Raw genomic sequence first — 57,671 nt, forward strand, 5'->3', positions numbered from 1 at the left:
TCCATAAAAATATTTAAGACTGACGAAAATATCAGAAGTCCCAGTGGAATTTTTGATTCTCCTATGGAAGTAAACATCGTTGAAAGAATGTTGTACATAAACAAAAAAGGAAAACCCACGAAATAGACCCGCAAATACAGCACTGCATCGTCCAGTATATCGGCAGGGGTTTGTAACGTGCTCATCATCCAACGGGAGGAGCAAAAGCCAAAAATACCAAGGACTATGCTTAGAATTAAAAAGCTAAGCAAGGACGTTGACACAATGGTTTTCATTTTTCCATACTCCCTGGCACCGAAATAACGGCTCACGAGCACACCGGCACCCACACCGGCACCCAGTGCCACACAAATGAAAACATTGGTCAGCGCCGCACAGGCACCGACAGCTGCAAGTGCAGAGGAACCCACAAACTGACCGACGATAATAGAGTCAGCCATATTGTATATCTGCTGAAAAAAGCTGCCGAGAATCATCGGCATTGCGAAAACTGTCAGCGCTTTAAGCGGCGCATCTGTGATTAAATACTCATCTTTTGACATTATCATATGCCTCCACAGGTTTCATAATCTCATTTATTCTTCCCTTCATAAGAATTTATTTGTTTATTCGAAATGTAAGTTTTAAGTTACGTTCCGAAGCAATTATATGTGGTTGCAACTAATAAGTCAAGTCGCCGTTTACTCTGAGTTACTGGTCACTCCGTGACCAGTAACTCACTTCGCGATGCACAGAAATCATGCATTCGCATGATTTCGCGCTGAGATTCTCGGGTTTTCTGTGAACCTTGTTCACAAAAAACACCTCGCGGAACGTTACCAGTGAACAGTAACACCGATATTTCACCTTATATATTTTGCTATCACCGGTAAAAGTACATTCATATCAATTGGTTTTGCCACATGATCATTCATTCCCATGGATATCGCCTTCTGTCTGTCCTCTGCGAAGGCGTTTGCTGTCATTGCAATAATGGGGATGGAGGCTTTCTTCTCATCTTTCATTCTGCGTATCCTGGCTGCAGCATCATATCCATCCATCACCGGCATCTGAATGTCCATAAGAATCATATCATAATATCCGGCGACTGCTTTCTCCAGCTTATCCAGACACTCTGCTCCATCTTCCGCACGGTCTGTAATGATCTTTTGTTCCGCAAGCAGTTCTATCGCGATCTCTGCATTCAGATCATTATCCTCTGCAAGAAGAATACGTTTTCCTTCCAGCTTTTCTAATATATCTGGCTGTTCAGATATCTGATTCCTATATACATCCGCTTCTGATGCTGTATCAAAAGAAATATCTACAGTGAATTTTGTCCCGACACCTTGCGTGCTTTCTACCTGGATACTTCCGCCCATCAGCTCAATCATGGATTTTACAATAGGAAGGCCCAGTCCTGTACCAGCGACCTTGTTCTCTGTGGTTGTATGTTCTCTGGAAAATTCTTCAAAGATATGTGGAAGATATTCCTCACTCATGCCAATGCCTGTATCTTCACAAGTAAAAATAAACCGGGCTTTCCGGGGATTCTCTGAATCTTTCTCATATATCTTTACATGGACCGCATGCCCATCGGACGTGTACTTTATTGCATTGCTGATAATATTCAGCATTATCTCCTGAAGTTTCACTCTGTCACAAAAGATAAACGTATGGTATACATCCAAATCTGCCGAATACTGCAGGTTCTTCTTCCTTATATCTTCCTCAAATACTGTGTTTACCGTATGAAACACTGCGTTTATATCCTCAGCTTTCAACTGCAGCGCTATAGTACCGCTTTCAATACGGGCTATCTCCAGGATCTGGTTAATAATCGTCATCAGCAAATTTCCGGAAGAACAGATTTTTCCCAGATATTCCTTTGCTTTTTCCTCGTTCTGAAGATTCTTTTCCAGTAATCCGGAAAAACCTATAATCGCATTCATCGGCGTCCGTATATCATGGCTCATATTAAACAGAAATCGCGTTTTTGCTTCATTTGCACTTTTCGCCAGTTCCGCGGCTTTCTTAAGATCAGCAGCATATTGTTTTTCTCTGTGTTTTTTGCCGGATATCTGATAATAAATCGTAGCGACCAATAATGAAAATATATAAGAAGCGGCAATAGCGAGGAGCCAGTATGAAACCGGAATCCACCCATTCGAAGGCGCAATATCAAAATACCATGTGTTATTCGGGATTTCACATTCTATCGTCAGGCAGTCTTCCGGCATATCCTCTTGACTCTGGGCAAGAATATTCTTATCCTCACTGCTTCTGTCATAAGACCAGATCTTATAGCTGAAATCCGCCTCACTTAAAGATTTCAGATTTATGTCACTCATGAAACAATCCCAGTCGATTACCTGGAGTACAAATCCCCAGAAACTACTCTTTCCAGAATCATCGTTTTGATAAACCGGTTTAAAAAGTAAAGCTCCGGATCCTCCCTGCTTTAACTGATAGGGACCACCAAGTGTATACTCTCTGGTTTCCTTAGCCAGAACTGCATCTTTTTTCCGTTCATGTTCCCTCAGTAGATCCAGGCCAAGAGCCTCTGAATTTCCCTGCATAGGATAGATTTCGGTTATGATCCCTTCCGGTGCCAGCTCAAACGCCTTTACCACACCATCCTCATTGGGAATCTTTTCTGCCAGTTCTGAAAAAGTGTTTTCATCCATATCCGATCCATCAATGATATAATTTCCCAGAAGATCAGAAATCGTTATATAATTGTCCAGCTTTTCCTTGACTCTCCTTATCGTGCTTTGTGCCATATAAGTTCCCACTGCTTTTTTTTCTTTTTCCTGATATCGGATCATCTGGCTACACACAAAAAATGCAAGCAGGAAAGAGAGAAGGCCAACAATATAACAATATTTCTTAATATGTTTAGCAGCTGTACCATTTATTTTCATTGAATTTTCCTCATTATGTTTTCTTCCAACTGTTTTTCAGCGGGCTGTGCAATAAAATCGAATGGTATCTATCACTTTCTCATCCGATGCCTGATTAATGTCTGATATCAGAGACAGAATCTGATTCAGAAGTTCCAGCTTTTTGTTAAATTGTCTGTAGCTAATCTCATGTTCTTCATTCTTATTATCATTTGCCTTAAACTTTTCCATAAAATCTCCCAACACTTATATAGAAAATATTCCCCCATTAATGCCTGAAAACAAAAAGAGAACAGCCGATACATATATTCGAACTGTTCTCCTACATTACTGTTCACTGGTAATGTTCTTTGTACTCATACCGTTCCGTATCTATATAACTTCTTTCTAATCCATTAGAAGAAGTATATTTTTAAATAAAATTTGAAGATACTTTCGTTTCTGCAAAAGTCATTTTCGCTTATATCACTTTCATAATATCACAGACAGTTACGTTTGTCACATAAAAGTTTAAATAACTGTGATGCGCTTCTTTGCTGCTTCTTTGCATATCCTTTTCCGGCAGTTGCCGTTATATCTGTCGCTTTCAGCACATCATTATATTTTTTTAAAAACTCATAATCTGCTCTTCGTCAAGTCTTTTAAGAATTTCGCATGCCAACTTAACCGCATTATCAAAATCAGCATAAGCTGAAATTCCGTAATGTGTGTGCGCATAGCGAACCGGAACACCAATAACGATGACCGGAACTGCTTTTTCAGTCAGATGTATAACTGCACCATTGGTTGAACCAGCACTGCGAACTGCATCCTGAACCGGGATGCCAAGCTTTTCTGCCAGATCAAGCGCATATCTCTGGTAACGCGGATTGGTGATCATGCGTGAATCGATGTGACGAAGCATCGGACCACGCTTAATAGCAGTCTGAACCATATACTGCTCAACGCACGTATCATCTGCCGGGCAGCCTTCAAAAACAATTGCGATATCCGGCTTAATTACCTGTGCTGTCACAGTGGCACCACGTACACCAACTTCTTCCTGTGCTGCACACGCGCCAACAATATCCACATTCAAATCCTGACCAGCCAGGGTATGCATGGTCTTAAGAATTGCCGCACATCCCAGACGACAGTCAAAGCTCTTGCCCACCATCAGATCTGTGGTTTCTGAATATGTAAATGTCACATCCGGCACTACCGGTTCACCGATACGAATGCCGAACTTTTCAACCGCCTCTTCTTTAGAAACAGCGCCAACATCTACTGTGATATCTTTCATATCCAGAGGTGCTTTACGCTCCTGCTCTGTCAGGAAATGCGGTGGCTTGCTGGCAGTAATACCCGGAATATATTCTCCGAATCGGTTGCGGACCAGGACTTTATGAGCTGGAATATTGTGGTTCACCCAACCTCCGATCTGAATGATGCGGAGAGTTCCATTCGGGCAGATAGCCTGCACCATAAAGCCAACCTCATCACTATGTGCATCAAGCTGAACAACCGGACGTTTGCCGTTATTTTCTTTACGGCGGATATATAGGTTGCGCATGCGATCTTCTGTAATTTCTCCGAGTCCTTCTGCATAAGGACGAATTGCTGCAACCACTTCATCTTCGAAGCCTGATGTACCGTTTGCATTTGAAATTGCTGCAATCATTTCCAACGTTGTTTTTTTATCCATTCTGACACCTCTTTATGAAAGTTTTACCTTCTTGAGCTCAACATCTACTTATATGGTTTTATAAGTTATATTTAACTGTCAATAATCTCCTATTCCCCTTTAGGATTAACTTTTTTCTGACAATAAGAATTTTCGAGCCACGCTTAATAAATCAAGTATAGTCTAGGCCAATATGATTGTCAACAATTCCAACTTGATGTGGTACATTTCGTGAACTTCTTATAGAGCAAAGAATGCTATGCAAAAATCCCTTCAATGTATTCGTTACTTAGTCCTACAAATCCCTGAATCATTTTATCATCTTCATACACATAGACTTCCGCTTGTGACATCATTTCTTTCACTAATTCATAATTACTTGTCCAATATTGCTCCGGAATAAAATCATGTGCTTTTAAATTGCTCTTTAACCATATGTCGGCAACTCTATTAATATCTGTGTTCTGCATCTTTCTGATCATAACGCTTATTCTCCATCAGCTTTGATTTCTCCGTAACAACCAATCAGTTATATCGTGAATCTCGACTCCTTCATAGCTATATTTTGGATGTTTAGTTCGGGCAATAATCATTTTCGGATAACGCACGGAGCTTCTGATCAAATGAAGCCATGGCACATCATCTCCAGCTTTTCCTTAAAAACATTCTAACTTCTTTGTATCTTTTCTCAAATTTACCACTCTTCACATTTAATATCACTTATCTGTTCGATTGGAATGACCGTTTGATCCGTCATGATTATGGTGTGCTCATATTCGTCTACCTTTTTTACAATACCAGAGCACATAACATAAGATCCACCGGATTTTTTTGCATCGGGAATAAAATAAGTTATCGATACATTCTGTTCTATACCGATATTATTCCTGATTATATTGATTTTTTCGTTCAGCTGAGCAATCACTTCCTCACTCAGTTCCAATTTTTCATCGGTTAATCTTGCGGTTTCTTTTATCGCAGCATCATGCCCAGTCAAGGCTGCAAAAGGAGCAAATTGTGCTGCCCGGTCCCGAAGAGGCATTTGTGGATGCTTCTTAGAGACCGGATGCGGTAAATTGATGATATCGTCATAAGAATTATTTTTCATCCCTTCCAACTCCTTTATGCCCTATGTCCGCCAATTTGTTCATTTCTGTCCCTGGCGGTTGCACCTTCCTGAAGGTTCATCCCCTTCAGCACAGCATTTTTTCCAAACTTCTTTTTAATACTGAGCATCGCTTCCTGCATACGTTTTTCGCGATCCAGCACAGCCGCTTCCTCTTCCTGCTTTTTCCTTTGCGCCTCATAATCCGTAAAAAGATCCAACTGCTCATACACTTCTTCTTTCTTCACAGAACTTTCATCCACGAGCCTGTTCGCTGTGATATTGATTCTTCTGATAAGCAGGTTTCTGTCAACGATCCTGTCATATAACTCTATTACTGCATCTGTTATCATCTTGGTTGAGGAAGTCTGCCGTTTCAGATTGGTCGTTCCATGTGCGTGTTTCGGAATTCTTCTTCCATAACGGTCGATAGTAACCTCTCCATGATACTGCTTTTTCCTGTCGGAATTGTTCAAATTCTCAATATCATAACCAACCGTCAACACGATCTGGTCCGTTACAAGCTTCTTATCCACCAAATTCAAAACCATCTGGTCCGTCATCTCTTTTACAACCAGTTTTGCTTTTTCAAAATCATAGGGACAATGAAGTACCTGTCCGGCGCAAACACTGTTCATTTCCGGTTTGTAGGCCTTGACCATTTCCATGGTACAGGGCTCATACCCCCAGGCATGGTCGATCAGCAGCTCTGCATTAATACCAAACAGTTTATATAGCAGATCTTCGTTGTATAACTCATTCTCTTTTCCGATGGAACATCTTGCAATATCACCCATTGTATAAAGCCCGTATTCTTCCAGCTTCTTTGCATATCCCTTCCCTACTCTCCAGAAGTCAGTAAGTGGTCTGTGACTCCAGAGTTTTCTTCGGTATGACATTTCATCCAGTTCCGCAATTCGTACACCATCTTTATCTGCTTTAATATGCTTCGCCACGATATCCATCGCAATCTTACACAGATACATATTCGTTCCGATTCCTGCAGTTGCCGTTATACCTGTCGTTTTCAGCACATCCTGTATCATGGTCATTGCAAGTTCTCTTGGTGTCATATTATAAATATGCAGATAATCCGTTACATCCATAAATACTTCATCAATCGAATACGGAAAAATATCTTCCGGTGCAATATATTTCAGATAAATACTGTAAATTCTGGTGCTGTATTCCAGATAGAGAGCCATCCGGGGAGGTGCAACAATATAATCAATCTCCAGTGCCGGATTGCTATTTAATTCTGTGCTGTCATCAGAGGCTCCGATAAAAGTTCTGTTCGGCACTTTCCACCTGCGGGCGCTGTTGGCTTCTTTTACTTTTTGAACAACCTCAAATAAACGAGCTCTTCCTGGTATTCCATAACACTTTAATGCTGGAGATACCGCAAGACAGATGGTTTTTTCTGTTCTGCTTTTATCTGCAACCACAAGATTGGTTGTCAAAGGATCCCGATTTCGCTCTTTACATTCCACAGATGCATAGAATGACTTAAGATCGATTGCAATATAGGTTCTTTTCTTTTCCATCATTCTACACCTCCTGGTTCTCCTGTGTTTCGTTTCTAATTCTTTATTCTGACCGGAAATCTTTCTCATCATAATAATCCGCTCAAGTATTTCCTGCCTGAATTTTTCTACGTCATTCGTACGCTTGCGCACGCCTGCTGCCGCAGCATGTCCACCTCCGCAAAATGCCTGCAAAAGTTCATTTACATTAATCCATTTTCCATCAGATCGGAAGGAACACCGCCAGCGGTTTTCTTCTTCCTCATACATGGTAAAACCTAGCTGAAAATACAGGGATTGTGACTGTTTGTCCTTTTGGCAACTGTTTTTTTACTGTTCCTGGTGGCACCCTATATATTTTACCACCCCTTAAACACTGATACTTGGTAAGCTGCCACATTTTCCGGATTCTCCAACGCTTTTCTCCGCCATGCATTTGGTGAAATTCCCGTTATTTTCTTAAAATTACGTATAAATGTAGATATCACCGGGTATCCTACAGAATTAGACACTTTTTCTATGGAACATTTTTCTTTTGCGAGCATTTCACAGGCCTTCTTAATCCGAACCAGATTTAGATATTCTGATGGTGTAATATTAGCAGACTCTATAAAGATCCTCCGCATATGTGTCTCACTCAGATTACATGCCCTTGCAAAATCCTTTCCCCCGATGTCCTCCATATAATGTAATTCTATATAACTTATAATTTTACGTGTATAATCTGAAGTTTCCCGGGAATTATTCTGAAACTTTATGTTTTCATTATCTAAACGATCAAAAAACAGCACAAGATTAAACGCAAGCGTTGAAACAGTATATCTATAATTTGCTTGTCTCAGCTGTATTTCTTCTATTATCATCTGCATAAGTGCCGCAGCCTTCGTACTTCCAGCATTCTCCAAAACACTTATTTTCTTCGATAGATTCTGTTCAACATAAATATATTTTTCTGGAACATTTACAAAACCTCTTTTTAAAATTTCTTCCACATCCACAAATAAATATTCCCATTTTTGTTTTTTTCCACGCTCCTCCGGTGTAGGACATGTCCGATGTGGTGTGTTTTTTGGAATAAATGTTATCGTACCGGCATGATATGGCAATTCTTTTTCTGCGACACATATGGTTCCATTTCCATAATGGCAATATCCTATCTCCAAACAATTATGAAAGTGCATATTATCTGTCCCATAAATAATTTCCCATTTTTTACCACTTAATGCCATAACAGGAAGATCCTGAGAAATTTCATAATAACGGTATTCTGCCTTTTGCATTCTTCTTTCATTTCCTACCTTCCCAAAGCTTCAACAAATGAACTTGCCGCTCTTATTACTTTTTTGTTCAGAGAATAATAATGCCACTTGCCTTCCTTACGGTCATTTACAATCCCACAGTTAACCAATATTTTCATGTGATGTGATAAAGTAGGCTGCGTGATATTGAATTTATCCAGAATCTTACATCCGCATTTTTCTCCGTCTGACAGCATCTGAACAATCTCCAGTCTATTTGTATCTGATAATGCTTTACATATTAGTATCATATCCTTTGCTTCCATTTTCGCCGCCTCACATAGATAATCATCTATACATCAAATTACCATACGCATAGATGCTTGTCAATGTCCTGAAAAGCACAAAATCATAATAAAACTATCTCCATGACTTCCGATTTAATTTATCTATATCCAATGTCAAAACTCTAAACTATCTGCGTCCAAAAGGAAATACTTCATTCCCATGATGACAAATCCCTCATCATTTCTCCAAGGCTTTTTGCTGCCATTTACAATAACAACCTTCTTGAAAGAGTCCGGGATATTACGCAGAGAATTGAACTCCTGAGTCTGCTTTTCTTCTGAAGTCATGTCATAAGCAACCTGGATGTAGTATCTCTGATTGCCTTGGTTAACTACAAAATCAACTTCCAACTGCTTACGTACACGCTTGCCCTCTTTATCTTTATCAAAGATCTGCACAACACCCACATCAACATTGTAGCCACGAATCAGTAGCTCGTTATAAACAATGTTCTCCATGATATGAGTAGGCTCCTGTTGCCTGAAATTCAAACGGGCATTTCTCAGACCCAGATCGGTAAAGTAGTATTTCATATTTGCACCGATATACTTTCTGCCCTTAATATCGTATCGGCTTGCTTTAGAAATCAAAAACGCATCTGCCAAATAGTCGATATGATTGGAAATCGTTTTGTTTGTATAACTCATCTGACGCCCACTGGCAAAGGTATTAGCAATCTTTGAAGGGTTGGTCGGTGCACCGATTGCAGATGCAAGTACATCAACCAGAATGCCAATTTCATCCACATTTTGGATCTTGTTTCTTTCAATTACGTCCTTCAGATAAACATTTGCAAAGATATTTTTCAGGTAATCTGCCTTCTGTCGTTCGCTCTGTAAACCTACGACCTGCGGCAATCCGCCATAGGTCATGTAGTCATCCCATGCATCGTCGTAATCACCTTTATAGACAGAATAAAACTCTGCAAAAGAGAGGGGATAGATTCTGATCTCATCACCTCTGCCACGAAACTCGGTCACAATGTCGCTGGACAAGAACTTAGAATTGCTTCCGGTGACATACACATCAATGTTGCTCATGCGGAGCAGGCTATTCAGCACTTCCTCAAATCGTGGCATGAACTGTACTTCATCCAGAAGAAGATAATACTTATCATCATCCTTCATGGCATCTTTGATGTACTTAAAGCACACCTTGGGATCTCTTAATTCCTCATTCTCAATACCATCCAAGGCAATCTCAATAATATGATCGGCATCAACACCATTCTCCTGTAAATATCTCTTGAAAATATTAAACAGCAAAAAAGATTTGCCGCATCTACGAATACCGGTAATCACCTTTATCATTCCATTATCTTTTCGCATGGTCAACTGCTGTAGATAAGCATCTCTTTTAATTTCTATCATTATATTCCTCAATTCCGTGATTTTGCACACTTTTTAGTAATAATATTCTATCATAGAACAATCTGAGCTTCAATATCTATTCCCATCTTATGTGTATCCGCACATTTTTATGTAATATAAGATAAATATCTTTTCATTTTTTTGATTGCAGTGTCAAAATCGACTACTAAATCATTTGTTTTGTCATACCACCGTCAATACAAATGTTTTCACCTGTGATAAAGCCTGCTTTTTCAGAGCAAAGGAACAATACCATATTGGCAATATCCATAGGATTTCCGACACGATGAACCGGCTGCTGCAGTGTAACTTTCTGTTTGCGGCTGACTCATACGGTCACGGGAAGATGAAATATTAACAATGGCAGCTCCTTCAGAGAAATATGGCTGAAATAGTTTTGCCAGATAAAATGGTGCCGTAACCGATACAAATACTCTGCTGTTTCCAAATTTACATTTTCCCGTTTAAAATGCTGGACTACATCACCAATATGAAATCTACATTCTTCCATTAGCTGCCTATCCTCCGATTTCTTACTTCCACGCTTTCCAGATATCCGGCTGATATCCAAGAGTGGATTGTTTTCCATTACGAACCACCGGTGTTCTAATCACCTGCGGGTTTTCCAGTACCTTCTCAAGTTTATCTTCCTCTGCAATGTACTTAATGAGCGCAAGCAGATCCTTATCCTTGCCCTCCCAGTTGATCATATTTTCCAGTCCACCATTTGCCTGGGCAACCGAATTGAATTCGCCCTTGCTCATGCCCTTTTCTTTCATATCAATAAACTGAAACTTAATCCCACGTTCTTTAAAGAAACGTTCTGCTTTCTTTGTATCATTGCACTTCTTTGTTCCCAAAATCTGTATATTCAAATTAATTCTCCTTGTCCATCGCCATATGTATCATTTTGTAAAGCGGACATTCCAGGTCCGCATTCAGTTATATTATCTTTCCAGACAAATGATCAATTTCATGCTGGCAGATCTGAGCCGTCCATCCGGACAGCTTCTGCCGCTGTTTTTTCCAGTTGAAATCATAATACTCTACTTCTATTTCCTGGTATCGGGTCGTCTTACGAACACCATCTAAGGATAAACAGCCTTCTTCTGTCTCATACATGTCACGTTTTGAAACAATCACCGGATTGAACATCACAACATCTATGAAGCCCATATTTACAATGATGATATTCTTCTTTACACCAATCATGTTTGCCGCCATACCCACACAACGCTCCCGGTTCGCCTGCAGCGTATCCTGCAGGTCTTTTCCAACTTGGATATCTGCTTTCGTGGCCGGTTCGGATGGTTGGCCTAAAAAGAAAACGTCTCTTACAATTTGCTTTACCATTTACTTTCTCCCTGTAGCTTTCATTCTGCTTTTTCCAATTTATTATTTACATCGAGACAAACTTTGTCTCCTTCATTGATATTACGCTCATAGAGCTCGGCATCCTCTGCTTTTACTGTCACTTCTTTTCCAGAAGAATCCACAAGAGTCACTAGTGCCATGACTGGTGCATCATCCAGTCGTTCTTCGCAACCAAAATCCAGGTCTTCATCGATTCGTTTTACTGTATACATCATACTTTAATTCCTCTTGAAATAATATTAAGAATCAGTATTCTACATACCTTTTCCGACTTTCCACCACTTCATCTTCCGTTACAGCCATCCTTACATTGCCATCGTTATAAAATCCATATAAAATAGACAAGAGGTACAGTTTAAACCTCTTGTTCATTATTATACCTTACATGTAATAAATTGTCATAAATAACTTTCCGTATTTTGTTGCTTTCCTTGTTTCTTCCCCTCAGCCAAAGCAAATAGCCGAGACCCTAATCAGCCTCAGCTATTCTAAACTATATCATTCAGTTTCAAAAATCAAACTCATCCGGATCCAGTCCTGCATCTTCCAAAACTTCTCTTCTTTCATCCGGATCCATAAATTCCAACTCATCATAATCCAGCCCTGCATCCGCAAAAGTATCGATCTCATCGTCGTCATCAAAGATACTTTTTTCATCATCCTTCATCATTTCGTCCATGAACTGAAACTTTGCAGCACGTTCCCAACTATCCAATTTCCCGTCTCTGTTAAAATCAAACATCTTATCAAAGCCAAACATGATTTTTCCTCCCTTAATCTTCCATAAACTCGAAATACTCTTGCTCACTGGCAAATAAAATGTATTTGCCTTCTACATATCCCATATATCCGTTGCTTGTGTCATAACCTTTCATTTGCCAGTCCTCCTTGGATTTTTCTTCTTTTTTGATGTTATCATCTTACAATAAATGGCTGTACAAAAATCCCGACAACCAACCGGCTAAACTTCCTTGAGCATTCTTTGATATAAACCCTAAAATGATAATTTTACAAAGTCTATTACTTGTTGTTAGTTCATAATTTATGTATAATAAAATTCATATAAGAAATACACGCTCAGCATGCAGCCTGGAACATAGATGCTCTGCATGTTTGGCGATATACGGGGAGGAAATTCTCATGGGTAAACAATCCACCAGGGAAAACAAAACAATTTACCAGCTTTACCGAGAAGCGGCAGGACTTACAAGAGCAGAGGCCAGTGAAAAAATGGATGCTGTATCTGATTCAAAAATTGAAAAATTTGAATATGAAACACAAGAACCTACGCCTTATGATATCCTCCAGATGGCAGATGCCTATAAAAGACCAGATCTTTGCAATTATTATTGCTCTCACAAATGCGAAATCGGCCATCGTTATGTTCCAGAAGTAGAAGTGACCGATCTGTCAAATATCATTTTGGAGACAATTGCCAGTCTGAATGAAATCAATCCTCTTACCGGTCGTCTGATCCAGATTGCCCGTGACGGTAAGATCAGCGATGATGAAATGAAAGATTTTGCTTATATCAGTAAAAAACTTGATGAAATTTCTTTAGCCATAGACTCTTTGAATCTTTGGGTAGATAAGACAGCCGGAGAACAGGGGCTTAATCTTGAGCTCTTAAATGCCGAGAAAGAAAAATTAAAATAAACCATAAATCGACGAAAGGCAATGAACCATTTCTGACTCATTGCCTTTTCCTTTACATACGCTGTAATTGATTGACGATACTTTCTGTTCTTCGAATTGCTTCTTCTACCTGTCTTTTTGCATTATTGATTCGATCCTGGACCACCCAGTCCACAACAAAACCATCAAAGAAATAATCCGCAAAAGAAAGAAAATCTCCAGTATCGATATTCAAGTTACATACCATATTTACATCATTTAATTCCCTGCTGAAATTACGAAGATCATACTTTGCCTGTTCCATATTCCGTTTGGCCTGATCCATTTTAGAATGTTTTAACATCGTAGTGAAAAAGCCGCCGCCAAACATATCTACCAGGCCCCAGTTCTTTGCACTGTTTAAATTTTCTTTTGCTGCCTGAAGACTGTTCAAAGCTCTGCGCCCAGCTTCAATTGCTTCTCTCTTTTCTTTTTCAATATTATATCCCATTCGTTTTCTCCTCCTGATTCATTATGAATGTGACGTCACCAAAGCTATAATGCCACCGACAATCAATAATGGAAAAGCAATGTACATCAGTCCACCTACAACCATACCAATCAATATCACCGGGAAGAAAATAACTGTGCAAAGTAGTTTCATAATTCCCCAGGATGCTCTTAACCCAAAAACAAAAAATTTTCCGACAAACCAAATTATACAAATTGTAAATAATAACGATAACATTTTTTTCTCCTTCTGAAACTCATTTTAATATGTGTCTTTCATTTTTTCTGTTCTTTTTCTGCTGAATATTCAGATGCGTTCTTTATACCAAGCTTATTACTGAATGCCGAATTTTTCTCCATCTTTTCTATTATCCGGATTAATCGAATTCTCTGTGCCGCTTCCATCTGATCACTCCATTTATATTCTGCTTTTTTGTTGATATTGTCACTATAACAAATTTCTTTTTCATAATACACATCCACCATGAGGAATTGCATCTTTATATTTCTCGAATTTTGAGAATTCTGTCTTTATATTCCTCTGCATGAATTGTTCCTGAAGATGAATTGATTAAAGTCATATTGGAAAATGATGAACAAAAAAATCCAGCAATACATTTGGAAAATAAGCGTAAAATACATTCTCTTGTAACCATCAAAACGCCGGTATAGGATTATAAAAATCCTGTATCGGCGTTATTAATTGGTTTATTGCTTCCTCTAATATCTCACTACGGTTCGTTATTCCTTATTCATACTTTTTATATATTCTTCCGTTGCAGCAATATCTGATCCTACTATTGGATCACCTACAATATTTCCTGCATTATCTACAAATATGGTTGTCGGAAATCCTATAATTCCGGACATGTTGTAAATAAAAGAATCATCCTTCAACATAAGAATCAAAACTTTCACACCACCAGACAATTCGCGTGGCGTTATGGCTCCCAGTATAGGACTGTCAATAACATGTGAACTGATAACTGTGCAATGATCCACATCCTGAATCATTTTATTATCTTCATACACATAGACTTCCGCTTGTGACATCATTTCTTTCACTAATTCATAATTACTTGTCCAATATTGCTCAGGAATAAAATCATATGCTTTTAAATTGGTCTTTAACCATATGTCAGCAACTCTATTAATATCTGTATTCTGCATCTTTCTGATCATAACGATTATCCTCCATCAGCTCCCGATTTCAGAGCTTCATTTCTAATACTGATTTTACCGTACTTTTTAGGCTCAGTCCATCTTTTATACCCAAGCAATATCGCTTCCATTTCCTTTCTGCCGGACTGTTAGTCCCTTTTCTTGAAAAAATATAAAAAATAGAGCACATAGATAGATTCTACATGCTCTTACGCTTTATATTCTGTTTTTATATCTTATTCTCTTTAGACGAATTTTTTTTGATTCTGTTTATTACACCAGTTTACAACTTTATAATTAATAGACTTGCTGACGAATCAGCTGTTTTAAAGCCTTTGTCATTGCACAATAACAGATATTGATCAGATTTACCAGCATTTCAATACCCTTGCAGCTTCGTACCATATAACTGCAAAGTGACCAGAAGGTTTTCTGCTCATAGTAGCTTGTTTCAATATTCCACCGGAACGAGTACAAAAACAGCGGAATATGTTTCATCCTGTCATTCTTCCATACAGGTATGCAAAGCATAATATTTACAAAGCAGTGTCCATTCAGATAATTGGAACCATTATGTGCGGCATGGTCAAAGAGTTTTGAATCATTCTCAAAGCAACTTTAGCTGTGATATTCATAAAGTGGGAATAATCAACTTTTGCATAGGAACATGCGTGGTAAAAGGTATTGAGGGATTTTGTGGTAATCCCAGACAAAAAGTGCTGATATAAAAATCGAATGGAATGTACAGATTCCAATGTTAGTATTGATAAAACGAGTAAAAACAAAGTATCTGCTGTTGGAGCAGAAAAAGTTTCAAAATAAATCAAAAAATATTTGTGAAGTCTACCAGTCAGAGTCTTTTCGTTGTATAATGTCTTTGTCGTACAGGGGCACTTTCCTTTGTAATGTTTTGGAGCAAACTCATTATACATCAGAAAGCCCTGTACGATATTTTTTTATGAAAAAGTTGTAAAGTGGTGTAAAGATTAATGATCTTTGTATTGGCACCGAAAATATATTTATTTCTCCGCAGCTTTTCTTCCAGGATGGGAGAGTGCCGCGGAGAATTTTTTGCGAAGAAAGAATTGCTATAGCTTTTGTAATTCCGGGAAAACCTTTATCTAAGAAAAAAATACAATATTAACATGAATATCATGAATATAATATTGGAGGCTGTGAATATTCCCAAATACTTCCCTCTCAGATTCCTGTTCTCTTTTGCAATATATTTGAAACTTATCAGGCTTGCCATGGATGCAATCAGAGTGCCGAGACCTCCAATATTGGTTCCGACAATTAAAGCCCGGTAATTATCTGTAAAGCCGGATAAAAGAAGCGCAGCGGGAACATTGCTCATAATCTGACTGGCAAGAACAGCAGTAAGTGTTTCCCTTCCTGCCATGATTCTTTCCAGAAAACTGCTGAATTGCGGAATCCTTCCAAGGTTGCCGATAAAAATAAATAATGCGATAAAGGTGGCAAGCAGGGAGTAATCCACCCTGCTTATATTTTCCCTGTTTCTTAGCAGCATATATATAAGAACCAATACAAGAGGAATCTGGTATGGAATGATACGTGCAACAGTGAGCAGGCAGATTGTAAATAAGATCAGGTAAGCGGCCAGGTATTCCATGTTAAGTTCTTTTCTGTCAGAGAATCCCAAAAGAGTTTTATTTTTTTCGGAACCGCATACGTGAGGTGCTTTGGCAGCGGCTACCTGTATCCATATCAGAAGAAGGATAAGTGCTGTGGCGGAATAGGGAAGCATCAGGGTTATTAATTCTGCCGCGGACATCCCTGCTCTGGCATATAGATAAAGGTTCTGCGGATTTCCGATTGGTGTGAGCATGCTTCCGAGATTAGCAGCGATTGTCTGCATGGCTACTATTTTAAGAAGCCAGTAATTGCCCAGTTCCTTTGGCAGTTTATGCACAATGATCAGTGCAAGAGGAACAAAAGTAATCAATGCCACATCATTGGTGATCACCATTGACAGGAAGAAACATAAGAGTACCAACAGCCTGATCACACCCACAGTTCCCGATGTTCCCATCAGCAATTTTTTGGCGAGTATATCAAAAACACCAACAGCCTTCAAACCAGCTACAATTGCCATCAAACAGAAGAGGAGCCCGAGAGTCCTGAAATCGATATAAGTAAAATAAGCCTTATCCGGTCTGACCCAGAACATAGAAAGAAGCGCCAGGATCACTGCAATTGACAAAACGGTTTCTTTCCTGAAAAAAACATATAATTTTTGTAACATAATATTTCCTTTCCGGTCTGATACGACCGCGTATAAGTATATCACAGAAACATCCAGAAAAAAAGAATATCATTTTGTATTGTGGATTTCCAGTTTTATCAACTCTTTTTAAATGATGGGGACGATGCCAGTAGAATAGATTTTTTTATCATCATTGGTAGGCAACTTGGCTACCATTTCACCACATATAACAATCAAACTCGTACTCTCTATTTTTTCTCCAGGGATTTGGCCAGGGTAGATAAAAGTGCTGCCATTTCCGGATTTGAAAGAACCTTGGCTAATAATTCCGCATCAACATCCGTTGGAAGCTCAACAGTCTTGCCGGCAGCATGGGCATGCATACTCGGATCCAGATCTTTTTTCTCGTAAAAAGCTTCTTCAAAGAGCTCTGCATTCTTCCTGCGGTCGTCATCAATAATATGAGAATACACATCCGTAACCATATTGATCTGTGAATGACCGGAGTCTCCCTGCACGGCCTTCCTCAATCGCCTCATCAGAAATATCAACGCAATCCCAGGTGAGTCCGAGCATTTCTCCCATACGCATAGAACAGGAAAATGCCAGATTTAGAGCCAGCTTCAAGCGCTCATCCTCACAAACTTCCAGTGCATGCATCAGCGTTTCTGCTGTCCAGATCTCACGCTTTGCGCTCTTGTACTTTGGAACAGTTGCATAGATTGCCGGATTTTTCGGCATCAGTTCCCACTTTACCGCCTGTTGAAAACAGCTCCGAAGCAGTTTATGGATATCCCGGATTGTTGCCGGTAACACATACTCTGACTACCGTTTTCCGGTGGCCGGATTGACCACAGCCGGAGTTCTGAGCAGCCGCTGATAATACTTTTCGATAAACCTGGTATTGATATTTTCAAGCTTATCCCCGCCAATGATCGGAACGATATAATTATTGATCATACTCACATTTGAAGAATATGTAGACAAGGCCCAGGCCTCTTTTCCGTATAAAGTAATATACTCCTCCATCAAATCTTTTACGGTCTTACAATGAGGCACAACCATTTGCCCCACATCTGCACGATATTCGATTTCTTTTTTACGCTTCTTCGCTTCCTGCATGGTCTTATATGTTTCCCATTTCTGCCTGCGCTTTCCGGTTTTATCCTTATAGCTGTAAACAACACAATATCTTCCATTTCTTTCTACTAATGATGCCATGTTAAACCTCCACTTTCTCTCTGCCTTGCAGCCAACCCTCAAACTCCTGCCTTGGAATTCGAATCGTTTTGCTGCTTTGTACTGCTTCTACTTTTTCTTTTTTAATCCATTTGTGCACGGTTGCCGGATTTACTCCTGCCAGAACTGCTGCCTCATTTACTGTCAGATAAACATCATTTCCTATATTCTTGCTATGACCATCCCGTTCCAGAACCACTCTTCTATAAGCTTCAATCCTGCGATTATCTTCACCCTTCACTGTCTCTGGCATTTCGTCCGATACGACATGATAATCATCCTGGCTGCCATACCATTCATAAAAACTCTTCTTTGTCACTCGTCTTCGACCATCAACCTCAATGGTTTTCAGAATCTCTGACTGATTCAGAAGACCATATACAGTAGATCTGGGAACGCCTAATAAGCCGGCCATCTCCGGCATAGCCATGGAGCTTTCTACAATGTCACGAACTTTCTCCCGGTCCTCGGCATTTCGGTACCGTTTCTGACTTCGATACCATTTATCAAATGCTTTTTTTGGGTATCGTTTCCAATAGTTCACCAAAACAAATTCCACACCGGCCTTTTTCATTTTTTCATAAACCAGACCCTCAGATATCTGAAGCATCTCTGCGATATCCCGTGGTGAATAGGAACTTTTCTTCAGTTCCAGTCCTGGCTCTTCTCCTGTGACCTTATGGTATTTCACCTGATTGGCATACCACTTTTCAAAGCTTTCCAACTCCACACGCATTTTGCCAAGGATCACTTCTGTTTTGAAAAAGTTCTTGTGCACCAGCCAGTATCGGTCTGTTTTCTTCAGCCCCAGAAGTCGTCCCATTTCTGGTACGGACATATATTTCTTTTCCAGAGGAGGCTGCCTTTTATATGCGCTCTGGCTTTCTATCTCTTTCACCAGTTCATGGAATTCCTCTTCCTTTGTTAATGGATTGTAATACAACTGTGACACCTCCTACATTACTAACATAACGCATCTGCAGAAAAAGCGTTAGGATGTCATCGTTTACACAAAACAAATCATTCTAAACGCTCTTTCTATTGATGCTGATCCAGCCACTCATCAAAGCTTTTCTTGGAAATACGGTACTTGCCACCGACCATCACCCAACTGAATTTCTTTTTCTTGAGCAGCTCATAAATACACTGTCTGCTTACACCCAAAATCTCCTGCAGTTCTGCTACTGAATAACATCTCTTGTCCATATCTGCCATCTCACTTTCTCTACTTGTTTATTCAGTTTCTAAATACAAAAAACACGGAGAAAGTTTAGGCAAGGAAACAAAAAATTATAAAAATGTTGTTTATCCTTCCATGTACATGTTTCGCATCTTTCTGAGAATCGTATTAAGTCTCTGACTCAGTGCTCCTTTTGTAACACCAAGGATTTCTGCCACATCCTTCTGTTTCATGTCATCAAAATATATCGACTTAATGATGAACTGTTCCTGAAGACTAAGCTTGTCGATCTTTTCATGAAGAATTCTGCTCTCCTCTTTCAGAATCATCATTTCTTCCATGCTCATCTGCGTGTCGTCTGACATATCGGCAATAGAAAGCCCATCGCTGTTGGCACTGAAAGCGCAATCCAGGATTTCACATCTCCTGGTTTTACGCTTCCATTTCTTATCTTTCTGATCCGCAGGCTCCTCTTTCTCTTGTTTATTTTCCAAATCCTGAAAATCTTCCATCTGATCATCTTCTTCTGACTCCGGTGCCCACTTACGGCTACGGTAAATTTCATTTCGATACTCGGCAAACATTGCCATTGCTACTTCCTTGGAGATCTCATAGAATACTCCATCAATCTTTGCATAATATTTTCCTTCGTATTTATATGGATGCTGTACGTACATCTTCTTTTCCTCCTGAATTTGAAATCTTGTTTTCTGTTTCAAATCCAGGGGCGGAGATGCACGTGATCCGCTGATGCATCTGATCATGCCTGATTCCCTTCCCAATCACGCGGTCATAGACAGACCCGTGGCTTTGGCTGGAAATCATTGATTTTCAGGCATCAAAAAAAGCCCCATTGAGTATTTAACCCAATAGAGCTTTAAAAAATTTTATTAAATTGTCCTGCTGATCTTCTACTTCCAGCATAATCATTGTATCAGGCGGAAGTATCAGAGGTATCCCAAATACAGGCTATAAAGTATCAATTACGCTTCTTATATCATTTTGTTTTCATAATCTTGTAACTCATGGAAAATATCATCCACATATACAACATCATTTTCTATTCTATATAACATAAAATATCTGTGCTGTTGAAAATTTATTCGACGATATCCCAGACTCTGTAAACGTGGATTGTCGCATACTTTCAAACTACTCGCTACATACTTTAACTTTTTAATAGTATTCTCAAAATCATCAAGCACATTTTTCGCTGCTTGCTTATTTTTCTTAGCGAAAAACAGATACTGTATAAACTGATTCAAGTCTTCTTCTGCTTCAGCTGTTACAACTATTTTATAATCCATATTTTCCTCTTATATCTGAAATCACATCATCTGCATTTCGGTAATTTCCCCTTTTTGAAGATTCTCTGGATTGTTCCAGTCTTTGAAGCATCTCTTCTTCTGTCATAGATGTATAAGGATTATGCACAGTTCGTTTTATTTCAAATGGAAATCCATTATATGCAACCGCCTGCGTTAAAAACATCCTTATTGCTGATGTCGTGTCAGTTCCAAGATCTTTAAAAAGCTGATCTGATTTATTTTTCAAATCATCGTCTACCCTGATCTGAATTGTACTTGCCATTTTAGATACCTCCTTTTTTCTTCATTATAATGCTATTTCATTACTAATTCAATACAATTGTATTGATATTTCACTTATTTCTTTGCACTTATCTAAGATAGTAGGTATGGAATCTTAGATTACAATTGAGGTAGGTACAATAAAAATACAATCGGCACAATTTTTTCTTTCTGTACTCATTCAGTTCCTGACGTCCAATGATTGGGATGCCAGGATAACCACCTGTCTGTGTCCTGATTGCCGGAGAGCTTGTCTGGGTGCACAATTCCGATTTATCCAATTAAACAAATTCTTTTTTATTTTTTCTTTTATCCTATCACACTCGCACCAAATGGCATGAAAGAGAGTCTTGCCATCTTGAAAAACTGCTTTCCAAATGGAATTCCAACTATCGTAATACACCATATACAACCAACTATCAGGTTTCCAAGTGCCATTTCCCATCCAAAAAATATAATCCATATAAGATTTACCAGAAACGAAAACATGCCATTTCCATATACGATTTCTTTTCCAAACGGCCAGAATGCCAGGGTTGCAAATTTAAAGCATTGCAGACCTACCGGAATTCCAATAATTGTAATACACCATATGCATCCTGCAAAAATCCATGCCAGTCCACCCAGTAATCCTCCAAATATAAACCAAAGAATATTACCTATAGTTCTCATGACAATACATCCTCCTTATCCAATGTTTAATATTCTTTTGCAATTTCCTCTGTTATCTCATATATCTCTTTAAATTTTTCTAAGTCCTCCGGCGATCTGATCAGCATGATTTCTTCGATTTTTCCGGTCCGTATGTCTTTGAACCCTGCTACTTCTTCTCCGGTACAAATACTTGCACGAATAACTGGTTTCATATGTTCTCGGTCATATGTTTTTTTCATGATTTTCTTTTTGAATAATCCCATACTTCATCCTCCGAATAATTACAGAAACAAGATTAACTATTAATTTCTGGAACATTTTTCTGCATCGATTGCCAGTACAAACATCAGCGCATCCAACGCATTTCCTGGATCCTGCACATCAATAACATATGTATCAGTCATATGAAACAGTTCTTTACTAACCCGTGCAATTGAATAACCGCTTCGATCAAGAATGCTATAGTTCCATTCCATAATGGTTCCATCAATATGCCATCCATTGTAATCAATATTATAATGTGGCGTCAGGAATGAGAATTCTTTGCTCAAGCATCCTATATAACTGCCGTTTTTATAAATCTCGAATTTAGGAAGAAAAGTAAGTACTTTCTGAACAACCATTCCTACTTCATTTCCATAGGCATCATAAATTACAAGTTTATGTCCCCAGGACAACTGGCCTTTTACTACATAAACAGTGTTGCCTGCTTCATCATAAATATCATAGCTGTCAAACCATGAAAATAGCCTTTGTTTAAATAATAACTTCATAACTTTTCACCGCTCTCTCCAACAGATATAATTGGTTCTTTACACTTCTTCGATATTGGCTACGTGGATTTTTCCATCAGATTGTGTATGGCTTTTCCATTGTTCTTTTGTTATGACATTTGTATGGCCAACTCTTACCTCATTAAGCAATGGTACTGGAACCTCATCGCAAGTATGATGATAAATAAATCCAAGTTTCTCCTGTACTCTTTTGGACTTTTTATTTCCGTCATAATAGCCACACCATATTGTAGTCATTTCAAGCGTTTCAAATCCTCGTTTCATAAGCGCATATGCCGCTTCTGGCATATACCCTCTGCCCCAGAATGGTTCTCCCAACCAGTAACCAAGTTCACATTCATCATCTCTATCTGTCATATCTGTATGTCCGTTTAGTTTTAGTTCAACAGCTCCTATTGCAACATTATTCTCTTTTTCACAGATTGCATAGCATTCTGCTCCGGTGAAAATATTGTCAATAACATATTTACTTGATTCGATATCCTTGTGAGGAGGCCATCCGGCAATTGGCCCTACTTTTGGATTTTTTGCATAAGTAAACAAACTTTCTGCATCATCTTGCGTCCACTTTCTTAAAATTAATCTTTCAGTTTCTAGTATCATTTTAAAATATATCCCTTCAGTATTCAATTTCGATTTATCCAATTAAGACAATTCTTTAGGTTAGAATCGATGATGGAGTAAACGAAAAAGCAGTTTCGACATTTCAGTGAACTGCCCCTTCGTTTACTCCATTTTCGATTTGACCTAATTGAACAAAATGAGCGTCCGAGTAGCTACTACCTATGGACTTTTAATCTTTTGTTCTTATCCATGATTATACAGGATTTCCTGTGCAGACGCTACAGAAATCAAGAATTTTCAGATAAATAGGTATAACAATTAAACCTCAGGATTTTGAGGCTTAGAAAACATATAAAAGATTTGGATTTTAACACCTTTGCGGTATTCTCAGTTGTGGTTTTCCAAGATGTCCACCGCAGGATTTACATACATAGATGTTTATCCCGTATAGCTGTTTCAATATTTCTGGCATCTCCTTATCCCTGAGCTTTGAAAGATATTTTTTGCATCCGAGGAGATTCCGGCATAAAGTGAGCTTTTTGTGTCTCTTCAGGATTCTTATTCTGATATTTCAGAAAATAAGAGACATAGTTTTTATAGCAGTTGATGGAACGTTCTTTAAGGTTACGGATTTTTCCGGCTTCCTCAAGCTGTTCTAAATATTTTTCATACATAATAAAATCCTCCATATAAAATCAGTAGTTATCCGGAACACTGCTTTATATGGAGGTGCATTTTGGTCATAAAACCGCTTGCCAACCAAGCGGAAGGGTGGTATTCTTTTCATAGGCAGTGGGAAGGTCGATCCTGTTTGATTGTTTCGTTGTGGTGACTTAACAATACTACTTTTAGGACTTGCTTTCCACTGTTTTGTTATAGAAAAAAGAAAATCGCTATGCCATAGCCTTGGTAGGCCATCGCGCAGCGATTTTGTTCAATTTATGTTTGCAGGTTTGGGAGAGATTGTTTCTTTTCCCGCCTTTTCTCTGATTTACATCCCCGAATAAGGGGTGACAACAGAGCAGAACTCAAATGTTAGCTGGACTTTTTCTCACATGCTCTGATTTGATCTCATATATAAAACCAGCAGAGATTTTGCTCTCCACCGGTCTGCTTTTATCCTAATTATGTTCCCCTTGCATTGATTTTGCTAATGATGTCAGACAGGGATAGTCCACAGCTGGAAATTAGTTTTTCATTTAAGTAATTATTTCAGTCCCAAAAAGACATATGAATTTTCACAGCCTGCTTCTTCTAAGGAATTAAAAAACAGACCATATAACAACTTTATATGCTCTGTCTTTTTATTCCTACAAATCTTCGTGCAGTTTTACATCGCTATTATCTGCCATGCATTGTTTTAAGGCAATGATCATTTTTTCCGCATCCAGTGGCTTTGCAAGATGAACATTCATTCCAGCCAGCCGGCTGTTGATAATGTCTTCTGCAAAAGAATTCGCGGACATTGCAATGATCGGAACCCTCCTGGCATCCCTTCTTTTCATTTCCCTGATTGTCCTTGCCGCATCCAGACCATTCATCCTCGGCATCATAATATCCATATAAATTACCCCAAAATAATCCGGTGCAGATTTCTCGAAGATTTCAACTGCTTCTTGCCCGTCTACTGCACATGTAACTTCCATACCGCTGTCTTCCAGTATACATCTGGAAATTTCCATGTTCAACTCATTGTCTTCCACAACCAATGCCCGCATGCCTTCTACCGAATAATCATCAAGGCTTACTGGCTTATCTGATAAATTACTGTTTTTATCCTGTGTGCCAATTTTGAACGGAATTTTTACAATAACTGTTGTCCCGACACCTGCTTTGCTCTTCAGTTCAATACTTCCATCCATTCTGTCCACGAGTTGCTTCGTAATTGCAAGCCCCAGTCCGGTGCCTTCATACCTGGATCTGCTTGTCTCGCTTTCCTGAGAGAACATATCAAAAGCATGTGCAATAAAATCTTCACTCATACCCACACCCTGGTCTTTACAGTAGAAAGTGAAATTTGCTCTGTCATCATCCAGAGTTTCTTCCTTAACCCCGAACGTGAGCACACTACCCGACTGACTGAATTTTATGGCATTGTCCATAATATTCGACAGAATCCTTCCAAGATATACCGGGTTTCCAACCAGAGTGCTGTGACTGTATGTACCATTTTTCCAGTCAATCTCATACCGGATGCCTTTCTTGGCAGCCCGCTCATCATAAATCTGATTCAGTTCCTGCAGTACCTCTGTCAGATCAAATAAAAGCTGCTGGTCCTTCAAATCCCCGCTCTGTAGTTTATTCATATCCAACACATCATTTACCAGAGACACCAGATATTTCAGGGATTCCATTACCTTTTCTCTGATCTTCTGCTGCATCTGTGGATCATCTGCGTACTGATTTCCCATATTTACCATACCGATAATACCGTTCAGTGGTGTACGGATATCATGACTCATCGTTGCCAGAAACCTTGTTTTCATTTCGGCTTCCCGCTTTGCTGCTTCCGCAGCAAAGTTAAGATCCTCTTCACGTCTCTTGGAATCGCTGATACTACGGACTGTACATAAAACATGGGTTACATTTCCAGACTCATCCCGTTTTTTTACAGTAAAAAGCATCCTGTGCCAACTGCCATCACACATTCTGTATTCTGTAGAAATATATTCTTCCGTCTTCAATCTTGCTGAAAGTGTAGAGACATCCAGAAATGGACGGATCAGCGAACGGTATTCAGATGCAACCATTGTATCACAAAGCTGATACAGTTTCTCCGATGCACTGCCTCTGTTTCCTGTCAGTTTGTGTATTTCACTGTCATTTGATATCTCTTCAAAAAAATCTTTCTGCACATCAATCCTGTAGATAGAACAGTAACTCTTAGCAATTGCTGAGATTATTTCATTACTCAGCCGTGCTTCATCCAGTGCCTGCTTTAATTGATTCTGGATCGTAGTTTCTTTTTCCATGATATCATCAATATGCCGAAAACCCACCAGTGCGAAAAAATGTTTCTCATCCTCGTATATTTTGGCTGCCTGTGCCTCAAAAAATTCATGCTGGTTCGGATTCGGTTTACTTCTATAATGGTATGTAATGCGCTCCTTCCGGGAAAGCTGTTCCTTTAGATGCCCTGTCGAAATCCAGTCCTTAAATTCCTGTCTTTCTTTCTCATACAGATATTGAACCGCATATTGGTCAGCAGAAGAATTGAAATTATCACCCTGTTTCAGATTCATTTTTTTTACGTTGGTTCCATCGTTTATATGGAGAATTTCAAAGGAACCGGTATTTAATTCAACATAATAGACAGCCGTAAAATCTGCACATATCTTATCCAAAAGCCGTCTTTCCGCCATCTGTTCTTCCAACGTACTTTTCAGTTTTCTGTTCCTCATATGTACCATTACAGTCAGGATAAGAAGCAGAACGATCAGCACAGTTATAAAAACCAAAACAGTCACAGACTGCGGTTGCTTCGGAAATAAATTAATTTCTGTCATAACAAAATCCTCTCTCTATGTTTCCTGTCTGCTTTTCCCATGCATCTGGAAGGCTCCTGATTGCTGCGGTTGCCTCATAATCATTTATGACAGGCATTTTGCTTTCTCAACTCTTCGCTTATGGTCTGCTTAATTTTTTCCGCATCCAGCGGCTTTGCGAGATGTGCGTTCATTCCTGCTTCCATACACTTTTCTGCATCTTCCCTAAATGCATTTGCAGTCATAGCAATGATAGGGATTGTTTTTGCATCCTGCCGTTCCAGGGATCTTATTGTTTTTGTGGCAGTAAGCCCATCCATCACCGGCATCATAACATCCATTAAAATAACATCGTATGTTCCCGGTTCGGAAGCTTCAAAATGCTGAACAGCTTCTAACCCATTGTTCACTGTTTCTACTTTAGCCCCATTTTCCGTCAGCATAAATTCTGCTATTTCCACATTCAGCTCATTATCTTCAACCAATAATATCCGGACACCTGATATATCTGCATTGAAATCTTCTTTTTCTTCTGGCCGTGCATTCGTATCAATTTTAAATGGAAGTATTACAGTAAAACAGCTTCCTTCACCAAGCTTGCTTTCAACTGTTATGGTTCCGCCCATCTTTTCTACAAGTTGTTTCACAATAGGCATTCCCAGACCTGTCCCATTATAATCAGAACGTGGGAAATTATCTGCCTGTACAAATGGAGTAAACAATTCATTTTTTATAAATTCTTCTGACATTCCAATTCCATTATCTTTTATTTTAAATTCACATGTCATGTGATCTTCTAATCTTTCAATCGTTCTCATACTCATGTAAATAAAACCATTCACCTTATTGTACTTCATACTGTTTGTAAACAGATTCATCAATATTTTTTTCAGATGAACTGCATTGCTCCAAACATATATACCACTGTAATCATCATGTTCTCCTATAACATGAAGTCCTTTTTCTTCTGCCTGAAAAGATAGTGACTCCGTGATTTCCTGACATACCTGATCCAGATTGATGGATTCATCACCAAAAACCACTGTATCTGATTCTAACTTTGCCATATCTAAAACATCATTTATCAATGATAGTAGCAGTTTCGATGACTCATGTATTTTATTCATGCAATCCTTTGCCCGCTCAGCATCATTTCCGCTTTTCTCAAGAATCGTAAGCATACCAATAATACCATTGATCGGTGTTCTGATATCATGAGACATGTTATTTAAAAAGGAAGTCTTAGCCTTATTGGCACTCTGTGCTTCTACAAGTGCATTTTGTAATTCCTGCTGTTTTTCTTCAAGCTCCTGATTCAGCTTCAATGCCTGCTCAGCAGACTTCTTGGATTTTTCTTCCGCACGTTTTGATTTTTTCAAAGAATCAAGAATTATACACAGAACAACGAAAAAAGAAATTCCAGCGATAAGTGAAACTGTCAGTAAATTGTCCTGAATAAAATCCTTCGCTGTAACTTTTCGTAAGGAAGCATTATACGAAACTACTGCACCTGAAAATTGAGTTGTAGGCATAGATGTCAGTGTTTTATTCAGAATGGACAAAAGAACCGGTTCTCCCTGCAGAATAGCAAATGGAACATCAGCTTCTTTTGTCAGGAAAACACTATGAAGCTTATTATTTTTCAAATAGTCTGAAACAGTACCTGAATTGCTTACAATACAATCCGTCTCCCCTTTCTGCATTGCTTTTACTGCTGCATCTGATGTTTCATATTCCACAACCTTCCATTGCGGATAATTGTATGAAAGATATGCTTTCAATGCAAAATCATCTTTTTCAACGGCAACTATATTCTCTTTATTTTCATCAAAAGAATCCTTTGCCGTAATTGCTGCCATATTGAGAGTCAACAGCGTATCCGACAAAGCAAATCCATTTGTTTCTGCAAAGTATGGATTCTGGTTTGCATGAAAAATCAGGTCTATTTTTCCATCCTGCAATGCCTGAAGCAGTTCACTTCTTGTCTCATATCCATTTAATTCAAATTCCAGAGTCTGACCTTGCAGACAATTTTCTGCAAGATCCACATAATCTGTAATAACACCTGTCAGTTTACCTGTTGATGGATCTACACTGCTGATACCTCCATCCTGATTCAGATACCCTATCCGGATTGCACCATGCTGCCCGATCCACTCACTTTCTTCTTTTGAAAGAAACGAGCTGCTCTGTGCAGAAAGATAACGCCTGTAGAGATCATCTGTGTAAAATGGGTTGTCATCCTTGATTCTGCGCATAGCACTATCCAGTGCTTCTTTGATATCCGGACGTTCTGGATTTATAGCGAAATAGATTTCTGTCTCTCCAATACTTGTAAGCGGTGAAATATCCGATTCTTCCCAACGGGATTCTTCTACCGAAACGAAGCAGTCAATTTCATGTTTCGACAGTTTGTCCATAACTTCTGCGGTATTAGAAACATTGACATGCTGCATATGCAGACCATACTTTAACTCCCATTCGTTAAGCACATCCTCCGTTATATTATCTTTAAACACACCAATATTTTTTCCCTCAAAAGAATCCAGATTTCCTGCTGTAAGATCCATATTGGATGCATCCGTATAGATGTAATATTTCTCTTCCCCCATAGGCATATCGGAAAAAAGCATATTTTCAGCACGTTCGTCTGTATAGGAAATGTCACCAAGAATATCAATCTCTCCATTTTCCAACTGTGTAAAGCAGTTTTTCCAATCACTTGTTATGTATTTATATGTCCATCCTGCATAACCTGCAATATCTTGAAGATACTCATAACCATAGCCGCTTCTTTCTCCCTTTTCATTGACGGTATTATAAGTTTCTTCAAAAGATCCTACCCGGATAACATTGTCAGAGTTTTCTTTGGCAAATGTAGGAACGGATAAAACAATAAAACATATAATTGTGCAAAATATAATGTAACAAAATTTGAAATTCATTATATTCTGTACTAATTTGCACTTCTTCATCTTTCTCCCCTCCTCTAGGCTACAGTTGCTTGCTTCCAGATTTTAATTTTACATTCATTAATTGTCAATAACCTCCCCGCTATTTTTCCAAACAGCTTCTGTATTACTTATTCAAGTGCTCTACCATAAAAAAGCACTGCCAAACAGACAGTGCAACCTCATTTCATGCAACTGGCTGCCATTTTACAGGCCCTATAGCTTTGCGTCCCAGACTTTCATCTGGTTTGCCGATTTCCTTATTATAGCTTTAATACTTATGCAAAAAAACTGATTTCATTATACTTTAATGCTCTAGTATACACAAGAAAACATTACCGTTTTAACGACAAAAATAAAAAAAGAACAGCCGATACATATACTCGAACTATTCTTCTACTTCCGAAGACCACGCAGCATTGACATCACTGTTTCCTGCTCATTTGTACTCAGATTATTCCATATCCTTAAAACTTCTTTCTGTTTTTCTGTCAGATTCTCTGAATTACCTTCCTGAAAAAACTGTGATAATGTCACGCCCAAAGCTGTACATATTTTTTCAAGTGTGATCAGCGACGGCAGGTTTTCCTGCGCCATGATTCTTCCCAGTGATGACTGGGAAATTCCAAATACACATAAGCATGATACAATAGAGGCATGCTGAAGGAGGATCTCATATGGCAAAGCAAGCTGTACAATTTCTTCTTTTGTATGATATTTGTTATTCAACTCCATCGTTATTTTTAATGCCCTTTGAGACAGCTCATGCATGATCAGATGGTCTTCACTTCCACCGTCTACAGTATATCCGTGATTCATATTACTCAAATATTCTTCAAATGTCATGATTAACCAACCCCATTTTCTTTAAAAAATTTCTGGATTTTATCAAATGGGATTACATCCAGATTATCATAAAGATCTGTATGAACAGCCCCTGGAATTGTCAGCAACTCTTTATTGGATGTGTACTTGCTGTCCTTGATCATATTTTCATAAGCATCTTTTCCAAAATAATAACTGTGCGCTTTTTCTCCATGAACGATAAGGACTGCACTTCTGATTTCATTACAATACTTTAATATTGGCTGATTCATAAATGACATACATCCAATACTGTTCCAGCCCCCATTGGAATTCAGGCTCCTTTTATGATAACATCTGCCTTTATAATACTCACTATAATCTTTTACGAAGAGAGGGGCATCTTCCGGAACCGGAAGTGGAACACAACCACCGCTTCTGGAATACTCGCCTTTACGGTATTCTTGTGTTCTGAGGGCATTCAGTGACTGTTTCTTTGCATAACGTGCTTCTTCACTGTCCTCAGAATCAAAGTACCCATTTGCATTTACCCTTGTCATATCATACATGGCAGATGCTACAGTTGCTTTTATTCTTGTATCCAATGCAGTTGCGTTAAGAGCCATTCCACCCCATCCGCAGATTCCAATGATTCCTATTTTATCCGTATCCACATCTTCCCGAACAGAAAGAAAATCAACAGCAGCCATGAAATCTTCTGTATTAATATCCGGAGAAGCCATGAATCTTGGATTGCCTCCACTTTCCCCCGTAAAAGAAGGATCAAATGCAATCGTTAAATATCCTTTTTCAGCCATCGTCTGCGCATATAATCCGGAACACTGTTCTTTGATTGCACCAAATGGTCCGCTTACGGCAATCGCAGGATATTTCCCTGACACATTTTTCGGCTTATACAGATCTGCAGCAAGTGTGATTCCATAACGATTTACAAATGTCACTTTCTTATGATCTACTTTTTTACTCTGTGGAAAAGTTTTATCCCATTCAGATACCAACTTTAATTCTTCTGTTTTTAACATATTCAACATCCTCCATATGCAAAATTTCTTGTAATTATACTAACAATAGTATATGATATAAATATCATACAACCTAAAGTTAACTTTAGGTCAAGCATATTTTGAAAGAAGGTTTTTTATGTATACAATCGGTCAGGTCTCTGCAATGTTTGGTCTCCCTGTTTCTACCTTAAGATATTATGACAAGGAAGGTTTTTTCCCTAATCTGGAGCGTAAAGGAAACATCCGTTATTTCAGCGATAATGAGTTGGAAGCGCTTCGTATCATTGAATGTCTGAAGAAATCTGGGCTTGAGATCAAAGATATAAAGCAATTTTTTATCTGGGTATCTGAAGGCAGCGCCAGCTATGAAAAAAGGAAAGAATTATTTGAAGCCAGAAAATCAGCTGTTGAAACTGAAATCCAGGAACTTCAAAAAACTCTCTCCCTCTTAAAATTTAAGTGCTGGTATTATGAAACAGCAATGAAAGATGGTAATGAAGATACGATAAATGCCATGTTACCTGATAAACTTCCAAAAAATATACAGAAACTATATGACAAAGGACATGAATGATTTTTGTTTCTTCTTCAAGCTGGAATTGATCGTGCTCTGTCTTTCGCTAATGCAACTCCATTTTACTGTACAAACATAAGTTATGCCCGTCTCAAGATTCGCTTTATATCATCCAGATTTTCAACAAAAAAGATTCCCTCCTGTCGCTCGTTAGAAGATAATCCTTTTTCAATCATATGATTTAGAAGTGCTTTCAAATCATCGTAGTAACCGTCCAGGTTGTAGAGAATGCAGGGTGCCTCCAGATGTTTCAAAGACACCTTCGACATTACCTCTGCAATTTCCTCCAATGTTCCCGTGCCGCCCGGGAAGGCAATAAAGGCTTCTCCTAACTCAATCATTTTGTTTTTTCTCTCAGACATATCCTTAGTCACAATCAGTTTTGTCAGTCCATCATGTTGAAACTCATTTTCAATAAAAAAATTCGGCTCAACACCCGTAACATCACCGCCTGCCTTCAATACACTGTCTGCCAATGCTCCCATTAAACCACCTTTAGAACCACCGTAAACAAGTGCATTTCCACTGTTTCCAATCCATGCCCCCAATTCCTCAACTGCTTTTCGTAAGCATGGGTCATTTCCTTCGTTTGCCCCAAGATAAACTGTTATATTCATTAAAAATTTCCTCCTACAACTTCCGATTGTTCGAGCTTTTCAAATACTAACGTACTTAATTCTGTTCAATAAGTGATTTATAGTAGTTACCAAAGTCAGCAAGTGAATTAACAATTGGAAGCATTTTTGTTCCGAGTTCCGTTAATCCGTATTCAACTCTCGGTGGCTGTTCATGGTAATCGTGGCGATATGCCAGTCCATCACTCATCATTTGCCTTAAACTATCCGTCAAAACCTTTTGTGAAATACCATCTATACTTCGTTGTAGCTCATTGAATCTCCATGGGCGCTCTTTCAAGTTACGCAAAATCAGCAGTTTCCATTTTCCTCCGATGAGAGATACCGCTGTTGCAACTGGGCATTCCGGTAATTCTTCTTTTGCTCGCATAATTCTCACCTCCGAGTCTATTGTAACACATTCAATTTTGAGTGTACAGTTACAAAAAGGTGCGTACTTGTTTTTGTATGTGTCTCACACTATACTAATGCCATGTAATTAGAAACTACAAATCAACTATGGAGGTATTATTATGACAAATTACACAAAAACAACTATTGGAAAGGAAAACCGAATTGAACTGCATGAAAAGTTGTCTTTAACAGGTGCAGAAATCAGTTTAAACGAACTACCTGCAGGAGCAAATGTCCCATTTGTTCATTCTCATAAAGAAAATGAGGAAATCTATGGAATTCTTTCAGGTAACGGCAAAGCCATAATTGATGGAGAAGAAATCAGCCTTTCAACTGGAGACTGGCTAAAAATCGCACCTGCTGCAAAGCGTCAGTTTTTTGCATCCGATATTTCCGGAATTACTTATATCTGCATTCAGGTAAAAGAAAATTCTCTGGAACATTTTACAGCAGAGGACGCCGTAATCGGCTAATTAAAAGTATTTATTTACAAAAATGCACAGCTCCCGATAAGCTAAGAACTGTGCATTTTTTCTTCAATTTTACAATTACTCTATTTTTCAAACAAGAACTTCTCGATTTCAAATGGCGATAAATAAATCTCTCCACCATCATCAGTTTAATTTTCGTTTAGATTAACGATTTCTTTTTCCTGTATTCTCTGTCCCGCGGATTTCCTCATGATAGAAATAATCTACGATCACCGGATGTCCCTGCGGGACTCTGCCATAAGGCATTTCATTATCCACAAATGGGCAATCATACTTCTTAGCCATTTCCTCAGCTTTTACTTCAAGTGCTTCAAAGTAGCTGCGGTTATGCTTGTTATAGATCTCGTCGTAAAGTGGTACAAGATCAGGATATTTTCCGGCGATATAATCCATAATTGTCTTTTTGAAACCGCCTCGAAGATTGAGATTTTCGAGCCAGAACAGATCGCACTGATCCTTTACCCGCTCAAAGATTGCTTCAAAATTCGTGATACCGGGGAATACCGGAGATACGAAACAGACTGTACGGATACCTGCTTCATATACCTGCTTCATAGCAGCGATACGGCACTCAATGCTAGAAGCAGAGTCCATATCGTTCTTAAAATTTTCATCTAGTGTGTTGATCGACCATGAAACGGTTACTCGTCCAAGCTTCTTCAGCAGATCAATATCTCGTACCACAAGATCCGACTTTGTGCAGATCAGAATATCTGCGTCACTGCCGATCAGCTGCTCCAGAAGTTTTCTGGTATTCCCGAATTGCTTCTCCTGTGGATTGTAGCCATCTGTCACAGAACCGATGACCACCCGCTGTCCGGCATATTTCTTCGGATTCTTAATTTCCGGCCAATGCTTTACATCAAGGAAAGTGCCCCATTCCTCCTTGTGTCCGGTAAAGCGCTTCATAAAAGAAGCATAGCAATACTTGCAGGCGTGTGTACAGCCTACATATGGATTGACCGAGTAACCGCCTACAGGCAGACTGGACTTGGTCATGATGTTCTTTGTTTCCGCCTCATTAATGAGGATTCCATTTATTACTTCTGCCATGATCTCTGTACCTCCAACACTTTATTGAATTCATCCGGCATTTCCTGAATCATATTTTCATTCCCTATGATAGGGACAAGATCTTCCTTCATAAATACCGGAATGTCAAGCACATGCGCCTGATCTGTCAGAGACCATGCCCACTCCGGCTCCGTATGAACCTTCCTGCTCTGAACTCCAGTCATGGTGCCGACAACGATCCAGTTGATCCCGGAAAGATCAACTGAACCTGGATTGTCGAATAGCGGCTCAAAGGTAACATGATAGTGTTTTGCTCTGACATTTTCCCGTAGTGCGTCAATACGCCACAGTTCTGCTTTTCTCGTCACCGTAACACCAAACCATGCGTTTTCCAAATCTGTATCAAAATCCAGCAGATCTGGTCGCTTTGTAAGGAACAGGAACTGATGCTGTGGATTTTCACGGATTTTTTCAAATACCTCGTCTCTCCATTCTGACTTCCAGCCGGAAAGATCGCTCATGCCGGTAAGAAGAAAGTTCTGCGGACGTTTCTTTTCCATCATCTTGAGCTTACCCGGAAAGAATTCAGGGTCAGCAAAGTCATCAATCATATGCCAGCGTTTCACATTATTGCGGGCATAGCAATATGCACACCCCACTGTACATCCGATGACGATATTCATGTTTTGAATCTGATCTTTGATACAAATACTCATGATTTCTGCCACTCCTCAAGATTCTTTCTGATACGGTCGAGGTATTCCTCAAACTGGGTAATTTCTTCCTCCGAAAAACCTTTGTAGTAAATACTGCCCATTTTATCAGATACAGAATCGTATTCGTCCTTTAAGGCATGTGCTTTTTCAGTCAGAAACAGGAGTGTTTTCCTTTTGTCCGTTTCAGACTGAACACGTCTTATCAGCCCTTGATTTTCCATTCTTTCCAGCATCGTAGTAAGAGAAGTTATCGCTAATCCACATTTAATCGAGAGTGACCTGATTGAGATTCCATCTTCCTGCCACAGTACATAAAGAATACGCCCCTGGGCTCCGTTAAACGCATCAATATTCTTTTCGCTGAGAATCTTCTCAAAGATTCGATCTCCAAGTTGTTTTATTTTGGTAACAAGAAATCCGCCATTCATTTTCATACAAAAACTCCTATATAGTATTTTATCAAATAATACTATATAGGAGTTTTACTGTCAACAGTTTGTATGTCTAAGTAGAAGTAAATTCCGATTGAACAAAATCGCTGCGCGATGGCCTGCCAAGGCTGTGGCGCAGTTTTATTTTTATTAAAAAAGCAGTGGAATTACTTTCCATAATCCGTTATTGTTAAGTTACCACACGAAACAACTGAACTAAGAAAGCTCCACTGCCTATGATAAGAATAACATTTTCCAGTCTCTTCCGCAATCGGAATTATGATGCTAACGCACCTCCGAATAGGTAGATGTAATTATTAACACTACTTATTCTGGAGGTTTTATTATGTATAAAGATATTTTTGAATCCATCCGCAATGAAGCGGAAAAACGTAACCTGCGTGAAAGAACTATTCAACTGTATTGCTCTGATGTCAGTTACTTCCTTCATTGGATTGGAAAAAATGTTTCTGATCTTACACTTGAAGATGCGGAAAGTTTTCTCACTGCCAAACGTCTGGAAGGAAGGTCTCCTGAAACTCACAATCACTATCGGTCTGCAATCAAGTTCTTATATAAAAAGGTGTTGAAGATTCTCTGGGATGATGACACTGTTCCGGCTATGAAAAGAGAGCGAAATCTTCCTGCTGTTCTATCCCGCGATGAAATAAATGCAATCATTGACGCCACTCCGAATCTGAAGCATAAAGCGATTATTGCAACTATGTATTCTTCCGGATTACGTGTATCAGAGGTTGTTCATCTTCATTATGATGACATTTCACGTACCAACATGACAATTCATGTTCGTGAAACCAAAGGCAGAATTGACAGGTATACAATTCTGTCTCAAAAAAATTTAGACCTTCTCACAGAGTATTGGTACAAATGTGGTCGCCCTAAAGATATCCTTTTCCCAAGTTCCTGGTCCGGTGGATATCTTGATATAGCCAGTGTTAACCAGTTCTTTAAGAAAAGTGCTAAACTCGCCGGCATTAACCGTCATGTTTCCTCTCATGCGTGCCGTCATAGTTTTGCCAGCCACCTATTCGAAAGTGGCACAGATATAAAATATATCCAGTCACTTCTGGGACATGTTGATCCTCGCTCTACAGATGTTTACCTTCATGTGAGCAACAAGACACTTCTTGGAATCCGCAGCCCGTTTGACAACCCGGAAGGTGGTGAATCATGAGTAAGGATTGTACGATTCAGGATGTTTTTCATCGTTTTTATCCATCTTTTGAATCCACACATAGTATTTCTCCCGCTCAGCGAAAGGCCGCTTATCACATCATGAATTGCAAAACCGGTGCCTTTGGTGTGAATGTAAGTGTATGCGAGGACTGCGGCTGCGTGTCAGTCCACTATAACTCCTGCCGTGACAGATGCTGTCCTATGTGTCAGGAGTTTCCAAAAGAAAAATGGGTAGATGCACGGCGTGAGGATATCTTAGATGCTCCTTATTTCCATGTAGTTTTTACAGTTCCAGAAGAACTTAATCCCATTATCTACAGCAACCAGAAATTCTTATACACTGCTCTTTATCATGCGGCTTCAGATACTCTCAGTGAACTTGCTGCTGATAGTAAATATCTTGGGACTGATATCGGCTATATTTGTATCCTCCATACATGGGGAAGCACCATGAATTTTCATCCTCATATCCATGCGATTGTTCTTGGTGGAGGGCTGGATGTGAAAAATCATTGGAAAGACAACGGGAAAGAGTTTTTTCTTCCGATTAAGGTGATCTCCAAAATATTTCGTGGAAAATATATGGCTGAACTTAAGCAGCTCTGGGAAAATGACAGGCTTGAATTTCATGGATCGGCTGCACCTTACAAAAACTACTATACTTTCAAGGAATTGTTAAATACCTGCTATACAAAGGAATGGATTCCTTATTGCAAGAAACCATTTGACGGTGCCGAATCTGTCATCAGATACCTTGGAAAATACACCCACCGGATTGCTATCAGCAACTACCGTATCAAAGACATGACAGAATCTACAGTTACTTTTTCCGCTAAAGATTACAAAAACCAAGGGCTTTGGAAAGAGATCACCATATCCGGCGAGGAATTTATCCGTCGATTTTTAATGCATGTTCCTCCAAAACGTTTTGTACGTATCAGGCACTATGGTCTTCTTTCATCCAGAAATAAGAAGAAAAAGATTACCCTATGTAGAAACATCCTTGGTTGCAAAAAATATATTTCCAAGCTGAAAGATATGGATGCACCTGCCATTATCCGTCTTCTTTATAATAAAGATATATGCAAGTGTTCTTCCTGTGGTGGTAAGATTATTCCTCTGTCTACAGAACAACATTTTATAAAACCCAAACCACATATGCTCTGTTAACGTATCATAACTGTATATTTTTTTAGCTTCTTTAGGGAGGCTTATTTCTGGTGTCATAATACAGGACTGAATTATAAATTCTATGTGTTTCTATGTGTACACGCTATCCTATTATAAATAGAGTGTCATAATTAAAAGTCCATATAGAGTTGACGCACTTTGTTCAACCAGAAAAAATCGAAATTGATGCAAACGAAAGGGCAGTTAATGAAAAGTCTCCATACTGCTTTTTCGTTTGCACCACCTTCGATTCTTTCCTTAACGATTTGCACTTCAAATCGTTTTCTTTATTCTATCATAGCATCCATTATTCCGCCATCAGTCTTTCGAACCAGGTATCCATGACAATGATAAACTGGCCTGCTCCTGGCAATTCTTGTAGCATTTCGTCAAGAGTTTTCTGTTTCACATATTTCTGCACATACACCCAACAGGCAATGCTACTGGCTTCTGATACAATGTCAGCTATGGTTTTGCGCATAAGCTCTTCAAATTCAGTAATTTCTTCTTTTGGGACAACATCATACAGTGTTGGTGCCTGATGACTTAATTTTACGCCATTTTCATTTGCATCTTTAAGCAGATTCTTAACTTTTTCTCTTGAATCCTCCGGTACTTTTATGTACTCCCACATAAATGCTACCACATCGGACGGTGTGTCTTTTTTAAGTGGTGGTAACTGAATATAATCATTGTTTTCGCTCATTTTCATATCCTCCTCACGATATAATAAAATCAATAATGCGTTCTCTTGTCATGTCCAGTACAGTATCTACGAACACTCCTGCAAAAAGGATCAGATACAGAATTACACTCAGCGAAAACAGAAATGCAACCTGTACCCAGTCATGGTAACAGTATGCAGTCGCTATAATCAACAAAGTGAATATAAACCCAAGGATCCCTCTGACAACCGCATAAGTCTGTACTGTCATCTTTACTGCCAGTCCGATCACAAAAAGGATCAGCCATACCGGCAGTAATAATATTTTCCCAGCAAGTTTTAAAATAAACATGTGCACCTCCTATCTTACCAGTCCTGGCATATCATGGTTCACCTCTGCCTGATAATACCCGTTCATCGTAGACGGTGCATTAAACAGGGATGCTAATAAATATTTCTTGATGTTCTTCACTTTGGTGGTGTTACCACGCATACAGTGTAAGACATACTCGATATGTGAATAGGTCAGCATCAGAAATTTTTTCTTCACCAGTGATGCCGGATACCAGTTGCTGGCAATCAATATCTTGTCATTTTTACACATCACAGTTTCTACGATCAGGTTCACGATTTCATCTACCTGTCGCATATCGTCATGATGGGTTACTTCCAGTGATTCATAATCAATGGTCTCTTTGACAAGGTTTTCATAAGCCTGATAATCCTCAGAGCGGTTATCGCTATCAAATCTTTTCTCATCCACAGATATGATAGGATTAGATTTATTATCATTCATTTCAGTATCACTAAGATTAGTATTATTAGGGTTTGAAATGTAAACTTCTTGAAGTTTGTTTTCGGGACTTCTAGAAGTTTGATTTTGGGACTTCATGAAGTTTAAATTGTAAACTTCTGCAGGCTCTTCATTTTCCACAGAAGTTTGTTTTTTAAACTTCTCTAATTCCTCTCCAAATTTTTTCTCATCTGTTTTCTCAGGCATAAAGGTTTTTACGTAGATAACATTCACCTTTCCAAATCCCTGCCTGCGTTTCTCAATCAGACCAATTCCTGTTTCGTCATCCAGCTCTCTCATGGATTTGATGGCTTTATTTCTGCCACAGTTCAGTAATTCCATGATATCTTCGATGGAAAAGTAGATATATGCTCTGTTTTTGTCGTCAAACCACTGATTTTTGATGGAAAGAGACATTCGATCCAACATCAGTCCATATAAAATTTTAGCATCGCTTGATAAATCTTTAAAATAGCTGTCTGTAAATAATGCTTTTGGTATGCGGTAGAAGCTGAACTGATCAGCTTCGGTACCGTAAAAATAATTAAATGTCATTTTTTTCTCCATAATTTCCTCCTTTCATTTTCTGCTAAGAAGTCCTCTTTTTAAACTTCTTTGACATTGTTTTCTTAGCTTTTTCTCTCCTTAACAGGACTGTTCCTGCATCCACTTTTCTAATAATGATTCAATCACCTGCTCCATATCTTTGGCTGTATAATCATCCGGAAAATACTTTGTCAGTTTCTTTTCTGAGAAAGTAAGAGACCGGGATACTTTCTTTGCCATCACACAGTTATTGAAAATCGATAACATCTGAATCTGATTGATTGGTCCATCATTCAGCTGATTTCTGAGTGCTGCAATCTGTTTTGGTTTGATGAATCCGGTGTCGCTGATATATTCGTAGATCCATCCCTGTACTTCCTTATCGATGTAGGAGATATTGACAGCAACCGTAAACTGAAGCTTCTTGTTATCTACCAGATCAAGAAGTTCCGGAATAAGTTCTGTTAATCGTACAAATCTTTGAACCTGAGCTCTACTTTCCCCAACTTGCTTGCTCAAGACTTCATCAGATCTCAACTTCGTCTCATTTTGAGACAAAGTTAAATCTGTTCTAACTCCCTGTCTTTTCATTGCCTCTAGTTTCATCTTATAAGCAAATGCTTTCTCACTCGGCAACAATTCCTCTCGCTGAATGTTAGCATCCACCATAGCCACAATGGCATCATCATCCGATAATTCTCTTACGATTGCCGGAATAGTTGTAAGTCCTGCAAGCTGTGCTGCATGCATTCTTCTGTGACCGGATACCATTTCATATTCTTCATTATCATCCATTCGAAGCAGTACCGGTGTCAGTACTCCATTGATCCTTACACTTTCAACCAGATCCTGCATCTTTTCATCATCCAGCACCTTGAACGGATGATTTTTAAACGGATGGATCTTACTAATCTCTATCTCCATTGCAGATTCTTCATTTACCACACCAAGCAGTTCATCAATGCTTGCCAGTTTAATCTTTTCGCCACTTCTATTTTTCATTTTTCAAAACCTCCTGTGTTAAGTTCTTATATGCTTCGGCAACTTTTCCTTTCGGGCAGTGCATGTAGATGCTTTTTCCCTCTGCACTGGTCTCAGCTGCTTTTACAGACATCGGAATCACATTTTCAAATACTTCTATCTGGCTTCCGTATGTTGTATGTACTCTCGATGCAATGTCCCTTGCGTAATTGGTTCTGAAATCAACCATAGTCAACAGAATGCCCTCAATCGCCAGTTTCCGGTTCAGCCTTTTCTTTACTGTAAGAATGGTCTTGATCAGCTGCTGAAGTCCTTTCACCGGCAGATATGCGGCCTGTACAGGTATCAGCACGGAATCGGAAGAGACCAGTGCATTGATTGTCATCATACCAAGACTTGGCATACAGTCGATCAGGATATAATCGTATCGGCCTCTTATCGCATCGATATATTCCTTCATGATCATTTCTCTGCTCATAACATTTCCCATCGTTACTTCCAGGGCAGAAAGCTCAATATTTGCCGGAAGTAGATCTACATTTTCCTGGTGATGTAAGATACCATCTTCCAGAGAGATTTCTTCTTCGTTAATGACATCCATCATAATCGTTGCCAGTGTGATGCGAAGATCATCCGGTTCCTCATATCCAAGACTTGCGGTTAAACTTCCCTGTGGATCCGCGTCGATCAGCAACACTTTCTTACCTTCTCTTGCCAGTCCAATGCCTACATTTACGGTTGTGGTGGTCTTTCCGACGCCACCTTTCTGGTTTACTACGGATATAACTTTACACATGATTTCTTCCTCCTTTAACTATCCCATGATTCTTTTTTCCATAATTTCAACAGTGCCAGTATTTCCCGTTTCATCATTGCCGGTGTATAAGAATTTGGAAAATACTTGTGCAACTGCTCGTTTGTGAATGCCACTCTTGTGATCTCACCCTTTTTCACTTCACACATGATCTCTTCCATCTTTTCCAGTGACAACTGTTTTTCTTTACTCAGTTGCCGGATCCTCTGGGCCTGTGAGAGTGATGGGATTGCCTGTGCATACTCCATTGCTACAAGCAGTTCTCTTTGTTCTTTTTCACTTAATGCAGCTATCTCTACAGCCGGACAAAAAGAAATGATCTCATCATCCAGTTTCTGCAACATTTCCGGTATCAGTTTTGTCAGTGAGATATAACGCTGCACTTGTTTTGGGCTATCACCACAATCTTCACTGATGATTTCTATTGCCCGCTTTCTTGGTGTTTTGTGGTCAACTTGGCTCTTTTTTCGACCACTTTTTCTTTTTAATACGTCATTCTTCAGTTTGTAAGCAAAAGCTTTTTCACTGTAGCTGATCCGTTCTCTGTGAAGATTGGAATCTACCATGCTCAAGATGGAATCATCTTCACTTAATACCCGGATGATTACCGGTACTTTACGGTATCCCAGTTTCTCCGCAGCATGTTTTCTTCTGTGGCCGGATATGATCTCATAGTATCCATCCGGTACCGGTCTGACGATCAGCGGATTTAATATTCCATACTTTTCAATGCTTTCCTGCAGAAGAAACATTTCCTTATCATCCTTCACCTGAAACGGATGCTCTTTGAACGGTCGAAGACGCTCAATCTCAATTTCTATGATTCTTTCTTCGTTTTCTTCTGATTGTCTGTTTGGTTCAGTCATCTTGACTCCTTTCCTCCAGGATTCAGGAAATAAAAAATGCCTGCCTGGAACTTTTATAGATAGTAAAGTTCCAAACAGACATTGCTGTTTGACCATTAGCTGTAGCTAATAGAATTGAATACTGTTTCAGCTAATTCATGTTTGCAGGTTTGGGAGAGATTGTTTCTTTTCCCGCCTTTTCTCTGATTTACATCCCCGAATAAGGGGTGACAACAGAGCGGAACCCAAATGTTAGCTGAACTTCCTAAAACCCATGTTTGCAAACCGGTAATTTTGATTAGCTGTCAGCTAACAAAAATCAGATTGCGTTAGCTGGAAATTGATCATTTTGAATGGAAAATCATGTCACGAACGTGATTAGAAAATAACAAAAGCGTTCGTTGTCAGCTAATCCAGCTAACATTTTCGAACGCTTTGAAGCCCGTCGCCAAGAGGATTTGAACCTCCGACCCCTCGCTTAGGAGGCGAGTGCTCTATCCAGCTGAGCTATGACGACACATGCCGCAAACCCTTGATTTTACTGGGTTTCTAGGATTTTTCCCTTCGGCCATATATAAGATTATCAACTCTTTTTCGAGTTGTCAATCTACAGATTTTTTTGATTTGGTAACATTAGAACGTTCCCCAATTTGGGGAATGCTTTGTTGTCACCATTAGCATTTTTCAGAATAGATTCGAACTGAAAGTTGTTTTTCATTTTTTCCCTTTGGGGAATGCCTCGGCTTTCTCTTAGGAGGCGAGTGCTCTATCCAGCTGAGCTATGACGACACATGCCGCAAACCCTTGATTTTACTGGGTTTCTGGGATTTTTCCCTTCGGCCATATATAAGATATCAACTCTTTTTCGAGTTGTCAATCTACAGATTTTTTTGATTTGGTAACATTAGAACGTTCCCCAATTTGGGGAATGCTTTGTTGTCACCATTAGCATTTTTCAGAATAGATTCGAACTGAAAGTTGTTTTTCATTTTTTCCCTTTGGGGAATGCCTCGGCTTTCTCTTAGGAGGCACTTGTTCTATCCATTAAACTAACAGGACAAATCTGTAGCTTCAATTGTACTATAATTACACACAAATTACAAGACTTTTCTTCTATACCGTCCTTACAATGGTTACTGTTCGTTAGAGCATGTTTGAAAAAAGCTTTCTACAAGATATGCATTACGAAGCAGTTACCACTTTTGAAACACAAATTGATGCACTATACGGTTGGCATCTGTATACTTGTAAGAGCTTTGACACAGTGCTAGAATAGTAAAAGTTGTATTTTTCAAATAGATTTTTAATTACCAGAAGGAGACCTCAGCCATGCAGCAGGAATTCATTACAGTAACCTTCAATCGCACGAAGATCGCGATCCGATGTGCAGACATTCTCTATGTGATCATGTCAGATGATCATTGCAGGATTCATATGTTTGATGGAAACGTGTATCGTTGCCGAATGACACTGAAAGAATTAAAGAAACAATTGAATGAAGAATTTATTGAGGTAAAACGTGGCTGTATGGTAGCTGTATCTGCAATCAGTGATATTGGAGACAGGATTTTGCTGTCTAATGGTGAGAAGATTTGCTATACAAAACGCAAAAAAAGGGTGCTCAGAGAAGAACTGCAGAAAAATCAGGAGCTTATAATTGCAAAAATCAGTAAAAAAAAGCTGCCGCTGACAGCAGAAGAGTATCGCAAATATTATAAAATATGTGATGCTCTCCCTTTTGCATTCACAGATATAGAAATGGTATTCAATGAAGAAAAAAAGGCAGTGGACTGGATCTTCCGCTATGGGAACGAAGCGCTGGCTGCCCTGGAAAAGCAGCCCTTAGACAAGATGATCGGAAGTTCTTTTTCCAGTCTTTTTTCCAATATGGACGCAAAATGGCTTCATGTTTATGAACGTGCCACCTTGTATGGTGAAACGCTGGAAATCATGGATTATAGTCCTGAAATAGATACGAATCTGAAAATTATATGTTTTCCTACATTTCCGGGACACTGTGGATGCATTTTGTTTAATGCAGACAAAATGAAATCTATAAGTGAAGAAAATCATCTGGTCAGATTGGTTGAAGTTTCCATGAAAAATAATTCCTCCAAATAACAAATGTCGTTTTACCGCTTATCATGTTGATTTACCGCAATAGAAATGTTATTTCGCTATAATTCGATTGTTCCCCTGATATATTCATGCTATATTTTTATTAGATATTATTTTTTGCAATCAATTAAGATTCACAGCAGAAAATATCTGAATTTTTTTGCAGAACAAGGGGGGAAACATATCATGAAAAGAAAAAAAGCAGTTACTTTGACTACCGCTGCATTAGCACTTACTATGACTGTCTGCGGTAGTTCCAGCGCGATTGCCGCATCAGAATTAACAGCGGAAAGCAAACCAGCCACCCAGTATACCATTGATGCAAATCAGGAAGTTTATGCATTGTTGGATTTCGAGGATACTGAGGAGTTTGAAAATGCTACAAAAGGTCTGATTGCGTCTCCGGATACTCTGGATATTTATGATGAGAACGGGAAGCTTGTATGGAGTCAGACAGCGTATGCTTTTCTGGATCAGGATGCTCCGGATACAGCGAATCCAAGTCTTTGGAGAGATACACAGCTGAATCATATTTATGGTCTTTTTGAAGTAACCGATGAAATCTATCAGGTGCGTGGCTATGATATGTCAAATGTCACTTTCATAAAAGGTGATACGGGATGGATTGTAGTAGATCCACTGATGAGCATGGAATGTGCGGCAGCGGCTTTTTCCCTGGTAGAAGAGAACCTTGGTACTTTTCCTGTAAAGGCAGTAATTTATAGTCATTCCCATATTGATCATTTCGGTGGAGTCAGGGGAATTATTTCAGAAGAAGATGTACAATCCGGTGATGTGCAAGTAATTGCACCGGAGGGCTTTGAGAAGCATGCTGTCAGCGAGAATATTTATGCAGGTACTGCCATGGGGCGCAGAGCAAGCTATCAGTATGGAACAATGCTTGAGGCCAGTGAAACAGGAGCTCTTGCTATTGGTATTGGTATGGGGCAGTCCAGGGGCAGCACAAGTTATATTTCTCCTACACTTGAAATCACACAAACCGGTGAGAAGCATACTATTGATGGAGTGGAACTTGAATTTCAGCTTACTCCGGGTACCGAAGCACCGGCGGAGATGAACTTCTGGATTGGATCGAAAAATGCTTTGTGGATGGCTGAAAACTGTACAGGAACACTCCACAACCTGTATACACTCCGCGGAGCCCAGGTACGTGGCGGAAACGCATGGGCAGAGTACATTATGGAATCTCTGGCACTTTACGGTGATCAGGCAGATGTAGTATTCCAGTCTCATAACTGGCCACATTGGGGAAATGATATTATTCAAGAATATATGACCAATACTGCAGCTGTATATAAGTTTATTAACGACCAGACATTGCTTTACATTAATGAAGGTTATACGGAAACAGAGATTGCTAATATGATTCAGCTTCCCAAGGAGTTGGAGAAAGTCTGGTATACCCGTCAGTATTATGGCACAGTTTCTCATAATTCGAAGGCAGTATATGAGAAATATATGGGGTGGTATGACGGTAATCCTGTTCATCTTGCCGAACTTACACCATCGGATTATGCACAAAAGCTGGTAGAATATTTCGGTGACACAGATGCGGTTCTTGAAAAAGCAAAAGAAGATTTTGCAAAGGGAGAATATCAGTGGGTTGCCCAGATCACCAATACGCTGGTTTTTGCTGATCCGGAAAATATGGATGCACGTTATCTTTGTGCAGATGCATTAGAGCAATTGGGGTATCAGGCAGAAGCCGGTCCATGGCGCAGTGCTTACCTCTGTGCTGCCCAGGAGCTGCGAAATGGTACAAATACCGATGATGCAACGCGAGGTAAGGGTACCGGTGATGTTGTTTCACATATGACACCTGAAATGATTTTGGATTATCTGGGAATTCTTGTAGATACAACGAAGGTTTCGGATCTGACATTTACAGCAAATCTTGTATTGCCGGAAGGTAATTATGTACTCCGTGTGAAAAATGGCGTACTTCTTTATCAGAAAGATACACAGGATGCGGATGCTGATGTGACATGGACTACCAAACGTGCCGGACTGCTGTCTATTATTCAGAAAAACACGGAAAATATTGCAGCTTTGATCCAGCAGGAGGGTGATGAGACCTGCCTGACACGATTGATGGATGCAGTTATGGTTACCTCAGAGTATAAATATTTTAATATTATCGAGCCATAAAATTTTTATGTAGAAAAACATGGTTTCGTAAATAACTATACCAATCGCGTAGGATGTGGATGCACTGGACACCTGGACGGCACCAACCATTACAGAGCTTGATCCGGCAAACGTAAATTAGATATTTCCGCAGGACACATTTATCAGGTAAAAAGGATCCCTCGCAAGGTAGAAGGCTAACAAGCCTCGACCTTGCCGGGATCCTTTCATTTACATTCCTTTCATTTTAAAATCAGCTTTCCCATTCTGTTTCACCTTATACAAAGCCATATCTGCGCTTTTACAAAGAGACATAACGTCTTCTCCCTGTTCCGGGAATGCAGCTCCGCCTGCGCTGGCTGAAAGCTCTACAACCTCTCCTGTAGGCAGTGTAAGCTGGGAAATCATCCTCTGAAACGTTTCCATATAAGTCCGCGCCATTTCCCCTGTAAGATTCTTCAGGTAAACCACAAATTCATCACCGCCATACCGGCCGATTATGCTATCCTCCGGGAAACAGCTTTTCATAGTTTTCGCAAAATGCTTCAGGCAGAAGTCTCCATTGTTATGACCGTAAGTATCATTATAAATTTTAAAATTATCTACATCAATAAAGATGAAGATGCCTGGCGTTTTTTTACGCAATTCTTCTTCCACGGCAATCTGAAAAGCTCTACGGTTCAGAATTCCGGTAAGAGGATCTGTAGTAGACAATCCCATGTACATTTTCTTATCTTTTTTCTCCAACAGCACAAGGGTCAGCATGTACAGCATCGTGAAGCCTACCAGAATACTTCCATATACTCCGCCCCAGGCGGAAAACTGCTGAGTAATATCAGAAATATTCTTATTTGTCAATTCAACGATCACATACCAGCCTGGCATAACAGAAATACTCCTATAGGAAATTGTAGATTCCTCTCCTCTGATAATAGCGGAAAATCTCCCATCCTTCTTTCCGGAACGCATGTCCTTTATCCACTGGTTGTAGGAATAACCTGCATCATACTGGAAATACTTCTGCTGAAGTAAAAGATTGTTCCAACTGCCAGACGGGCCGGAATTGTCACTGACACAGGTAATAAAATTTTCTGAATCGGCCTTTAACAGGTGAATACTGATCTTGCCCTGAAGCAGCTCATACTCACCCAACTGTCTGAGATTTTCAATCATAATCGACACATAAAGTGTATGAACCAGTGAAGTATCCCCTACTGGCACAAAAACGGTCATGGTCATATTTCCAGTTCTGCTGGACTGGTAAGGATCCGAGTTAAAAGACGTATCCGAAGCCAGCGCCGCCTCATCCAGCTTCTTCTTTTTGATATCGGAAACAGCGCAGCTGCTGCTGCCATAAATTTCGCCATCATTCATAATAAAACCAATATCACCGAAAACAGTCTTGTCAAGATTTTTCTCCAGCTGTTCCAGGATTTCCTCCGGTTGGGCATTTTCCATAGACCGGATCATCTTTATATCTTCCTGTACATAGTTCTGAAGATATTCCATAGAATCATTCATCTTTTCCGCGTACAGGCCTGTGATCAGCTCCAGATGCTCTGTATTGAAATTCCGCGCAATTCTGCTCAGGTGAAAGTATGCCGCCACGATAATGACGAGGCAGACTGCCAGATACAAAGTCAGCAGGACTTTTCTTTTTCTTTTATTTTTTCTTCGATCTTTCATGAGACAGCATTCTCCATAAGGTAATCAGAATCAACCATAATGACTCCGGTATCAAAATACTTCTGCTCTGATTTTTCTCCCTTTATAAGAGAATTCAGGGAAAGCATTCCCAGATATCCCATCTGATCCTGTTTCTGCAGCACAGTCACTGCATGATACTCCGGATTCTGAAGCATCTGTTTCGTTTCGTCCGCCAGGTCAAAACCAACCAGCACCACATCTGTTCTTTCTTCCTTCAAAAGAGTATTTACAATGCCAACAGTAGATGTGTTGTTACACCCGAAAAAGCCCTTTATATCTGCATTTTCTCTCAATAATGCAGAGGCATCCGATTGTGCCTTTTTCGTATCACCGCCATTAACTCTTATATCCTGAACGATTTCCCACTGCTCCGGTGCATTGCCCGCCCAGAAATTCAGGAATCCGGAAACACGATTTACCATTGCCTGTGAACTATCCGATGACAACTGGATTCCCACTTCCAGTGGGTCTGTGGGTGAATTTCCTGCATCATACAGCAACTCCAGCATTTCTTTCGCTGCCATTTCTCCGGCATCTATATTATCTGTCATGTAACAGGCATCAAATTCGCTGCTGTTAATAGAAGAATCAATAAGTACTACCGGAATATCCTTTTCCCGTACCTTCTGACAGCTGTCTGCCAGTGAATTGGAATCTGCCGGAGCCAGCAGGATTCCGTCAGCGCCTTGCTCCATAGCCTGGTTCATCAGGTCAATCTGACCGGAAATGTCAGTTTCGTTATCAATTCCGCCAAGATAAACCGCTTCATCCAGTTTTTTTGCAGCTTCTGTTATACCATCTATTACCTTCTCCCAGTAAGCACCATGATAATTTTTCAGAATAACATATATTTGCTTATCGCTTTCCGGATTAGAAATACAGGTATAGTCCACCACAGCGGGCTGCTCTGCTGCCTCCTCCATGTTTGCCTTCGAACTCCCCGAGCAGCCTCCCAGCAGAACAGATGCCACTCCCACAAAAATCAACCGATATGCTTTCGTTCGTCTCATTTTTTCCCCAGTACTTATACTCCAAATTGTAACGCTTGCAGCGCAGATATTGAATAGTTACCAGATATTTTACATTTTTGCATATATTTTTTGTGTATATCTGATATATTATATGCCTGATGTATAAGGGCTATCAATGTCTATTCTTCACGATTCCCAGTCTGCATCCTCCGTTTCTGATTTCTGTTATCTATTTTTCATACTCCTTAACCTTCTTTTCATACTCTTCCTGGTTTTCTATTACATGTTTTACAATATGTCCATGGCTTTTCTTCTTGGCAGCCAGATTCCGGCCAGGACATTCGGCATATTGATCTTCGGGAATCTCCAATGCATTTGCCACAGCATGAATAATTCCGTTGCTGCTGTATGTGGCTCCGCTGACAGCATCAATGTTCAGACTTTGTTCCTCTTTCATCTCTTCAATTACAACTGGCGCAGCTTTAAAAAAATATTCTTCTGTGTCACAGTATGAGAAGATGGAAATATCCGTTACCTGCTGATTTTCCACAGTAACCTGAACTTCTACATCACCACGAAAAGCATCGGCAGATCCTGTATATACGCCATCGACAAGGTTCCGGAAGCGGCCTGCAGAAATAAATTCAGCCTTGTCCGCAGCTTTATCATCAGAACCATTCTCCGCAGTCTCTGAAGTTCCTGCCTCCTTCAAAGCATTCTGTACAGCCTGAATCAGCCCCTTACTACTATATGTAGCACCGGATACGGTATCTGCATTCGTATTCTGCTGTCCGATTATTGCAGAAAAGATTTCAGCTTTCGCTTTTTCCATATAAGACTTGTCATCCTCATAACTATCCAGTGTAAGACTGGTTATTTTTCCGTCCGCCACACTTACAGTGACACGTATCGCTCCACGATAGCCCTCACCTGTTCCAGTATAAGTACCGTCTTTATATCTGAAACCTTCAACAACACCGCCTGCTATATTTCTATCCTTCGTATAGCTTCTCGCCGTAAGGAGCTGGGAAGCCCCAATCATCACACACGTGAGCAATACTCCGATCACCATTCCATATTTAATTCCAAAATGCACATTTCCTTTCGGGCACCAGCTAATGCACTGCTGGCACGCAATGCACTCTCCACCTGTAACTTGTTCCTTTTTCGTAAAATCAATTCCCATGCTGCATTTCGCAGTACACAAAGAACAGGCACTGCATTCTCGTCCGAGCTTTTCGATTTTCAAAAATGCACCTCTGGAAATCAGTGCATACACCGCTCCCATTGGACAGAAATATCTGCAAAAGAATCTCTTTACCAACACTGATCCTGTCAAAATCACCAAGAGTAAAATTCCCCCCACCGAGCACAAAGGCTTCACTCCCGGCCAATGTCCAGGCACAATATACTGGCCAAATATTTCCCACGGACCTTGCTTTTTCCAGGTCAAAACACCACTCCATATAAATATTACAAAATAAACAAGTACTCCATATTTTGCCAGTTTCAGAACTCTGTCAGCTTTCTTGTATATTTCTGGATTTCTGTTCCGCCTCCAGCTGCCTTTTCCCAGCTTCCGCGCTGCAAACCACAAGAAATCCTGCACAGCTCCAAAGCTGCAGAAAAATCCGCAAAAAAATCTCCCCACCAGTACACTTCCTGGCACTGTCGCGATTAGTACATACACCGAATACCTGACACTCTCCCAGGAAATACTTCCAGCATAGATCTGGGAAAAGATATCTCCAATAGCTGTAAATCCTGTTACGAACAGTTCTGGGATTAAGATAAACGACAGTAGTTGGATAACTATTTTTATCCAGTTGTTCTTTCTATTTTTCATTTTTTAGCTGCTTCTTTTTGTAGGCTATCTTTTTTCAACTGCTTCCAAAATTTTCATTTCACAAACACCGAAAGCCTATCAATAATCATAAAAAAGCACTCCCTTCCAAGTAATAGTATACTCAAAAAAGAATGCCTTTTCTATCATTTTCACATTATTTCTTCACTTTACCGAAAGCTATACATCATCCCAACAACGCCTTCATAATCCCCACATAACATCTGAATACATTTGTCAGATCTTCCACCTCCGCATATTCATCAATGGTATGCGCCAGATTTTCCCTTGCAGGTCCCATTCCAATAGTACGGATGCCAGCTTCTCCTGCATAATGACTTCCATTTGTACAGAAATTGTAGGTAGTTACCTCTGGAGAAAAACCCTCTTTTTCCAGTTCGGATTTTATTTTTGCCACCCACTCCTCTTCTGCGCCAAACAGCCAGCCTGGGAAAAAACGTTCTCCCTGGATTTTTTCTCCGGTGTAGCATTCCTCTTTTCCCACTGCATAAGAGACCTTATAGGAAAACTGCGGATCCTTTTTCTTCAGCTCTTCCATTTTTTCAATGATTGGCTGAAGCACGCTTTCCTTGGTTTCACCTACCAGAAGTCTGCGGTCATAGGTTGCACGGCAGTATTCCGGAACAACGGAGGCTCCTGGATATGGGGAAGATTTTACGTCTGTCAGCTCCAGGATTCCTTTTCCAAGTTTATTCTGGACAGGCGGTTCAATCTCACGGATAGCCTGAATGGCCTCACACATTTTATATACTGCATTTACGCCCCTTTCCGGGTTTGCTGAATGTGCCGGGACACCAAAGGTCTCAACCACAATTTCTGCACGGCCACGCTGTCCTACTTTTAAATTCATTTCAGATGCTTCACCAATTACCACATAATCCGGTTTCACTTTCGCACTTATTTTTCGCGCGGCAACACCTTCGAAGCATTCTTCATGCACAACACTGGCCACATATACATCTCCGGCAAAATTTTTCCCATTTTCCACCGCATATCTATGCGCAGCAACTGTAAATGCGGCTACCGCACCTTTCATATCAGCAGCTCCTCTGCCATAAAGCTTTCCATCTTCAACAACTGCATGAAATGGATCATGTTTCCAATCCTTTAAATTTCCAACTGGAACCGTGTCTATATGTCCATCAAACAGGACTTTCGAACCATGATTTTTTCCTTTAATATGACCGATCACATTTCCGTAGCAGTCAGTTTCTATCTCATCGAAAACACCGGTCTCTTTCATATACGCCTTTAAAGCTTCCGCCGCTTTATCCTCGTGTCCTGAATAGCTCTGACAGTTTATCAGACTTTTTGCCAGCTCAATTACTTTTTCGTCCCATTTTTCACTTATCATCTACAAATACCTGTGTTGCACCAAGATTAGTTCTCAGTCCCATTAAAATTGTTTTCAATTTTTTCATAGTTAATTTCCGCCTCGTAAAAAAATTGTTTTTAAGTCTGAAAAAGGCGCAGACACATTGAAGTGTTCTACGCCTTTGTAGTTTCGTTTGCTTTTTGATGATTCTGCATTATAGGAGCTTTTTTCGAAGTTGTCAAGAGCTTTTTTATTAACTTTGAGATTGTGTTTTATAACTTAAATTAAATTAGTCTATGAATACGAATCTAAAGGTTCGTCTAAAAATGCAGCTGCCCCTGCAGCCAAATCAGCCCCTTAAATCTGCGTCCCACAGCCGGTTCTCCTAGCAGATCCGCACAGTTTATACACACATCGAACTGGATATCATTGCACTCGATAGTCATCTGGCACAGTTTCTCACCAGTGAGAATGTTCTTAAAATTCACAAAATCCACGATTTCGCCCATCACACTATACTGGTCACATTCAATTCCATGAGGCATAAAACAGGTATCCACAATTGTCAACACATCATCTGTAACAATACGCTCAGAAATCATGGAATACATATCCATATCTTCCATTGTAAGGTCTTCCATGGCTTCTTCATCACCATTTCTGGCAGCCGCGATCAGATTATTGCGGTTTTTTGTCAGCTCTCGCTCTACTTTTACAGCTTCTTTATCTTTCTGAACCGGAAAAAGGATCTTCCCTTCTCTTGCCAGTCCTGTAATCGTCAGTGGCTGTCCTTCACGCACATTCCCCTTATACTTCTCCAGCATATATTCTGCAGGATTCTGAAGATAAAAGATCAAAGTCACGCCAAGGCGCATGTCATCACACGCCCCTGCATAAGACTCTTTTTCTGCGTGTCTCTCCACGACTACACTCTCCTGAGAGGTGATTCCTGTGCCGCGAAAGAACGGAAATGAATATTCTACGTGAAACTCATTGTCTTCATCATACTGTCCACAGACTGTTATTCCACAGTCACAGCCATAATTCTTGGAATATTGTACAAAAATTCCATCCGGATGATTCTCCACTGCAATTTTCTCATCGTAAGTATTTATCACATCCTGAATGATTTCCTGCATTTCTTTACGTGACTTTACCTTTGAAAAGCCAACAGTTCTTAAATAACTATGCACATTATCACCTCCCTGTTAAGCAGTCTTATTGCAAATCAAACAACTTTTCAGATATTCTGATATTCTCCGGACCATCTGATATTTTACTTTTGATCTATTACTATTTTCAGCTCAAAGTCCAATTTTTGGTATTTTTATGCTATTTCATTTTTAAGTCCAATTATTTGGACTTTTTCTCGATTTTTGTCATTCCACCCATGTATGGCTGAAGGGCAACTGGAATATTTACGCTTCCATCTGCATTCAGGTTGTTCTCAAGGAACGCGATCAGCATTCTTGGCGGAGCAACAACTGTGTTATTAAGAGTATGAGCAAGATATTTCTTGCCATCTTTTCCGTTTACACGGATTTTCAGACGACGTGCCTGTGCATCACCAAGGTTGGAGCAGCTTCCTACCTCAAAGTATTTCTTCTGTCTTGGAGACCATGCTTCAACATCCAGGGATTTCACTTTCAGGTCTGCCAGGTCACCAGAGCAGCATTCCAGTGTACGAACCGGAATATCCAGGGAACGAAACAGATCAACAGTGTTCTGCCACAGTTTGTCAAACCACATCTTGCTGTCCTCTGGATTGCAAACTACGATCATCTCTTGCTTCTCAAACTGGTGGATACGGTAAACGCCTCTCTCTTCAAGTCCATGAGCACCTTTCTCTTTACGGAAGCATGGAGAATAACTTGTAAGAGTTTTTGGAAGCTCTTCTTCCGGAATGATCTGGTCAATAAATTTACCAATCATAGAATGCTCACTGGTTCCGATCAGGTACAGATCCTCACCTTCGATCTTGTACATCATGGCATCCATCTCAGCGAAGCTCATAACACCTGTAACAACGTTACTTCTGATCATGAACGGCGGTACACAGTATGTGAATCCTCTGTTAATCATGAAATCACGTGCATATGCAATAACTGCAGAATGAAGTCTTGCGATATCCCCCATCAGATAATAGAAACCATTACCAGCAACACGTCTTGCGCTATCAAGGTCGATTCCGTCAAAAGCTTCCATGATTTCTGTATGATACGGAACTTCGAAATCCGGAACAACAGGCTCACCAAATTTCTCAATCTCAACGTTCTCGCTGTCATCTTTACCAATCGGTACAGATGGGTCAATGATATTCGGGATTACCATCATATCCTTCAGAAGCTCTTCCTCAACTTCTTTCTCTCTCTTGGAAAGTTCCTCAATACGCTCACCGGAAGCTGCAACCTGTTTCTTAACTTCCTCTGCTTCATCCTTCTTTCCCTGGCCCATAAGAGCACCAATCTGTTTGGAAATTTTATTTCTCTCTGCACGAAGAGCTTCTACTTCCTGTTTGATCTCGCGGTTTTCCTTATCCAACTCCAGAACCTTGTCAACCAGCTCCAGTTTGCTGTCCTGGAATTTATTGCGGATGTTCTGCTTTACGATTTCCGGGTTCTCTCTCACAAATTTGATGTCTAACATGTCTTCCTCCTGTACTGATACTTTATTTTTCATAGCAAATATCTGTTTTATTTTTCCATATCTCTTTTTGCAGCAAGTATCTGTTTTATTTTTTCATATCTCTTTTTATGGCAAGTATCTGTTTTGTTTTTCGTTTTATAACAATATTGTCATTACTATTTATTTTTAATAACAATTTTGTCATTTTTCGCTGTTTTTTTATGACTTATACTCATTTTTTACCAACTGTTCGCAGCAACCAATTTACTCATCTTTTTCAATATTTTCCAAGCCAAAATTTACAGCTTTTCTAAGGGCTTCAAGTTCTTCCTGGCTCAACATTACATAGGACTCTCCCTTTACAATTTCTTTCAGATAAAGGAAGCAATTGTCTCTGCTGTGTACTGCATTCAAAATTACTCCGGAATTATCCTGATCCAACAAAGCCAGTGCAAAACTAAGTTTTCCGCCTACATCATCGAACGCATCATACTTTTCAACGCCATATTTGCTGAACATAGATTCCAAATGATGTTTGATAAAGCTGATGTCGTGCTCATGATCCTCTTTGGCTTCATAAAGGCGGTCAATCTGAGCGAATTTTCGTACAAAAACTTTCTCAAGAGATTGTGCGTCACTGCCTTTCATGAACATTTTGTATTTACGTTCCAAACGGCTAAGCCTCATTTTGCTGCTGAATACATTCACCGCCAGAACGATGGTCAGAATCAGCAGTAAAATAATAATGATACCCGGGTCAATTCCCAGGCTGTCAAAAATACTGCTCATGCACTCTCCTTATCTTATTGATTCAAACAACTCAATGATTCTTTCCAGTTCATCTCTGGAATAATATTCAATTTCAATTTTACCTTTATTATTTTTCTTTCTGTGGATAAAAACCCGGGTTCCCATAATGCCCTTCATTTTCTCCTCGAGACTCTCGTAAATCGCATCTTCAGCTGTATTTACCGTCTTCTGAGTTTTCTTCGGTGGCTCCACAATATGTTTTACCAGTTTTTCAGTCTCTCGAACACTTAATTTCTCATCAAAAATCTTCATTGCCACACTTGCCTGCTTATCTTTGTCTGTAATCGCAAGAATTGCACGAGCATGCCCAGCTGAAATCATCTCATCAATCAGCATCTGCTGAACTCTTTCATCCAATTTCAAAAGGCGAAGGGAATTAGTCACTGCAGTTCTGCTCTTAGAAACGCGTTCTGCAATATTATCCTGTTTCAGCTTAAATTCGTCGATCAGACGCTTATAGGCCATCGCTTCCTCTATTGGATTTAAGTCTTCCCGCTGAATATTTTCAATCAGGGAAATCTCAACTACCTGCTGATCATTAAATTCCTTAATGATTACCGGAACTTCTTTCACCCCGGCAAGTTTAGCTGCCCTCCATCTTCTCTCGCCCGCAATAATTTCATAGTAATCGCCTTTATTCGAAACCAGAAGTGGCTGCAAGATGCCAAACTGCTTAATTGATTCAGATAATTCCAATAAAGCATCCTCATCAAACTGCTTGCGTGGCTGAGTTCTGTTTGGCTCTACCTTTGAAATCTTCACAAGCATTTCAGATTTCTTCGGTTCTTCAACTACTGCAGCTTGTGCTGTATCTTTTGTTTCTGCAGCACTCTTCACTGCTGAAGCATTCAAAGAACCTTCTTCCTGCTGATGTAAGCTTTCATTTGTGGCAACTGGCTTTTGCTCCTGTTTTTTTTCAGCTGGCTTCACTGACTTCTCCGGGAAAAGAGCATCCAGACCTCTTCCAAGACCTTTCTTTTTAACTGCCATTACTCAACCTCCCTGTTTATCACTTCTTCCGCAAGAAGGCGATAAGCTTCTGCTCCTGTGGATCTCGGATCATAAAGAGTAATCGGCTGTCCGTAACTTGGAGCTTCTGCCAGTCTGACATTTCTCGGAATAATAGTCTTGTAAATATTCTGCTGAAGATTTTCCTTAACATTCTCTACTACCTGTAGCGATAAATTTGTACGGGCATCATACATAGTAAACACAACGCCCTCAATCTCAAGATCATTATTCAGCCTATCCTTTACCAGATCAATAGTATGTATCAGCTGTGATAGTCCTTCCAATGCATAGTACTCACACTGAATCGGAACCAAAACAGATGTCGCAGCAGTAAGTGCATTAATAGTAAGCATATTCAGAGATGGTGGACAATCAATAATGATATAATCATAATTATTCTTTATTTTGTCAGTAATCTCTTTCAATATGTATTCTTTATTATCAATACCAACAAGCTCAATCTCTGCGCCAGACAGATTTACATTTGATGGTATCAAATCTACATTTTCTACTACATCTTTGACAATCGTCTTCTCAA

At 39.6% G+C, this 57,671-nt stretch carries 60 protein-coding genes, 1 tRNA gene, 4 pseudogenes and 1 riboswitch (2 of these 66 cut by a window edge); of the genes and pseudogenes, 7 read left to right on the forward strand and 58 right to left on the reverse strand.

Annotated elements, in window-relative coordinates:
- The 16 genes and pseudogenes from ACESTK_RS01380 to ACESTK_RS01455 all read right to left on the reverse strand — a co-directional run.
- A protein-coding gene (locus tag ACESTK_RS01380) for an MATE family efflux transporter (protein ID WP_373118262.1) crosses the window boundary here: on the reverse strand, positions 1-542 show its 5' end (the start). Its footprint begins 781 nt before the window's first position; the window shows 542 of its 1,323 coding nt (coding positions 1-542); it begins with the start codon at positions 540-542; its stop codon lies off the left edge, out of view.
- Positions 543-842: 300 nt separating this feature from the next.
- Complete coding sequence (locus tag ACESTK_RS01385) at positions 843-2,903, reverse strand: ATP-binding protein (RefSeq protein WP_373118264.1); 2,061 nt, start codon at positions 2,901-2,903, stop codon at positions 843-845.
- Positions 2,904-2,939: 36 nt separating this feature from the next.
- Positions 2,940-3,113 (reverse strand): hypothetical protein, encoded by a 174-nt coding sequence (locus ACESTK_RS01390; protein WP_173717180.1) that lies wholly within the window; start codon positions 3,111-3,113, stop codon positions 2,940-2,942.
- A 376-nt stretch (positions 3,114-3,489) separates the two neighbouring features.
- The gene (locus ACESTK_RS01395) at positions 3,490-4,566 is read right to left on the reverse strand and encodes a M42 family metallopeptidase (protein WP_294424026.1); all 1,077 of its coding nucleotides are present in this window, start codon (positions 4,564-4,566) and stop codon (positions 3,490-3,492) included.
- A 242-nt stretch (positions 4,567-4,808) separates the two neighbouring features.
- Positions 4,809-5,027: pseudogene (locus tag ACESTK_RS01400) on the reverse strand (GNAT family N-acetyltransferase); the annotation flags it as partial.
- Positions 5,028-5,239: 212 nt separating this feature from the next.
- Positions 5,240-5,653 (reverse strand): hypothetical protein, encoded by a 414-nt coding sequence (locus tag ACESTK_RS01405; RefSeq protein WP_342981956.1) that lies wholly within the window; start codon positions 5,651-5,653, stop codon positions 5,240-5,242.
- A 14-nt stretch (positions 5,654-5,667) separates the two neighbouring features.
- The gene (locus ACESTK_RS01410) at positions 5,668-7,194 is read right to left on the reverse strand and encodes a DNA methylase (RefSeq protein WP_373118367.1); all 1,527 of its coding nucleotides are present in this window, start codon (positions 7,192-7,194) and stop codon (positions 5,668-5,670) included.
- 90 nt (positions 7,195-7,284) lie between these two features.
- Positions 7,285-7,443: pseudogene (locus ACESTK_RS01415) on the reverse strand (DHHA1 domain-containing protein); the annotation flags it as partial.
- 89 nt (positions 7,444-7,532) lie between these two features.
- A complete protein-coding gene (locus ACESTK_RS01420; protein ID WP_373118267.1) occupies positions 7,533-8,453 on the reverse strand; it encodes a helix-turn-helix domain-containing protein in 921 nt (306 codons plus the stop codon).
- A 14-nt stretch (positions 8,454-8,467) separates the two neighbouring features.
- Positions 8,468-8,737 (reverse strand): helix-turn-helix transcriptional regulator, encoded by a 270-nt coding sequence (locus ACESTK_RS01425; protein ID WP_148463117.1) that lies wholly within the window; start codon positions 8,735-8,737, stop codon positions 8,468-8,470.
- Positions 8,738-8,872: 135 nt separating this feature from the next.
- On the reverse strand, positions 8,873-10,126 hold the full coding sequence (locus tag ACESTK_RS01430) for an ATP-binding protein (RefSeq protein WP_173770617.1): 1,254 nt from the start codon (positions 10,124-10,126) through the stop codon (positions 8,873-8,875).
- Between the two features lie 169 nt (positions 10,127-10,295).
- A pseudogene (locus ACESTK_RS01435) lies at positions 10,296-10,572 on the reverse strand (SDR family oxidoreductase); the annotation flags it as partial.
- 90 nt (positions 10,573-10,662) lie between these two features.
- Positions 10,663-11,004, reverse strand: coding sequence for an arsenate reductase family protein (locus ACESTK_RS01440; protein ID WP_373118270.1), 342 nt, complete (start codon positions 11,002-11,004; stop codon positions 10,663-10,665).
- Positions 11,005-11,071: 67 nt separating this feature from the next.
- Positions 11,072-11,482 carry a peptide deformylase gene (locus tag ACESTK_RS01445; RefSeq protein WP_117990283.1) on the reverse strand — a complete coding sequence of 137 codons (411 nt, stop codon included), beginning with the start codon at positions 11,480-11,482 and terminating at the stop codon, positions 11,072-11,074.
- A gap of 20 nt (positions 11,483-11,502) precedes the next feature.
- Positions 11,503-11,718 (reverse strand): hypothetical protein, encoded by a 216-nt coding sequence (locus tag ACESTK_RS01450; protein WP_173770553.1) that lies wholly within the window; start codon positions 11,716-11,718, stop codon positions 11,503-11,505.
- 293 nt (positions 11,719-12,011) lie between these two features.
- Entirely contained in the window at positions 12,012-12,263 is a 252-nt protein-coding gene (locus ACESTK_RS01455; RefSeq protein ID WP_373118273.1) for a hypothetical protein, read from the reverse strand.
- A 380-nt stretch (positions 12,264-12,643) separates the two neighbouring features.
- On the opposite strand from ACESTK_RS01455, the gene ACESTK_RS01460 reads away from it, so the two are divergent.
- On the forward strand, positions 12,644-13,159 hold the full coding sequence (locus tag ACESTK_RS01460; protein ID WP_173717405.1) for a helix-turn-helix transcriptional regulator: 516 nt from the start codon (positions 12,644-12,646) through the stop codon (positions 13,157-13,159).
- 52 nt (positions 13,160-13,211) lie between these two features.
- On the opposite strand, the gene ACESTK_RS01465 is transcribed toward ACESTK_RS01460, so the two are convergent.
- The 21 genes and pseudogenes from ACESTK_RS01465 to ACESTK_RS01565 all read right to left on the reverse strand — a co-directional run bounded on the left by ACESTK_RS01465 (position 13,212) and on the right by ACESTK_RS01565 (position 31,318).
- Positions 13,212-13,628, reverse strand: a complete 417-nt coding sequence (locus tag ACESTK_RS01465; protein ID WP_373118276.1) for a hypothetical protein — start codon at positions 13,626-13,628, stop codon at positions 13,212-13,214.
- A 21-nt stretch (positions 13,629-13,649) separates the two neighbouring features.
- The gene (locus tag ACESTK_RS01470) at positions 13,650-13,865 is read right to left on the reverse strand and encodes a hypothetical protein (protein WP_118577954.1); all 216 of its coding nucleotides are present in this window, start codon (positions 13,863-13,865) and stop codon (positions 13,650-13,652) included.
- A gap of 38 nt (positions 13,866-13,903) precedes the next feature.
- A complete protein-coding gene (locus ACESTK_RS01475) occupies positions 13,904-14,032 on the reverse strand; it encodes a hypothetical protein (RefSeq protein WP_273697341.1) in 129 nt (42 codons plus the stop codon).
- A gap of 336 nt (positions 14,033-14,368) precedes the next feature.
- Complete coding sequence (locus ACESTK_RS01480) at positions 14,369-14,809, reverse strand: DUF4869 domain-containing protein (protein WP_373118279.1); 441 nt, start codon at positions 14,807-14,809, stop codon at positions 14,369-14,371.
- Positions 14,810-15,085: 276 nt separating this feature from the next.
- A complete protein-coding gene (locus tag ACESTK_RS01485; RefSeq protein ID WP_243243613.1) occupies positions 15,086-15,286 on the reverse strand; it encodes a hypothetical protein in 201 nt (66 codons plus the stop codon).
- Positions 15,287-15,905: 619 nt separating this feature from the next.
- On the reverse strand, positions 15,906-17,054 hold the full coding sequence (locus tag ACESTK_RS01490) for an SLC13 family permease (protein ID WP_119241833.1): 1,149 nt from the start codon (positions 17,052-17,054) through the stop codon (positions 15,906-15,908).
- 209 nt (positions 17,055-17,263) lie between these two features.
- Positions 17,264-18,236, reverse strand: a pseudogene (locus tag ACESTK_RS01495) (hypothetical protein).
- Position 18,237: 1 nt separating this feature from the next.
- Positions 18,238-19,197: a helix-turn-helix domain-containing protein gene (locus ACESTK_RS01500; protein WP_227200177.1), complete on the reverse strand. Its 960-nt coding sequence runs from the start codon at positions 19,195-19,197 to the stop codon at positions 18,238-18,240.
- Positions 19,198-19,292: 95 nt separating this feature from the next.
- A complete protein-coding gene (locus ACESTK_RS01505) occupies positions 19,293-19,469 on the reverse strand; it encodes a helix-turn-helix domain-containing protein (RefSeq protein ID WP_117768279.1) in 177 nt (58 codons plus the stop codon).
- Positions 19,470-19,559: 90 nt separating this feature from the next.
- Positions 19,560-20,111, reverse strand: a complete 552-nt coding sequence (locus ACESTK_RS01510; protein WP_227200178.1) for a sigma-70 family RNA polymerase sigma factor — start codon at positions 20,109-20,111, stop codon at positions 19,560-19,562.
- A 315-nt stretch (positions 20,112-20,426) separates the two neighbouring features.
- The gene (locus ACESTK_RS01515; protein ID WP_118577834.1) at positions 20,427-20,741 is read right to left on the reverse strand and encodes a type II toxin-antitoxin system RelE/ParE family toxin; all 315 of its coding nucleotides are present in this window, start codon (positions 20,739-20,741) and stop codon (positions 20,427-20,429) included.
- Positions 20,731-21,024 (reverse strand): type II toxin-antitoxin system RelB/DinJ family antitoxin, encoded by a 294-nt coding sequence (locus ACESTK_RS01520; protein ID WP_195379373.1) that lies wholly within the window; start codon positions 21,022-21,024, stop codon positions 20,731-20,733. The genes ACESTK_RS01515 and ACESTK_RS01520 overlap by 11 nt, the downstream gene beginning before the upstream one ends.
- Positions 21,025-21,332: 308 nt before the next feature.
- A complete protein-coding gene (locus ACESTK_RS01525) occupies positions 21,333-21,695 on the reverse strand; it encodes a YccF domain-containing protein (protein ID WP_059086556.1) in 363 nt (120 codons plus the stop codon).
- 26 nt (positions 21,696-21,721) lie between these two features.
- On the reverse strand, positions 21,722-21,940 hold the full coding sequence (locus ACESTK_RS01530) for an aspartate dehydrogenase (protein WP_118577832.1): 219 nt from the start codon (positions 21,938-21,940) through the stop codon (positions 21,722-21,724).
- A 39-nt stretch (positions 21,941-21,979) separates the two neighbouring features.
- Complete coding sequence (locus ACESTK_RS01535) at positions 21,980-22,450, reverse strand: LURP-one-related/scramblase family protein (protein WP_173716680.1); 471 nt, start codon at positions 22,448-22,450, stop codon at positions 21,980-21,982.
- A gap of 39 nt (positions 22,451-22,489) precedes the next feature.
- Positions 22,490-23,116 carry a GNAT family N-acetyltransferase gene (locus tag ACESTK_RS01540; protein WP_373118285.1) on the reverse strand — a complete coding sequence of 209 codons (627 nt, stop codon included), beginning with the start codon at positions 23,114-23,116 and terminating at the stop codon, positions 22,490-22,492.
- Between the two features lie 395 nt (positions 23,117-23,511).
- Entirely contained in the window at positions 23,512-23,709 is a 198-nt protein-coding gene (locus ACESTK_RS01545; RefSeq protein ID WP_227199271.1) for a hypothetical protein, read from the reverse strand.
- Between the two features lie 636 nt (positions 23,710-24,345).
- Entirely contained in the window at positions 24,346-26,541 is a 2,196-nt protein-coding gene (locus ACESTK_RS01550; RefSeq protein WP_373118288.1) for an ATP-binding protein, read from the reverse strand.
- 80 nt (positions 26,542-26,621) lie between these two features.
- Entirely contained in the window at positions 26,622-29,495 is a 2,874-nt protein-coding gene (locus ACESTK_RS01555; protein ID WP_373118291.1) for a response regulator, read from the reverse strand.
- A 163-nt stretch (positions 29,496-29,658) separates the two neighbouring features.
- Positions 29,659-29,734: riboswitch (cyclic di-GMP riboswitch) on the reverse strand.
- Positions 29,735-29,867: 133 nt separating this feature from the next.
- Positions 29,868-30,317 carry a helix-turn-helix domain-containing protein gene (locus ACESTK_RS01560; RefSeq protein ID WP_373118294.1) on the reverse strand — a complete coding sequence of 150 codons (450 nt, stop codon included), beginning with the start codon at positions 30,315-30,317 and terminating at the stop codon, positions 29,868-29,870.
- 2 nt (positions 30,318-30,319) lie between these two features.
- Positions 30,320-31,318 carry an alpha/beta hydrolase gene (locus ACESTK_RS01565; RefSeq protein WP_373118298.1) on the reverse strand — a complete coding sequence of 333 codons (999 nt, stop codon included), beginning with the start codon at positions 31,316-31,318 and terminating at the stop codon, positions 30,320-30,322.
- Between the two features lie 118 nt (positions 31,319-31,436).
- On the opposite strand from ACESTK_RS01565, the gene ACESTK_RS01570 reads away from it, so the two are divergent.
- Positions 31,437-31,874 carry a MerR family transcriptional regulator gene (locus ACESTK_RS01570; RefSeq protein ID WP_195992925.1) on the forward strand — a complete coding sequence of 146 codons (438 nt, stop codon included), beginning with the start codon at positions 31,437-31,439 and terminating at the stop codon, positions 31,872-31,874.
- 80 nt (positions 31,875-31,954) lie between these two features.
- Here ACESTK_RS01570 and ACESTK_RS01575 read toward each other — a convergent pair whose 3' ends face one another.
- The gene (locus ACESTK_RS01575; protein WP_373118301.1) at positions 31,955-32,491 is read right to left on the reverse strand and encodes a TIGR00730 family Rossman fold protein; all 537 of its coding nucleotides are present in this window, start codon (positions 32,489-32,491) and stop codon (positions 31,955-31,957) included.
- Between the two features lie 55 nt (positions 32,492-32,546).
- The gene (locus tag ACESTK_RS01580; RefSeq protein ID WP_072522465.1) at positions 32,547-32,879 is read right to left on the reverse strand and encodes a helix-turn-helix domain-containing protein; all 333 of its coding nucleotides are present in this window, start codon (positions 32,877-32,879) and stop codon (positions 32,547-32,549) included.
- 142 nt (positions 32,880-33,021) lie between these two features.
- On the opposite strand from ACESTK_RS01580, the gene ACESTK_RS01585 reads away from it, so the two are divergent.
- Positions 33,022-33,375: a cupin domain-containing protein gene (locus ACESTK_RS01585; protein ID WP_117495883.1), complete on the forward strand. Its 354-nt coding sequence runs from the start codon at positions 33,022-33,024 to the stop codon at positions 33,373-33,375.
- Positions 33,376-33,537: 162 nt separating this feature from the next.
- Here ACESTK_RS01585 and ACESTK_RS01590 read toward each other — a convergent pair whose 3' ends face one another.
- From ACESTK_RS01590 to ACESTK_RS01600, 3 genes are read right to left on the reverse strand one after another with little or no spacing between them, the layout of a single operon-like run.
- A complete protein-coding gene (locus ACESTK_RS01590; RefSeq protein ID WP_187565383.1) occupies positions 33,538-34,446 on the reverse strand; it encodes a radical SAM mobile pair protein B in 909 nt (302 codons plus the stop codon).
- Entirely contained in the window at positions 34,434-35,123 is a 690-nt protein-coding gene (locus tag ACESTK_RS01595) for a radical SAM mobile pair protein A (RefSeq protein ID WP_118041149.1), read from the reverse strand. Before ACESTK_RS01595 ends, ACESTK_RS01590 begins: the two co-directional genes overlap by 13 nt.
- A complete protein-coding gene (locus ACESTK_RS01600) occupies positions 35,120-35,557 on the reverse strand; it encodes a radical SAM mobile pair system MarR family transcriptional regulator (RefSeq protein ID WP_117613248.1) in 438 nt (145 codons plus the stop codon). The genes ACESTK_RS01595 and ACESTK_RS01600 overlap by 4 nt, the downstream gene beginning before the upstream one ends.
- A 343-nt stretch (positions 35,558-35,900) precedes the next feature.
- Here ACESTK_RS01600 and ACESTK_RS01605 point away from each other — a divergent pair, with 343 nt between their 5' ends.
- Positions 35,901-36,749 (forward strand): site-specific integrase, encoded by an 849-nt coding sequence (locus tag ACESTK_RS01605; protein ID WP_347506055.1) that lies wholly within the window; start codon positions 35,901-35,903, stop codon positions 36,747-36,749.
- Positions 36,746-37,921 carry an IS91 family transposase gene (locus ACESTK_RS01610; RefSeq protein ID WP_373118307.1) on the forward strand — a complete coding sequence of 392 codons (1,176 nt, stop codon included), beginning with the start codon at positions 36,746-36,748 and terminating at the stop codon, positions 37,919-37,921. Before ACESTK_RS01605 ends, ACESTK_RS01610 begins: the two co-directional genes overlap by 4 nt.
- 307 nt (positions 37,922-38,228) lie before the next feature.
- Here the strand turns inward: ACESTK_RS01610 and ACESTK_RS01615 are convergent, their stop codons facing one another.
- The 7 genes from ACESTK_RS01615 to ACESTK_RS01645 form a co-directional block, all read right to left on the reverse strand.
- Positions 38,229-38,627, reverse strand: a complete 399-nt coding sequence (locus tag ACESTK_RS01615; protein ID WP_330371202.1) for a hypothetical protein — start codon at positions 38,625-38,627, stop codon at positions 38,229-38,231.
- Between the two features lie 13 nt (positions 38,628-38,640).
- Positions 38,641-38,937, reverse strand: coding sequence for a hypothetical protein (locus ACESTK_RS01620; protein WP_005334864.1), 297 nt, complete (start codon positions 38,935-38,937; stop codon positions 38,641-38,643).
- Between the two features lie 9 nt (positions 38,938-38,946).
- Positions 38,947-39,945 (reverse strand): DUF6017 domain-containing protein, encoded by a 999-nt coding sequence (locus ACESTK_RS01625; RefSeq protein ID WP_117947869.1) that lies wholly within the window; start codon positions 39,943-39,945, stop codon positions 38,947-38,949.
- A 78-nt stretch (positions 39,946-40,023) separates the two neighbouring features.
- A complete protein-coding gene (locus ACESTK_RS01630; RefSeq protein ID WP_005334867.1) occupies positions 40,024-40,926 on the reverse strand; it encodes a ParB/RepB/Spo0J family partition protein in 903 nt (300 codons plus the stop codon).
- Positions 40,916-41,701, reverse strand: a complete 786-nt coding sequence (locus tag ACESTK_RS01635; protein ID WP_005334870.1) for a ParA family protein — start codon at positions 41,699-41,701, stop codon at positions 40,916-40,918. Before ACESTK_RS01635 ends, ACESTK_RS01630 begins: the two co-directional genes overlap by 11 nt.
- Before the next feature lie 14 nt (positions 41,702-41,715).
- Complete coding sequence (locus ACESTK_RS01640) at positions 41,716-42,585, reverse strand: ParB/RepB/Spo0J family partition protein (protein ID WP_195993176.1); 870 nt, start codon at positions 42,583-42,585, stop codon at positions 41,716-41,718.
- Between the two features lie 422 nt (positions 42,586-43,007).
- Positions 43,008-43,081 (reverse strand) — tRNA-Arg (locus ACESTK_RS01645).
- An 812-nt stretch (positions 43,082-43,893) separates the two neighbouring features.
- Here ACESTK_RS01645 and ACESTK_RS01650 point away from each other — a divergent pair.
- Both ACESTK_RS01650 and ACESTK_RS01655 read left to right on the forward strand, forming a co-directional pair.
- Positions 43,894-44,685 (forward strand): LytTR family DNA-binding domain-containing protein, encoded by a 792-nt coding sequence (locus tag ACESTK_RS01650; protein WP_187565395.1) that lies wholly within the window; start codon positions 43,894-43,896, stop codon positions 44,683-44,685.
- Positions 44,686-44,868: 183 nt separating this feature from the next.
- Entirely contained in the window at positions 44,869-46,851 is a 1,983-nt protein-coding gene (locus ACESTK_RS01655) for an alkyl/aryl-sulfatase (RefSeq protein ID WP_373118311.1), read from the forward strand.
- A 210-nt stretch (positions 46,852-47,061) separates the two neighbouring features.
- Here the strand turns inward: ACESTK_RS01655 and ACESTK_RS01660 are convergent, their stop codons facing one another.
- The 9 genes from ACESTK_RS01660 to ACESTK_RS01700 all read right to left on the reverse strand — a co-directional run.
- Positions 47,062-48,516 (reverse strand): GGDEF domain-containing protein, encoded by a 1,455-nt coding sequence (locus ACESTK_RS01660; protein ID WP_195700049.1) that lies wholly within the window; start codon positions 48,514-48,516, stop codon positions 47,062-47,064.
- Positions 48,513-49,547, reverse strand: a complete 1,035-nt coding sequence (locus ACESTK_RS01665; RefSeq protein WP_294424641.1) for an ABC transporter substrate-binding protein — start codon at positions 49,545-49,547, stop codon at positions 48,513-48,515. Before ACESTK_RS01665 ends, ACESTK_RS01660 begins: the two co-directional genes overlap by 4 nt.
- 190 nt (positions 49,548-49,737) lie before the next feature.
- Positions 49,738-51,354 carry an FMN-binding protein gene (locus tag ACESTK_RS01670; RefSeq protein WP_373118315.1) on the reverse strand — a complete coding sequence of 539 codons (1,617 nt, stop codon included), beginning with the start codon at positions 51,352-51,354 and terminating at the stop codon, positions 49,738-49,740.
- A gap of 184 nt (positions 51,355-51,538) precedes the next feature.
- A complete protein-coding gene (locus ACESTK_RS01675; protein ID WP_373118318.1) occupies positions 51,539-52,726 on the reverse strand; it encodes a YgeY family selenium metabolism-linked hydrolase in 1,188 nt (395 codons plus the stop codon).
- Positions 52,727-53,007: 281 nt separating this feature from the next.
- The gene (locus ACESTK_RS01680) at positions 53,008-53,880 is read right to left on the reverse strand and encodes a DUF3881 family protein (protein WP_195478199.1); all 873 of its coding nucleotides are present in this window, start codon (positions 53,878-53,880) and stop codon (positions 53,008-53,010) included.
- A gap of 160 nt (positions 53,881-54,040) precedes the next feature.
- Positions 54,041-55,333, reverse strand: coding sequence for a serine--tRNA ligase (gene serS / locus ACESTK_RS01685; protein WP_148463062.1), 1,293 nt, complete (start codon positions 55,331-55,333; stop codon positions 54,041-54,043).
- Between the two features lie 243 nt (positions 55,334-55,576).
- A complete protein-coding gene (locus ACESTK_RS01690; RefSeq protein WP_118580781.1) occupies positions 55,577-56,101 on the reverse strand; it encodes a DUF4446 family protein in 525 nt (174 codons plus the stop codon).
- Positions 56,102-56,110: 9 nt separating this feature from the next.
- Positions 56,111-57,112 carry a ParB/RepB/Spo0J family partition protein gene (locus tag ACESTK_RS01695; protein WP_187565402.1) on the reverse strand — a complete coding sequence of 334 codons (1,002 nt, stop codon included), beginning with the start codon at positions 57,110-57,112 and terminating at the stop codon, positions 56,111-56,113.
- On the reverse strand, positions 57,112-57,671 hold the 3' portion of the coding sequence (locus ACESTK_RS01700; RefSeq protein ID WP_148463060.1) for a ParA family protein. Its footprint extends 208 nt past the window's final position; the window shows 560 of its 768 coding nt (coding positions 209-768); its start codon lies beyond the right edge, outside the window; its stop codon occupies positions 57,112-57,114. Before ACESTK_RS01700 ends, ACESTK_RS01695 begins: the two co-directional genes overlap by 1 nt.

Source organism: Ruminococcus sp. Marseille-P328 (assembly GCF_964249465.1).
GTDB classification, from domain to species: domain Bacteria; phylum Bacillota; class Clostridia; order Lachnospirales; family Lachnospiraceae; genus Blautia_A; species Blautia_A faecis.

Excerpts from the sequence above, each read along its gene's own strand:
- ACESTK_RS01695 (WP_187565402.1), bottom strand. The coding sequence starts at position 57,112 with ATGGCAGTTAAAAAGAAAGGTCTTGGAAGAGGTCTGGATGCTCTTTTC.
- ACESTK_RS01650 (WP_187565395.1), top strand. The coding sequence starts at position 43,894 with ATGCAGCAGGAATTCATTACAGTAACCTTCAATCGCACGAAGATCGCG.
- ACESTK_RS01520 (WP_195379373.1), bottom strand. The coding sequence starts at position 21,024 with ATGGCAAGTACAATTCAGATCAGGGTAGACGATGATTTGAAAAATAAA.
- ACESTK_RS01570 (WP_195992925.1), top strand. The coding sequence starts at position 31,437 with ATGTATACAATCGGTCAGGTCTCTGCAATGTTTGGTCTCCCTGTTTCT.
- ACESTK_RS01635 (WP_005334870.1), bottom strand. The coding sequence starts at position 41,701 with ATGTGTAAAGTTATATCCGTAGTAAACCAGAAAGGTGGCGTCGGAAAG.
- ACESTK_RS01410 (WP_373118367.1), bottom strand. The coding sequence starts at position 7,194 with ATGGAAAAGAAAAGAACCTATATTGCAATCGATCTTAAGTCATTCTAT.
- ACESTK_RS01550 (WP_373118288.1), bottom strand. The coding sequence starts at position 26,541 with ATGACAGAAATTAATTTATTTCCGAAGCAACCGCAGTCTGTGACTGTT.
- ACESTK_RS01565 (WP_373118298.1), bottom strand. The coding sequence starts at position 31,318 with ATGTTAAAAACAGAAGAATTAAAGTTGGTATCTGAATGGGATAAAACT.
- ACESTK_RS01610 (WP_373118307.1), top strand. The coding sequence starts at position 36,746 with ATGAGTAAGGATTGTACGATTCAGGATGTTTTTCATCGTTTTTATCCA.
- ACESTK_RS01625 (WP_117947869.1), bottom strand. The coding sequence starts at position 39,945 with ATGGAGAAAAAAATGACATTTAATTATTTTTACGGTACCGAAGCTGAT.
- ACESTK_RS01515 (WP_118577834.1), bottom strand. The coding sequence starts at position 20,741 with ATGGATTATAAAATAGTTGTAACAGCTGAAGCAGAAGAAGACTTGAAT.
- ACESTK_RS01580 (WP_072522465.1), bottom strand. The coding sequence starts at position 32,879 with ATGCGAGCAAAAGAAGAATTACCGGAATGCCCAGTTGCAACAGCGGTA.
- ACESTK_RS01630 (WP_005334867.1), bottom strand. The coding sequence starts at position 40,926 with ATGAAAAATAGAAGTGGCGAAAAGATTAAACTGGCAAGCATTGATGAA.
- ACESTK_RS01395 (WP_294424026.1), bottom strand. The coding sequence starts at position 4,566 with ATGGATAAAAAAACAACGTTGGAAATGATTGCAGCAATTTCAAATGCA.
- ACESTK_RS01510 (WP_227200178.1), bottom strand. The coding sequence starts at position 20,111 with ATGTACGTACAGCATCCATATAAATACGAAGGAAAATATTATGCAAAG.
- ACESTK_RS01605 (WP_347506055.1), top strand. The coding sequence starts at position 35,901 with ATGTATAAAGATATTTTTGAATCCATCCGCAATGAAGCGGAAAAACGT.
- ACESTK_RS01390 (WP_173717180.1), bottom strand. The coding sequence starts at position 3,113 with ATGGAAAAGTTTAAGGCAAATGATAATAAGAATGAAGAACATGAGATT.
- ACESTK_RS01690 (WP_118580781.1), bottom strand. The coding sequence starts at position 56,101 with ATGAGCAGTATTTTTGACAGCCTGGGAATTGACCCGGGTATCATTATT.
- ACESTK_RS01450 (WP_173770553.1), bottom strand. The coding sequence starts at position 11,718 with ATGATGTATACAGTAAAACGAATCGATGAAGACCTGGATTTTGGTTGC.
- ACESTK_RS01545 (WP_227199271.1), bottom strand. The coding sequence starts at position 23,709 with ATGTATGAAAAATATTTAGAACAGCTTGAGGAAGCCGGAAAAATCCGT.
- ACESTK_RS01455 (WP_373118273.1), bottom strand. The coding sequence starts at position 12,263 with ATGTTTGGCTTTGATAAGATGTTTGATTTTAACAGAGACGGGAAATTG.
- ACESTK_RS01405 (WP_342981956.1), bottom strand. The coding sequence starts at position 5,653 with ATGAAAAATAATTCTTATGACGATATCATCAATTTACCGCATCCGGTC.
- ACESTK_RS01555 (WP_373118291.1), bottom strand. The coding sequence starts at position 29,495 with ATGAAGAAGTGCAAATTAGTACAGAATATAATGAATTTCAAATTTTGT.
- ACESTK_RS01480 (WP_373118279.1), bottom strand. The coding sequence starts at position 14,809 with ATGATCAGAAAGATGCAGAATACAGATATTAATAGAGTTGCTGACATA.
- ACESTK_RS01475 (WP_273697341.1), bottom strand. The coding sequence starts at position 14,032 with ATGGAAGCGGCACAGAGAATTCGATTAATCCGGATAATAGAAAAGATG.
- serS (WP_148463062.1), bottom strand. The coding sequence starts at position 55,333 with ATGTTAGACATCAAATTTGTGAGAGAGAACCCGGAAATCGTAAAGCAG.
- ACESTK_RS01460 (WP_173717405.1), top strand. The coding sequence starts at position 12,644 with ATGGGTAAACAATCCACCAGGGAAAACAAAACAATTTACCAGCTTTAC.
- ACESTK_RS01655 (WP_373118311.1), top strand. The coding sequence starts at position 44,869 with ATGAAAAGAAAAAAAGCAGTTACTTTGACTACCGCTGCATTAGCACTT.
- ACESTK_RS01505 (WP_117768279.1), bottom strand. The coding sequence starts at position 19,469 with ATGGCAGATATGGACAAGAGATGTTATTCAGTAGCAGAACTGCAGGAG.
- ACESTK_RS01530 (WP_118577832.1), bottom strand. The coding sequence starts at position 21,940 with ATGGGATTATTCAAAAAGAAAATCATGAAAAAAACATATGACCGAGAA.
- ACESTK_RS01420 (WP_373118267.1), bottom strand. The coding sequence starts at position 8,453 with ATGCAAAAGGCAGAATACCGTTATTATGAAATTTCTCAGGATCTTCCT.
- ACESTK_RS01445 (WP_117990283.1), bottom strand. The coding sequence starts at position 11,482 with ATGGTAAAGCAAATTGTAAGAGACGTTTTCTTTTTAGGCCAACCATCC.
- ACESTK_RS01485 (WP_243243613.1), bottom strand. The coding sequence starts at position 15,286 with ATGAAACATATTCCGCTGTTTTTGTACTCGTTCCGGTGGAATATTGAA.
- ACESTK_RS01425 (WP_148463117.1), bottom strand. The coding sequence starts at position 8,737 with ATGGAAGCAAAGGATATGATACTAATATGTAAAGCATTATCAGATACA.
- ACESTK_RS01585 (WP_117495883.1), top strand. The coding sequence starts at position 33,022 with ATGACAAATTACACAAAAACAACTATTGGAAAGGAAAACCGAATTGAA.
- ACESTK_RS01595 (WP_118041149.1), bottom strand. The coding sequence starts at position 35,123 with ATGAGTATTTGTATCAAAGATCAGATTCAAAACATGAATATCGTCATC.
- ACESTK_RS01615 (WP_330371202.1), bottom strand. The coding sequence starts at position 38,627 with ATGAGCGAAAACAATGATTATATTCAGTTACCACCACTTAAAAAAGAC.
- ACESTK_RS01620 (WP_005334864.1), bottom strand. The coding sequence starts at position 38,937 with ATGTTTATTTTAAAACTTGCTGGGAAAATATTATTACTGCCGGTATGG.
- ACESTK_RS01535 (WP_173716680.1), bottom strand. The coding sequence starts at position 22,450 with ATGAAGTTATTATTTAAACAAAGGCTATTTTCATGGTTTGACAGCTAT.
- ACESTK_RS01660 (WP_195700049.1), bottom strand. The coding sequence starts at position 48,516 with ATGAAAGATCGAAGAAAAAATAAAAGAAAAAGAAAAGTCCTGCTGACT.
- ACESTK_RS01600 (WP_117613248.1), bottom strand. The coding sequence starts at position 35,557 with ATGAAAATGAATGGCGGATTTCTTGTTACCAAAATAAAACAACTTGGA.
- ACESTK_RS01665 (WP_294424641.1), bottom strand. The coding sequence starts at position 49,547 with ATGAGACGAACGAAAGCATATCGGTTGATTTTTGTGGGAGTGGCATCT.
- ACESTK_RS01590 (WP_187565383.1), bottom strand. The coding sequence starts at position 34,446 with ATGGCAGAAGTAATAAATGGAATCCTCATTAATGAGGCGGAAACAAAG.
- ACESTK_RS01575 (WP_373118301.1), bottom strand. The coding sequence starts at position 32,491 with ATGAATATAACAGTTTATCTTGGGGCAAACGAAGGAAATGACCCATGC.
- ACESTK_RS01490 (WP_119241833.1), bottom strand. The coding sequence starts at position 17,054 with ATGTTACAAAAATTATATGTTTTTTTCAGGAAAGAAACCGTTTTGTCA.
- ACESTK_RS01470 (WP_118577954.1), bottom strand. The coding sequence starts at position 13,865 with ATGTTATCGTTATTATTTACAATTTGTATAATTTGGTTTGTCGGAAAA.
- ACESTK_RS01385 (WP_373118264.1), bottom strand. The coding sequence starts at position 2,903 with ATGAAAATAAATGGTACAGCTGCTAAACATATTAAGAAATATTGTTAT.
- ACESTK_RS01670 (WP_373118315.1), bottom strand. The coding sequence starts at position 51,354 with ATGAAAAATAGAAAGAACAACTGGATAAAAATAGTTATCCAACTACTG.
- ACESTK_RS01465 (WP_373118276.1), bottom strand. The coding sequence starts at position 13,628 with ATGGGATATAATATTGAAAAAGAAAAGAGAGAAGCAATTGAAGCTGGG.
- ACESTK_RS01525 (WP_059086556.1), bottom strand. The coding sequence starts at position 21,695 with ATGAGAACTATAGGTAATATTCTTTGGTTTATATTTGGAGGATTACTG.
- ACESTK_RS01640 (WP_195993176.1), bottom strand. The coding sequence starts at position 42,585 with ATGACTGAACCAAACAGACAATCAGAAGAAAACGAAGAAAGAATCATA.
- ACESTK_RS01560 (WP_373118294.1), bottom strand. The coding sequence starts at position 30,317 with ATGACATTTGAAGAATATTTGAGTAATATGAATCACGGATATACTGTA.
- ACESTK_RS01675 (WP_373118318.1), bottom strand. The coding sequence starts at position 52,726 with ATGATAAGTGAAAAATGGGACGAAAAAGTAATTGAGCTGGCAAAAAGT.